The sequence below is a fragment of the Streptomyces sp. NPDC047869 genome, from assembly GCF_040704065.1.
GTDB lineage: Bacteria > Actinomycetota > Actinomycetes > Streptomycetales > Streptomycetaceae > Streptomyces.
In genome coordinates, this window is the sequence record NZ_JBEYRK010000042.1 from 1 (window position 1) to 55,132 (window position 55,132).

Sequence of the window (55,132 nt, forward strand, 5' to 3'; positions counted from 1 at the left end):
GGGCAGACGCCCTCCAGGGAGCTGCCTCCGTCGAGGACGTGCTGGATCCAGGTCCGGCTGGTGCGAGCGTGCCGGCCGGGAACGGCCGGGCCCCACGTCGTGCGTCAGCACATCCCGCTCGGGTGGCGGGGATGGATCGGGCGTATCGGGCGCCTCGAGGGGTATGTGTGCCATGCACCGGCCCCGTGGAAGCCGCAGTGGAACCCTGCGCCTCCTTCCTCTGCGGGGCCGGTGCCCCTACCGCTCCTCTTCGCTCGTGCGGAGTGGTCCGGTCGCACGAGCGCCACGGAAGGGGCGCATGGCCGGCGGACGCCGTCGCTCGCCCGCCTCGGACCCGGCATCAGCCGACGTGCTTGGTCCGGCTCACCCACTGCGGCAGCGTGAGCCGTCCGACGGTGGGAGCCGGCTTGCGACGAGCGAGCCGCAGGTGACCGTGTCCCGATCGGCCGTCGGCGTATCCGTGCTCGTCGCGGTGGTTTCCACTGGTCAGGGAATGCCGCAGGAGGGACAGCTGCGGTGCCACGGCAGCGAGGCAGTCGTTCTCCTGGCGGTCCGCCACCGCTGTCCGGTCGCCATCGCCGATCCGGCTGGGAGCTTCAATCATGGTGAGACCTCCGTTCGCCCTCTCACCTTCGCTCAGCGACAACCCCTCGCGCGTCGTCCCACCGCAGCGATTCCTGCCTACCACGGCTGCGGTACCCGGGACGCCCGTCTACAGCCGGGACAGGCATGCCCGTACACGCAGCGGTGCGAGCACGCGCTGGTCAGGGCACCGCGGTGGCCAGGCCGCACTGGTAGGCGATGACCACGAGCTGGGCCCGGTCGCGGGCGGCGAGCTTGGTCATGGCCCGGTTGACGTGGGTCTTCGCGGTCAGCGGGCTGACGAACAACCGCTCGGCGATCTCGTCGTTCGACAGTCCCAGGGCCACCAGAGCCAGGACATCGCGCTCTCGTGGCGTCAGGCACTCCAGCCGCTCGTGCACCTCTCCCGTGCAAGGGTCCGGCTGGGCGAGGAAACGCCTGATCAGCGCGCCTGTGGCCGCGGGTGACAGCAGCGCGTCGCCGGCGGCGACCGTGCGGACGGCCTCGACCAGTTCCTCAGGACGCGCGCCCTTGCCCAGGAAGCCGCTCGCACCCGCGCGCAGTGCTTCGGCCACGTGCTCGTCGTCCTCGAAGGTGGTCAGGATGAGCACCTTCACCGCTGCGAGATCCTCGGACTCGCTGATCAGCCGGGTGGCGTCGAGGCCGTCCATCTCCGGCATGCGGATGTCCATCAGGACCACGTCAGGGTGCCGGGTCCGCGCCAGCTCCACCGCCTCGTGACCGTTGGACGCCTCGCCCACCGTCTCCATGTCACCGGTGGACTCGAACAGCATCTTGAAGGTGCCCCGCAGCAGGGCCTGGTCATCGGCAAGCAGTACGCGAATCGTCATGCCCGTCTCTCCTCGGTGTCTCGCCGACCAGCCGGCCGGGGCGCAGCGGAAGGTCGGCCGTCACGCTGAAGCCGCCCTCCGGGCGCGGCCCGGCGCGCAGCAAGCCCCCGACCGTGGCCACCCGCTCCCGCATCCCTATCAGCCCGTGCCCGGTACCGGCGGGCGCGGGCTGGTGCCGCGCGGTTCCCCCGTCGTCCTCCACGGTGATCGTCAGCCGCTCGGGGTGGTGGTGCAGGATCAGCCGGGCGTGGTCCGCGCCGGCGTGCTTGCGCACGTTGGTCAGGGCTTCCTGGACGATCCGGTACGCGGTCAGGTCGACTGCTGGTGCCAGCGGGACGGCGGTGCCGTGGCGGGTGAGTCCTACGGTCAGCCCGGCACGGGCGAAGGACGCCAGGAGCACCGGTATGTCGGCCAGCCCCGGCGCAGGGGTGCGCGGTGCGACCGGGTCGCCCGACTGCCTCAGCAGTCCCACGGTCACCCTCAGCTCGTCGAGGGCCGACCGACTGGTGTCCCGGATGTCCTCCAAGGCGGTCAGTATCTGTTCCGGTCGGCGCTTCGCGAGATGGGCGGCCACGCCCGCCTGGGCGTTGATCAGCGCGATGTGATGCGCGACGATGTCGTGCAACTCGCGTGCGATGCGCACCCGTTCGGCCGCCACCCGCTGCTGCGCCTCCTGCTCACGGGTGCGTTCCGCGTGCACCGCCCGTTCCTCCACGGCCGCCACATAGGCGCGGCGGGAGCGCAGACCGTCGCCGACAGCGGCCGGCAGCGCTGTCCAGGCCAGCAGTGCCACGTTGTCGGGGTTCAGCCAGGAGCGAGGGGCACACAGAATGGCGGCGCCCACCAGAGTGGCGGCCGAGGCGGACGCGGCCATCCAGGTGGTACGCCGGTCGGTCAGCAGGGCCACGGTGTAGACGGACAGCAGAACCGGGCTGAGGACCAGCGGGCTCTCCCGGAATCCGAGGACCAGGAAGCCCACCCCGCAGCCGAGTGCGACGGCCAGTACGCCGATCGGGTGGCGGCGCCGCCGGACGAGTGCGGAGCAGCCGACTCCCGCCAGCACCACGCCGGTCCAGCGTAACGAGAACCGGTGCTCGTGCGGTTCGATCGAGGCGGCCACCACGGACAGCAGGAACAGGACGGCCAGGCCCAGCGCCTCCACCACGCCTCTCCGGGCCGGCGCTTGCCGACTTTCGTCGCTGATCACCACCATGCCCCCACCGTAGGGTCGGCAGCGGGATCGGGCATCGCGTGGCGGCCCCGGCGACGACGTGTCAGGCGCGGCGGCGTGCGTTCGACGAGAGTGTACGTTCGTACATTCCGAAGTTATGCTGCCGCGCATGCCGACGGACTACTTCGCGCAGGACCCGCGCACGAACCTGGAGCGCATGGAAGCGGGCGATCTCTACATCGCCGACGATCCCGAGATCGCTCAGCGCCAGCAGCGGGCCGTGCGCCTGGCCACCCGTTACCAAGCGGCCTACGCGGAGGACGCCGACGCCGCGCAGACGCTGCTGCGGGAACTGCTCGGAGCCCTGGGCGAGCAGGCCCATCTGCGTCCGCCGGTCCACGTCGACTACGGCAGCAACATCACCGTCGGGGCGCGCACCTTCGTCAACTACAACCTCACGGCGCTGGACGTCGCGGCCATCACGATCGGCGACGACTGCCAGATCGGGCCCAACGTCCAGTTGCTGACTCCGACCCATCCGCTGGAGCCGCAGCCGCGGCGCGACAAGCTCGAAGCCGCCCGTCCGATCACCATCGGCGACAACGTGTGGATCGGTGGCGGCGCCATCGTGCTGCCCGGAGTCACCATCGGAGAGAACTCCGTCATCGGTGCCGGTGCCGTCGTCACCAAGGACGTGCCCGCGAACGTCGTCGCCGTCGGCAATCCCGCCCGCGTCGTGCGGAGTCTGTGAGCCTGCCGTCATGGCCACCGGACACACCGACCCCCAGCGCCGCGCACGCATCCTCGACGCCACCCTCGACCTCATCGCCGAGGAAGGCATCGTCCGAGTCTCCCACCGGAAGATCGCGGCACGCGCCGGCGTCCCCCTGGGATCGATGACCTACTACTTCAGTGGCATGGACGAGGTGCTGCGTGAAGCCTTCAGGCGCTTCACCGAGCACATCGTCATGGTGTTCGACGACCACCTGGCCGCTCCGGCCGATCCGGTCCGGGCCCGGGAGGCGGTGGCCGACCTCGTGCACGTGCTGTCCGAAGGGGACAGGCGCGACCTGGTGCTCACCCAGGAGCTGTACACGCTCGCGGCTCGCCGGCCCGACTACCGGGATCTCACGCATGAGTGGATGCGCCGCAGCCGTGTCCATCTGGAGAAGCACTTCGACGCCGACACCGCTCGGCAGCTCGACGCGCTCATCGAGGGGCTGACGCTGCACCGAGCGCTCTCGCGTCAACCCCACGACCGTGCCCTGACGCTCGAGGCGATCAACCGCATCACCGCGGCCGGGGAGCGTTCCCGATGACCGCCCGTGCAGCACGCAGCTGACCGGTGCTGCACGAGCTCCCCGGCCGTCCGCCGGAAGGCGTGCGGATGTGTCGTCGCGGCGCCGATTCACCGTATCCGAGGACGGCCCGGTGCTCGCACTCCGCCTCGTGCAGCCTGCCCAGCACCCGCGGCACCGCCGCGTAGTTCCCTCGGCTCGTGAGCGTGTCGGGGTCGTCCTCCCCGAGCGAGGCGATCCGGGCGTTGCGCACCCCCTCGTACGCGCTCAGTGCGATGGCGTACCTGCCGTGCGCGCGGGCGATGGTGCCGATGCGCATGGAATCCGCGGCGTCCGCGAAACGCAGCGCCGCCACGAGCACCGTGTCGGTGAGGAGAGGCGGCCGTGCGGATCGTCTCGTCCACGAGATAGTCGTAGACGTCGAAGGAGTCGGTGCCCACCGGGGTGAGCAGGGCGATGGTCGTGCGGACCTCGTTCGCCCACTCCCAGGCCTGCGCCGGGGCCTCACCCGGGACGGGAGTGCCGCCTCGCGCAGCGTGCCACAGGTGCAGGAGCTCCGGGCCGGCCGACAGGTACTCCGCGATGCCGAACCGGTCGGTGTGGTCGAGCGCGGCGGTGATGCGGGGATCCCAGGTGCGGGTCGCCGCACAGGTGTTCCCGTAACTCGTCGTCGATGTCATGGGGCACGTAGGGAGGCTGGCCGGCGGACGTCCGGCCGGTTGTGCGGCGCGCCGCGTGCACACCGAGCCACGTCGGCTCGCCGACATCCCGGACGAGCGGCAGTTCGTCTTGGGTGGTCGGACACCCGTCGCGCACGAAGGCTGCGTTCTCCAGATCCTTCTGGAACCGTTGCAGCAGACTGTCCTTGAAGAATCCGGCGAACACGCCGATCGCGGCCGCCGGCCCGGCGGCACTCGCCGCGACGGCCGGGGGCTTGAGCTGGGCGGCGGCGAATACATCGGGAAGCGACACCGCGACGGCTGCGCCCGTGGCCAGCAAAACGGGCCTGATGTTCTTGGCCATATTCCCCGCACCGGAACCGGCGATCGATGTCCTGCGTACGACGCAATCCGTACGACTAAATCATCGTCAGGCCCTCCTGCCCAGGCACGCAAGAGAAACGATTCTTGTCGTTCCGGCACTTCTGTCGCGCTGTCCTCACGAGCAATCAGTTGTCCGCCGAGGCGCGGAGGAATGCTGAAAGGTGTCTCACGAGGATGAAAGTGCAGCACCGATGATGAGCCGTCACTGTGGTGGGTGCTCCGCCTCACGATGCGGATCCGCGCCCGCGCGCGACCTACCGCAGGGTGTCGTGCCGACTTGCCCGAGTCAGAAAGCCGGAACACTCCAGAAAGGCCCCTCGTGCACCGAGTTCCCACCTGCATCCTGAGCAACGCCGCTCCACCCGCAGTCAGTAACGGCCACGCCGTCGACCGCTTCGTCGAAATCGGCTCTTTCACCAAGGTCATCACCGGAACCGCTCTGACCCGCATGGCCGAGGGCGGGCTGCTCGCGCTCGAAGACCCCCTCGAGCGGTGGCTTCCGGCGATTCCCGGAACGGGGATCACACTGCTCCACCTTGCCCAGCACACGTCCGGCCTGCCGCGTCTGCCGCCTCGCCTCCCGCGCCGGGACCCGTACGCGACGTTCGACCGTCGTACCGCACACCAGTTGCTGAACCGGCTCGACACCGTCGTCACCCGCCCACCAGGTCGGCATGAGGAGTACTCCAACCTCGGTTACGCCTTCCTCGGTGAAGCCCTGACCACTGCGGCCGGCACCACCTATGAGGAGTTGGTGACCGAGTACGTCCTGCGCCCGCTGGCCATATCAGAGGTGACCGCGAGCCCGGACCCGGGCCGCCGCCTATTGGCCCGAGGCCGCTTGGGAAGAGTTCGCAAACCCTGGACCATGGACGGCGCGATCCTGCCCGCAGGCGGCCTGTGGGCCACCCCTCGCGCGGCCGCCGAACTGGTCGTACGACTTCTGGTGGAACGCAGGTTGGGGGAGCCCGCGCCATCCTGGCAAACGGCGGGCCCGCTGCGCTGGCACAACGGTGCGACGCGCGACGCCTCCCTGTTCGCGGGAGCGATGGACGACGGTCGCTGGGTCGTGATCCACCGCCTCGGTGGAACACCCGAGGAAACGGACCAGGCCGGCATCGAGGTATTGAGGCGAAGCTGAGGGCGGCCCCGATGGCGGGACCGCCCTCACGCGCGCCGTAACCGGTCCGGTGCGGCCATGCTGCGGTGGGCCCGTCGGTGGACGGGCCCACCGGGTCCGGGGTGACCGTGACCTGTGGAACCGCTGCCGGTCACCGCTCAGGTCGCGGCACCCGGACCTCGAGCCGAACAGCCCCAGTGGGATGAGGGGCGCTTGCGGGGAGGAAGGTGTCGTCGGAGCCGCGGGACGGGGTTACTGGCGGATCCGCAGGCGGTCTCGCCACGAGGTGCGGTCGGTTTGGGCGTCGACCAATTCCGGGGCCTGTTGAGTGGGGGCGGGCTCCGGGAAATATGCGCTGTCCTTGGGACGGTTCCGGTCCGTGGCGGGGCGGGGGCGGGGGGCGGGCTCGAGGTGGGGAATGTGCTTGGAGCAGTGGACGTAGGCTTCCTCGACGGTGAGGTGCACCCACAGGTGGGGTTGGCGGCCGGGCGCGGGGTCGGTCGGCAGATGGGGGTACCACGTGCGGAGCTCGTGGTCCGTGTACAGCCTGACCGTGCCGTTCACGTGCAGCCCTATGTGGTCATGGGTGAAGTCCATGAACAGCATGCCGAGGTGGGGGTTCTCGGTCATGTTGCCCGCACTGGCCAGGACACCGTTGCCCCGGTATTCGGGGTAGGTCAGAGAGCGCTCGTCGGGGGAGACGCAGAACCCCGGCGGTCCGGAGCGGAAACTGGCGTCGCAGGCTCCCCCGGAGTCCGCGGTCGACAGGAACACCATGTTCTGCCGCGCTATGAACTCCCGCATCGCGGGGGTCAGATAGGGGTGCACCTGGCGGTCGTAGAAGGCGGCCGCCCGGTCGGTGGTGCCGAGCTGCCGCTGCAGCAGTCGTTCTCCGGAAGAGCCGGGCGTTTCGGGGCCGTTCACAGCTGGTCCGTCTCCTCGTCGGGCGGGGGCGGCCCCAACGGGGCGGTCAGCACGGGGGTGTCCCAGGGGTCGTAGTGGATGTGACGAGGCGGGACACCGTGGCGCCGCAGGGCCTGCACGGCTTCGCCCAGCATTTGCGGGGGGCCGCACAGGTACGCCTCATGCCGGTACCACGGGCCGAATTCCGCCAGTACCTCGGGCAGCGTGCCCTCCAGTCCCACGATGCGCTCGTGGGAGACCGCTGCCCGGACGCGCAGCCAGTGGTAGCGCTGGGACATGCGCAGCATGTCATCGAGTCCGTACAGTTCGTCCGCCGTTCTGGCGCCTATGAACAGACTGACTTGCCGTGCGTCACCGATGCCGTCCCGGGCTGCTTCCTCGATCAGGGCGCGAATCGGAGCGAGGCCGGTGCCGCCGGCCACGAAGAGCAGGTCCCGTTGGGGGGTTGTACGCAGGACCATGTCGCCCTCCGGCGGACCGAGCCTGACAGGGTCTCCCGGACGAGCTTGGTGAACGAGCGCGTTGCTGACCTTTCCTCCCGGTACGGCACGTACGTGGAAGGTCAGCTCGGAATCGGGCCGTGGGGCGTGCGCGGGGGAGTACTGGCGCCACAGTCTCGGTGCCCACGGCGTTTCGATGCTCACGTACTGGCCCGCCACGAACGGGTACGGCAGCTGTGGCCGGACGGTGATCTCGGCGATTCCGTGTCCGCGGTGCACGTGCCCGACGATGTGCGCGTCCCACACGGCCGGGCGGTCGCGGGCGTCCTCCTCGGCGGCCCGGGCCATCACGTCCGCGGCAGCGGTGTAGGCACGCTGCCATGCCACCGCCAGCGCCGGGCTCCATGCCGGGCCTGCGAAGTGGGAGAGGGCCTGCAGCAGGCATTCGCCGACGGCCGGGTAGTGGGCGCTCTGTGTGCCGAACTTGCGGTGGCCGCGTCCCAGGCGGGAGCAGAACGCTACGAGGTTGTCGGTGTCGTCGACCAGTTCCACGATGCGCAGCAGGGCGCGCACCAGACGTTCCCGCTGGACGTCGAGATCCGCCGGAAACAGATTCCTGACCTGGGGGTAACGCGCGAACAAGATGCTGTAGAAGTGCGCGGCCAGCTCAGCGACATGAGGAGAGACGACAGCGAGGCTGGCCCGCACCAGCGCGACGTCCTCAGCACTGACAGGGGGCTGGGCGGCTGTGATGGGACCGGGTGCGGCGGGGAATGCCGGGCGGGTTGTGGCAGTGCTCCATCCGTCCGCCGGCCCGGGCGGTCTGACGGGGTGCGAGGTACGTTGCATGAATTCGAACCTGCCCGTCACCGTCCGTCCCAGACGTGTTCCGCTGCCGAAGCGGCGTGAACCCGGAGACAGGGCACTTGTTCCGAGGCCGGAACTCCTCCACTCCCGTCGCTCGCTCGTTTCCGCACGCTGAGCGGGACATCCGGCCTGGGCGGGTTGCGGCGCTCGCTTCGAGCACGTGCCGGCGCCTGGCGATGTCGACCCGACGCCGGCCTCGCCGGGGACGTCTGTCCGAGGGCAGGGGCAAGGGCAGGGACCGGGGCAGGGACGGGGGCGACGGCCGGGGACTGTGCCACGGGTGCCGCGGGATGGCTTTCGGTACGGAGTTCACCACCATGGGGCATGGGTGCGAGATGGGTGACGCCAGTGCGTCGGCGAGCGCTGTGTATGGAACTCACGTGCCTTCTCTCTCCACGTCGGCACCCGCAACAGGAGCGGGGCGACGTCGTCGGACGCTGGACCGTAACCGCCGAGAGCCCCACGTATGCGTGAGCAGGTGCCTACGCAGGCAGCCCGGCTGCCTGGGACGGGCAATCGCCAGGCGCCCGTCACCCTAGCGTTCGAAGGAGCCGACGCATGACCCAGGAGGGTGCGGCAGAAACCAGGCACGGGGCTACCGGACGGTAGGGCATCGCTCGCCACGCTCCGCACAGACACGGGGGCATGCGGGCGCGAGCCCGCATGCCCCGCCCGATCACGGGCCAACTGCACCGGAAGCAAGCAGCCCTCGCCACGAGGGTGCCGGCGTCAACTGAGCGTCGCCTCCGAGGTCAGCCCGCGATCTCAAAGAAGCGGACGTCTGTCAGGCACTGGGCGATGACGAGGACTCGGACTCGGGAGCCGGGCTGCCGCCGGGCGCGCCTCCGCCTTCGTTGGTCGCGGTGGGGTCCACGGCCATCGTGATGGAGCCGAGGACACCATGCTCGACCGCCCGGCGGTCGTAGACGAGCCGGAGCAGGCCGCCTTGTGTGCCGGTCCCCGGGTAGAGCATGTCCTCATCGAGGGTGACCCGTGCCACGGTGTTCGCCGCGTAGGGGGCGATGCCCGCGGTGGCCTTCACCGCGTTCTCCGTGAAGTAGAACTGTCCGGTGTGGCAGGTACGCCCGCCGGTGTAGCCGGTGGAGGTCCGGCTGCCGCCGGTGTGCACCTTGGTGTGGATGTGGACGGCACGGCCGGTGTACCAGCCGGGGAAGACGGTCCGGAAGGTGACGAAGCCCTGGTGATCCGTCATCTGGATGCCGCGCAGCCAGGTGAGGTCGTCCGTGGGGGTGGCATGGCCTCCGCCACCACCGCCCGGGGGCGGTCCCGTCGGCGTGCCGGAGGGCGGGGGGCTCGGCGGCCGGCGGGGAGGAGTCCCGCCGCCTCCGTTGCCGTTCCCGGTGTAGCCGGAGTAGACGCCGGATGCGTCGCAGTGCCAGATTTCGATGGCCGAGTTGCGGATGGGCCTGCAGGTGGCGGCGTCCACGGCGCGGAGGCGGAGGAGAAGCGGTATGCCGGTGCGGTCCTCGACGACGTTCTTCCGGAAGAGCTCGTAGTCGATGTAGTAGGGGCCTTCGATCTGCTCGGTGGTCAGTCGCATGCACGCACCGGCGGCCAGGGCGTTGGCCTCCGCCGCGTCGAGTGTGCTGAGGTCGGTGGCGGTGTCGCCGGTGGAGGCGTTGGCGGCGGTGGCGATCCCGGCAAGGGCGACGGCTCCGGCTCCGCCGAGGGCAAGCATGCGGCGGCGTGACAAGACCTGTGAGACGACGGCGTTGTCGGGCTCATCGAGAGGTGGATTGGTCATGGCCGCGACAGTAGGAAGGCCGGCTGTGAGAGCGATGTGAATCAGCGACCTGATCCGGTCAACCTCCGAACGGTCCTCGCCGCGGCCTGTCGGCGGGCGAAGATTCCCAGTTCGGCTGAGCGGCAGGCCGCGCGTGCAGGCCGACAACGGGGGAGGACCTCGATGACCGGAACATCTTCGACTGCGTGCGTCGGATGGCTGCCCCAGGGAACCTGTGCTCCAGACGGAAGAAGGAATGTCCGGAACGGTCGTCCCGGCGGTGCGGGCCGCTGACGCGATGGTGTGCCGGGGTGCCGTCCGATCCGTACCGATGAAAGGGGCGAAGTGGTGAGTACCTCCGAGGAGAAGGACACCGCGCAGGTCGACGAGGAGACGAAGGAGCGGTCCGCTGAGCAGCGGAACATCACAGCGCCCACCCCGCCGGACGTGCGCGCCAAGGGCGAGGACGACGACACCGCCCCGCCGGCCGCCGAGCGTGAAGCCCCCTGAGGCGCGGCCGCCGAGGAACCGCCGGCGGGTGTGCCGCCCACGATCTCGCAGGGTGCGGATCCCCGGGTGCTCGGAGCGCGACGGCCTAGTCCATCCGGCCGAGCAGGTCCCGCGCGCGCCGCACGTCCCGCAGCCGCTGTTCGTACGTCGCGCCGACGGCGAGCAGCAGCGCTCCGGCGAGGGCGGGAGGCACCCAGCGGGGGAGGAGGCCGGTGATCTGTATCAGGTAGGGGGCCAGCTCGTGCAGCGTGTCCAGCACGAGCACCCCGCCGCCGAGCAGCAGCGGTGCCCGCAGCCGGTGCCGGGCGCCCAGCAGGGTGACGAGCAGCGCCGCCGCGCCCAGCAGCAACGGGCGGGTGGCGTGGACGTCGGTCCAGGCGGCCGCGAGGCTCGGGATGAGCGCGGTGGCCAGACCGGGGCCGTACGCCGTCCACGACGACGCCCGCGGGTCACGCCGCCGTCGTAGCGCGCCCACCGCGAGCGCCGGGACGGACAACGGCACCATGTACGCCTCCGGTGCCGTGACGCCCCAGGCCGCCAGGCGCACCCAGGCGGCCAGTGCGAACAGCGCGGTGGCCGCGTAGGCGGCGGGGCGGCGGTCGACGCGCAGGGCCGTCCCGGCAACGATCATCCCGGACAGGGACAGCGCCAAGGAGAGCATCGCCGGATCGCCGACCGTCAGCGCGAGCGCCAGGAGACCGGCGGCCGCGCCCGTCACCTCGGCCGTGACGGTCGTCCGCGCGTCGGCGGTTCGTGCGGCGCACAGCGCCGCCACCGCCGGGACCACGAGTACGAGGAGCGCGGTGTGCTGCGGTGCCCAGTCCGCCGCGGCGCCCACGGCGCACGCCCAGGCGGCGCCGTACCCGAGCGCGGCCGGGACGGTGACCGTGGTGAGGCGCTGCTTGAGCGAGGCGGCCGCGAAGAGCGCCGTCAGAGCGGTGAGCACACCCACGGTCGCGGATCGCGTCGGCAGCGAGAGGAACGCCAGCGAGAGGGACGTGAGGAGGGCGAGCACCAACGCCGGGAGCGGGCCGGTGCCTTCAGTCGAGCGGGGCCGCGCCGCCACCGCGAGCAGGGCCGCCGTCGCCAGCACCTCCACCACGAGCGCCGCCGGGTAAAGCAGGTCCGTCACCGCCGGGAGGAGCATGAGCGCGGACCACCCGAGCACGAGCACGCCCGTCAGCGCCTTGGGCCGCCATGCCGCGGTGCGGACCGCGAGTGCGAGGACGGTGGCGACGGCTGTCAGGACCAGCGGCGCCGACTGCAACTGGGGCAGCCACGGCGCCCCCACCGTCACGGCCGCACGGGCACCGGCCGGTGTCCCCGACCACACCCGTGCCGCCCAGCCGGCCGGCCCCAGCAGCGTCAGCGCGAGCAGGGGGAGCGCCCACAGCACCGCCAGGCCCTGCACCGCGGCGGAGGCGAGGGCGAGACCGCGCCGCACCGGCTCGAGGAGCCGCTTGACCCGCTCCGCCGCCAGCAGCGCGATACCGAAGGCGAGATGGGCTGGAACGGCCCAGGTGGACGGCAGCGCCGGGTGGACGATGCCGCCGAGCGCGGTGACGGCGAGCAGACCGGCCGCGAGGGACAGCCCGACCGCGTGCCCCGCGGCACGATCCCGCCATGCCGCCGTCAGCGCGACACCGGCCGCGAACAGCAGCAGCGCGGCCGCCTGGGTCGCGGCGCCCGGACCGCCGGCCGTCCACGACAGCCAGGCCGCGCTCAGCGCGCCCCACACCCCCATGCCGTACGCGCCGGCCGTGGCGGTGATCCGCACCGGCCCGGCCGGAGCGCGCAGCGCCACCGCCGTGTCGCCCATGGCCGTCACGAGCAGCGCGCCGGTGATCCCGTACTGCCCCGCGCCGGCTGCCACCGCCCACAGGAGCAGCGGCAGTTGGGCGATGGTCACCGCGGCCGGAAGAGGCAGCCGCAGCGACCTCAGGCGCGGCAGGAACCCGTATCCCGTCCATACGGCGGCCAGCACCGCCGACGCTCCGGCCGTGTACGCCGTGCCGTCCATGTCGGTGAGGGCGACCGCGTACAGCGCGTAGGCGTCGAGCACCGTGAGCGCCAGCGCGAGCCCCGCCACCGCCTCGGCCGTCGAGCGCAGATCACGACCCAGCAGCGGCAGCGGAGCGGCCAGGGTGGCCACCGTGACCGCGCCCAGCACCAGCGCACGTCCGGCGATCCCCAGATGTCCCCAGCTGACCAGCGTGAACGCGATGGCGGCGATGGTCAGCAGCAGGCCGCCCAGGAGCAGCAGCACATTCTGCACACGCGGTGCGGTGGCCTCGGGGGTATGCGGCGAGGGTGCTTCCGCGGGCGGCACCGGACCGGGTTGCGGGAACGACGAAAGCCGGCCGACCAACCAGGCGCGGCGCGCCAGCAACTGGACGCGACGGGCGTCCAGTTGCCACAACTCGGTGTCGATGAGCCGCAATTCCTCGGCCGGTGGCGGAACATGTGTCATGGTTCGGAGTGTGGCCCCTGCCACCTCGTACAACATGAGCGCGCCTACTCAGAAGGTACTCAGGTCCGGCGGAGGAGCCCTGTGGAGCGGCGCACTCGGCTCACGGACTGGACGCATCGCGCTACCGCTTGCCCGGCCCCCGGCCTCAGCCCTGCCCGCCGGCCGTCGCCTTGGTGCGGGTGCGCCCCAGGCGGAGGGCGGAGACGAGGAAGAAGACGCCGCCGAGGAAGGCGTAGCCGGCCAGGTTGCTCAGGGAGGCGCCGTCCTTGCCCGCCTGTGCGATGAACGAGGCGCCGGCGAGGGTGGAGAGGGAGCCGCTGGCGATCATCGCCCACTGGCCGCCGAGTTGGCGTCGGGTGGCGCCGACGATGAGCTGGACGATGCCCGCCGTGACGGCCCAGGCACCCCAGACCCGCAGTACGGCGGGGATGCCGGAGGTCGCGGCGATGGCGAGACCGATGCCGGTGAGGGCGCTGAGCGCGATGTTCACGTGAAGACCGCGCACCGGCCGCCCGTTCACCTGGGCGGACCTGATGTCGATGACCGCACACGCCACGTCGAACAGGGGATAGATCACCAGCAGTGCGGCAGTGAACGGGCCCAGGTTGTCGGCGGTCGAGAACAGCAGGGCGGCCCACACAGCGGCGACCACGAAGCGCGTGAGGTAAAGCCTGCGCAGGGCCGCGGGCGCGCTGATGGCGGGGGTGCCGGGAAGGGTGTCCATGGAGGTTCCTCTCACTGAAAGCGTGCATACTCGACGAAGGGGGGAGAACGTTCGGTCTCTTTCGCTATCCAAGAGGGCGAAGGCGCCGCCTGTCAAGACCGAACGTTCTCCCTCGCGGGTGGGGTAGTCTGGCGGCATGAGCGAGGGATCAGGGGGCGGGAGCACGTCGGCGGCGCGGGCACGGCTCCTCGGCACGGCGACCAAAATCTTCTACGCGGAGGGAATCCACTCCGTCGGCGTCGACCGGATCATCGCGGAGGCGCAGGTCACCCGCGCCACGCTGTACCGGCATTTCGCCGGCAAGGAAGAGCTCGTCCTCGCCTACCTCGACCAGGCCGACCGGGGAATCCGGGCCGGGGTCGAGGCCGCTCAGGCAGGCGAGCGGTCGGCAGCGGACAAGGTCCGGGCGGTCGGCCGGTTCATCACCGAAGGCATCCAGGGCCCCGGGTTCCGCGGCTGCGCCTTCCTCAACGCGGTAGCCGAATACCCCGACCCCACGCACCCCGTCCACCGAGCCGTGCTGGCCCATCGCCGGTGGTTCCTGGACACCGTGACCGAGTTGCTGGCGCAGGTGGGCGAAGCTCCCGCCGACGAAGCCGGACGGCACCTCGTCATGCTCCGGGACGGCGCCATGGCCGCCGGCTGCCTCTTCGACCCGAAACTGATCTCCGAGACCTTCCGGTCGGGCGTCGAAGGCATTCTGAGGGCGCGCGGCGCCTGAGCGCGCTTATTCGATTGCGGTTCCTTCCGCGTGTCCGGTGATATTCGCCCATGAGTAGATTCGCCGAGGTCATCGTGTTGGCCGGCGATGCAGAAGAGATCATGGAACCGCTGACCCAGCCGGACGACAGCCGCGAGTGGGCTGGGCACTTCACCGATCTCGGGCACGGCATGTTCGCCGCAAGGTGCAGGTCGGCGAGTACGTGGTCCCGCCCTTCAACATCGCCTGCGGCTTCTGCAGGCAGTGCGAGCAGGGTCTGACCAACTACTGCCTGACCATGCAGCCGGAACCGGCCCTCGCGGGAGCCGCCTACGGATTCGCCGACATGGGCCCCTACCAGGGCGGCCAGGCGGAGCTGCTGCGCGTGCCACGGCAGCCAGACCGCGAGGTGGCGTCGGGATGCAGTCGGGAACAACGTGTCCTAGCCGGCGGACGAGCCTTGCGGCAGGCGGCAGGCGGCAGGCGGCAGGCGGCTTCGGCGACGTCGCGGTGGTGTCGGGGTGAGATCAACATTTCCGGTCTGGAAGGAAGTTCCAGGCGGTAGTGAGACCACGGCCGCCGAAGCTCCGAATAGTTTGCGCGCTCAGAAAGCGGGCTACTCGGCCAGGGTTCGATCGAAGATCGACCCTTTGTTCGGTGAGCACTCGAACGCTCGACTGACGGCACCCGCCAGTGCCTGAGGTCCGGTCCTGGAAGCTGGTCCCCGGTTCCGAGGTCTTGGCCTGAGACACGGCACGCCAATGCGACTACCTCCCCTCCTCAGCGAAGGAAAGTAAAGCTCATGACTGTCCCCGAAGAAGCCAGACCCAAGACAGCGAAAACCGACCAAATCATCGATCAGCAAGATGAACAGGACACCACCGAATCGACAGGCGGTAGCGCGACCGGGCGCGACCTGGCTGAGGCTCTCGATGAAGCCGATGTACGTCCCGAGGACATGCACGAGTAGCCCTGCGTCAAGCCCGCGGGCAGGGCGCAGGGGCCGAGGAACGATACGAGTTCGCCCACATCCGGCGTAGTACCCGGGCCGTTCGGCTCGCGTCCATGGCCAGCGGCGTCAAGGCCACAGAGGCCATGGCTCCCACCGACCTCACCCGGGCGTTGAGGCGCGAGCCGCGAATCTTGCTCTGGGGCCGGTAGCCGCCGTGATGGACCGTACTAAGAAGATGCCGTGTGCAAAGCCATGGGCACAGATTGACAGTCCCGGCAGCGGGGACCATCGCCCCGCTGCCGGCATCTGTCGGCGGCCCACCACACCGAGCCGACCGACTTCGCTTCCCAGAGCTGCCGATTCATCTGTGGCGGGGTCGGCCTGTCCGTCTTCGGTGATTGAGGGTGCCGAAGGCGCCGGGCTCTCGGCCGATCAGCTCGGCCAGCGTCGAGTCGGCGGCGGCGAACTCGCCACTGCGCGCCGCCTAGTGCTGTGACCGCATAAGTTCGCCGGGTTGGCGGTCGTGGCGGTTGGATGTGTGGTGACGTCCGATCCGACCGCTGGAGGCGCGGTACCAGTGATCGCGCAGCTGGTGCAGGCCGACGAGGACAATATGATCCACCGGTTCAACGAGATCGGCCTGGCCTGTCTGGACCCTCAGTGGGCGGGAGGCCGTCCCCGCCTGCTCAGTCTTGACGACGAGGACTTTCATCCAGACGGCCACCACCCGACTGGCCAAGCTCGGTCAGCCCTTCACCCGCTGGTCACTGGGCAAGCTGGCTGCCTACCTGCGGAAAGTCCACGGCCGGATCATCCGTATCGGCCGCGAGGCATTACGCTGCCTGCTCGCCCGCCGTGGCATCACTTTCCAGCGCACCAAGACCTGGAAGGAATCCCCGGACCCAGAACGCGACGCCAAGCTGGACCGGATCGAGGAGGTGCTGGACCGCTTCCCGGACCGGGTCTTCGCTTTCGACGAGTTCGGCCCGCTCGCGATCCCGCCCACCGCAGGCGCGGTCTGGGCCAGGCAGGGGCATCCCGACCGGGTGTCCGCCACCTTCCACCGCACCCACGGGGTGCGCTACTTCCACGGCTGTTACTCGGTCGGCGACGACACCCTGTGGGGTGTCAACCGGCGCAGGATGGGTGTCGGGAACACGCTGGCCGCGCTGAAGTCGATCCGCGCCACCCGGCCCGACGGCGCGCCCATCTACGTAATCCTGGACAACTTGTCTGCCCACAAGCGCACCGACATCCGCCGCTGGGCGAAGAAGAACAAGGTCGAGCTGTGCTTCACCCCGACCTACGCCTCCTGGGCGAACCCGATCGAGGCGCACTTCGGACCGCTGAGGCAGTTCACCATCGCCAACTCCCACCACCCCAACCAAACCGTGCAGATGCGCGCTCTGCACGCCTACCTGGGCTGGCGCAACGCCAACGCCCGCCACCGCGACGTCCTGGCCGCCCAACGCAAGGAACGCGCTCGCATCCGAAGCGAGAAAGGCATCCGCTGGGGCGGACGCCCATTCAGGGCCGCGGCCTGACGCCACGCCCTCCATGTCAACTGAGGATCTCGGCCGCCTTGGTCATCGGCCCTCCTGCGTCACCGGTGTTGATCGTTCCCGCCGGTTCGAACAACAGGATCGCGGTCTCCTCGTCCGCCACGGGGCAGTGTTCGAGCCCGAGGGGAACCACGAACAACTCGCCAGGTTCCAGCACCACATCGCCATCCCTGAGCTGGATGGTGAGCCGCCCGCTGATGACCAGGAACAGTTCATCGGTGTCCTCGTGGGTGTGCCATACGAATTCCCCCTTCAGTTTGGCCAGCTTGACCTCGTAGTCGTTGAGCACCGCCACTTTCTTCTGCGACCACAGCTCGCTGAACTGCGACAGCTTGTCGGCGAGGTTCACAGGAACAACAGACTTGGGCATCCAGCATCCTTCCTCAGGGCCGGTCAACCAGGAGCGACTCCTCAGCCCCTCCGGCGGCGTCACGATCCTGCCGCGCCCGGACTCCGCCGGTCTTGTACGTTCCTGACATGACCGGAGACCAACCCCGCACGTCCATCAGCGCCTGAAGGCCGTCAGTCCCAGGGATCGCCGAGGTCTTCCACGCACACTTCACCGACCACGCGTACCCGGCCCATACTCACGACACGTGGGACCTGATGATCCTTGACGACGGCTCGGTCGACTTCGCCCTCGACCGCCGCCGCCATGGGGCGACGGGTACGGCCAGCGTTCTCCTGCTGCCTCCCGGCGTCGCCCACGACGGTCGGACCGTCACGGCGTCAGGCTTCCGCAAGCGCAACCTCTACCTCGACGACTCCGTACTCCCGCAGCGTTTGGCCGGCCGTGCGGTAGACGCTCCGGTCATCAACGACGGGCTGCTGCGCCATCGGATCCACCAACTGCACGCCGCTCTCGTCCACGCCGGACACGGGTTCGAAGCCGAGTCCCGCCTCTCATTCATCCGTGAACGGCTCCACTTCCGCCTTGAGGCGCTCCAGCCTCGCACACCGGGGCGTGAGGCAAGCCGGCTCGCCGCCGAGCTGCGGGAACTACTGGACTCACGGATACACCCTGGCATATCCCTGCGCGAGGCCGCCGCCATCTTGCATGCCCACCCCACACACCTGATCCGCTGCTTCAAGCAGACACACGGCCTGCCGCCACACAGCTACCTCACCGGCAAGCGCATTGATCAGGCACGTCGACTTCTACTCGACGGCCACCGGCCCGCCGAGGTCGCTGCAACCGTGGGATTCCACGACCAAGCCCACCTGAACCGACACTTCACACGCCACGTGGGCACCACACCCGCACGTTACAAGCGGACTCGCACCGGTTCTGCCGCAACTTCTTCCTGACGCTGCCACGGATGCTCACATCCAATCGCCTCCGTGGGCCCCACCTCGACCATCAACCCGGCGAACCTATGCGGTCAGAGCACTAACAAGTTGGACGAGGGGACTGCGGGTCGGGAGTGCATGCTGCTTCCTGGGCGGCCACAACCTCATCGCCGTGCTCGAAGGCCCATGCACCGACGGCGTCGATGGGCGCCAGCAAGGTCCGGCCCAGAACGGTGAGTTGGTACTCGACCCGTGATGGGCGGTCGTCATCTGCCTGCCGGTCGACCAGTCCGTTGAACTGCAGCCGGCGCAGAGTCTCGGTGAGAACCTTGGAGCTGATGCCCCCGATCCGCTCTCGTAGTTCGACCGGGCGCCTGGGGCCGTCACGCAGTGCCCAGAGCACCACGGCGTTCCAGGTGTTGGAGAGCAGGTCGAAGGCGAGGCGGGCGCGGCAGTCGGCGAGGAAGGCGTCGGTCGTCACGTACCAAATGGTGCCCGAACGGCCATCTAGCGTCGGTGCGAACGGTCGAAGCAGGCACGGAGAGGGACCGCGTGATGAGGATCGGTGTACTGGGCACGGGCAACATGGCCGACGCGCTCGCCACCCACTGGGTGCGGGCCGGGCACGAGGTGACTATCGGGGGACGGGACCCACACAAGGCTGAGCGGCTGGCGACGCGCATGGGAGGCAGCGCGAAGCCTGCCAGTCTGCGCGCGGCGGCCGCCTCCGGTCAGGTCGTGTTGGCCGCGCTGCCCTTCGGGGCGGGAGTAGACGTGGTGCGGGACCTGCACGCGGCCCTGGAGGGCAAGGTGGTGCTGGACTGCTCCAACCCGGTCGGGCCGGGCTTCCGGCTGCTGACGGAAGGCGGTCCCTCCGCCGCGCAGCAACTGGCTGCGGCGGCCCCGGGAGCCCATGTGGTCAAGGCTTTCAACCTCTGCCACGAGGAGGTGTGGCGCATGCGGCCGCCCGTCTTCGATGGGCGACCATTGGCTGTTCCGGTCTGCGGGGACGACGAGACGGCACTCGTGCGTGTGCGTGAGTTGGCACGGGACGTGGGCTGTGAACCCGTGGCTGGCGGCGGTCTCGAACGTGCGGGACTCCTGGAAGCGACCGCCGCGCTGTTCATCGCGCTGTGGGTCGGCGAGGGAGCGGATGCCCAGGCAATCGCCCCTCCGCTGGCATACGCGGCCGGACCGAGCCACTAGGAAGCGGAGGGTGGCATGGCGGCCTTCCGTTAGAGGTTCTTACACCGCGTCCGGCGAGCAGGGGTCGCGTGCCTTGCTCGCCGCCACACCACGGTAGGGGCACCGGCCCGGGGAGCGGTGACTACACAACCCGCTCTCCCGGGCCGCCTGGCCACGCCCCGAACGCAGAACCCACCCCATGGAGCAGCCGCACGCCAGACGCGGCACCCAGACCCGCGCTGAGCAGCTGTGATGGGTCAGTCCCGCCGCGACAGCGGACCCCAGGGTCTGACACACCGTCCCACGGGCACACAGCCGGGGCCCTTGGGCCCCGCCGCTGCCTGCGTAACGCTTCCGGTCAGTCGTCCAGACGGCGCAGCCGCATCGCTTCGTCGGCCGGTACAGGCTCGATCCTGGGCAGCCGTGCAGTGGGAGGTCGAGGCGTTCGACCCGACCGAGCTTCAGCGCCTGGTCGTTCAGGAACGGTCACCGAGGCCGGCGGCGACGGCGGCAAGCCGGCCCAAGGCATGAGCCACGCCGAGCCCGTCCATGTAGTCGCGAACGTGCACGATCTGGCCGCTGCGGACGCGCATCACCAGAAGACCGGGAAACCTGAAGGACTGGCCGGTCGTGGCCACTGTGCCGGTCACGACCTGCTCGACAGTGATCACCTCCGGATCGGTGCTCTCATGCACGACGACTTCACCGATCTCCTGGGGCCGGGCTGGACTGGCACCCCAGGCCGCCCGATAGCCCGCGCGGACCTCCTCGCGCCCCTGGTAACGCGCGGGCATGCCGGGGAACAGGAACGGGAACTCATGGACGGCATCGGGCGCGTAAAGATTGGCCAGGTCGTCTGCGGACCTGTCGAGCATCGCCCGCTGATAACGGGCCAGGACTGCACGAGGGGTCGGTTCGGCCGTGTCCGGCATGATGATGGGACTCCGTTCGGTCAACGCTTGGACGAGCTCATTCAAGCGATGAGGCTGGGTGGGGGGGCGTGCGAGCGTGGGCGGGAGCCGGCATCTTGTGGGGGTTCCGAGTTGGAGAGCCTTGACCGCACTCTGAGTGCAGATCGACGACGAGATCCCGGGAACGCGGTGGATGGGACGACCACTCCAGGTGAGGGCGTCCCATCCACATCCACGTCCACATCCAGATGGTCCATGGCCGTCACCCCTTGGCGGCAGCCTCCCGGATCAGCGGCTCGAATTCCCGCCGCACGTAGGCGTCGAACGGCTCCGTCAGCGCGCCATCGATCACCCGCTGCACCCGGTGCTTCGCCGCGAACTCCTTGAGTGTGACGCGGGAGTCCGGCTCCACGCCTCCTCCAATGATCAGAACGCCGAACTCCTCGCTCTCCAACAGCTTCTGGGCCTCCTCATCGGTGCTCACTCCCTCCGCGTCAAAGCCGTCCGCACGCAGCGTGGCCAGTACCTCCGTCACCCTGGCGGGCGACCTTCCCAGCACCAGCGTCCTCATGGCCGTTCCTCTCCGGTACGTCGACATCGGCACCCCCGAACCTAGAAGCTCAACCAGACTTGAGGTCAACCCGTGACTGATCTGTACGTTGTGCTGCGGGGCGTGGTGAACCCTTCGTGTGGTTCACCCGCCCAGGGGCGCTGAGTGTGGCCCTGACTGATCTGCTGCTCGTAGCTGGAGACGATTGGCCGCTCGGCGCCCCACGACGACTCGACTGCCGCTCAGGAATTGCGAATGATCGCCGAGCAGGGGGCATCGACGCAGGAAAGACCCACCATCACTGCGTCGCGATCGACGAGAGCGGCCGCCGGCTGCTGTCGCGGCGGCGTGATCTCCAACCCTCCCGTACCGTCAACCGACTGCGGGCGCAACTATCCTGACTCTTTCGCAACGCCGACCAACTGACGGAGACGGCCTCCCAGGCCACCCAGCGTCAGCACACCAGCCTGCCCAGCGAGAGGCTGACCGCGCGGATAACCCGGATCGATCAGACCCACCAGTTAGCGCACTGTCGGTCCTACAGCGCTACCGCCTCGCCGGAAGGGCTGCTCGACCCCGGGCGTGCTCTCCCACGTGCGGGCGCCATACTGGGACCCGATCTTTCGGAGTGCAGCCACCTCGGTGTGCAGGCACCTCAGTGTGCAGCCCTTCCACTTGCCAGTCGTTGAGTTGGGGCAACGAACGACGACGTCCGTCCACGGTGTCGACGAATGCCTCAGCCCTCCCTGATTGCGGAGCTCTGCGGACGCCGAGATCGTCGATCCTGTTCCAGGGGATGCGGCGACAGCGGATGGTGCCGTGGATGACAACCCCGTTCACATCAACTCGGGTGAAACTCCTTCGAAGACGCAGCAGACCCCAGGGCAACGCGCGCTCTCCTGGCGCTGGCGAACACGTTTTACCACTGGGGCGGCATCATCGTGCCCCCCGGCTACACCGACCCTGTTCAGTTCCGCTCGGGCAACCCCTACGGCACCTCCCACGCAGCCGGCGACGGCCCGCCCGGAGAACTGGCCCTGCAGGCGGCCCGGTACCAGGCCCGCCGCGTCGTCGTCGACACCGCAACCCATCTCAAGGCCGGCCGCACCGCCTGATCCGGGCAGGAACGCAGACGGGGCAGAGCGCGACGCGGACGAGGAACAGGCCCCTGGGGCTTCGAAGCCTGTGCGAGGCTTGGGCCGAGGGATGGCCGCCGAGCCCTGACAGGCCCTCGGCGCGCGGCCGTCTGGGCGACAGCCGGCACCGGTTCGCGCTGGAGCCGAAGGTCCACGTCGCGGCGGCGCTCCGGCCCCGCGGCGGACGAAAAACGCCTTGGCTCGGCCGCCGCCGACTGCGGCGATGCTGCTTCCCAAGCGGAGGGCATTTGTTCGTCTTCGTGTGTGCGGGGTGCGGCGCCGAACTGACCGCCCCGCTGTCCCAGGTCACCCTGCCGGTTCACGCCCATCAGAAGTACGGGAACGGGATCCAGCTCCCCGTGCTCATGGAGTCGGGCACGTTCGCCGTCGATCCGGAGCCCTCGGGGCCGCCGTGGCGGAGGTGGGAGGAGATCGATCCGGACGGGGTGGCCACTCGCGGCATCTACGCCGCGGTCTACGCCCTGTCCTACAGCGCGCCCGGCGCGATCGTCATCGCGCCCGGAGACACCCGCGGTGCCGTGCCGATTCTGGAGAAGTGCGGCGGCTACTGCTGCGGCCTCGACGGAGCCGACGGGCCGAACTTGGCCTGCGAGGCGTGCGGCCTGCCCGTGGCGAGCAGGATCGACGACTGCTCGCTCTGGCAGGCGGTGTGGCTCGCCCTGGACGCCGTGTGCCGCCGCCCCGTCGACGATACCGATGCCACACCGCTTTCCTGGACGAAGCCGACGGCCGAGGGGAGGGGCATACCGCCGTTCGAGCCGATCACTGCACGAGGAGGACCACAACTCAGTCTGTGGAGGAGATCGTCTGTCAAGCCGAGCACGGAATCCGGCATCGTTCCATTCGGGGTATCACCAGCAGCCCGTCACTCGTTCGAGTGGCGGGCGCGGTTCGCTCGCCGGAAATGATCACACCGGCACGACCATGTTTATGACAGTCCGTCAGAGACACTGCCGCGGAAGGCGGAACATCCATGCCGGTCAACGGATCCCCGGAGAACCCGTTCGCTCTCAGCCCCGATAACGTCGCCATGCTGGACGCGATCCGCGCGGCGCTGCTCGACCCGTCGCCGCGCCGAATCGGCATGCTCGATCAGTGGGGACTTGCCGACACCTTCGAGGTGCAGGCTGAGATCGCCGAGTACCAGGAGTTTCCGATCTCCATGGCGGACGGGACCCGGATCGATGCCGGGCTGAGCATGCCGCGCAGCCTCGCTCCGGGACAGAACTGCCCTGCCATCGTCATGCCCGCCCCGCTGAACGACCTTGGCCGCCTGGCCTACTTCGGCACGATCCCGCGCTTGACGCTCGGCGGCTACGCCGTCCTGACCTACAGCCAGCGTGGCCTGGCTCGCTCTGAGGGCGAGATCCAGGTCGCCGGGCCCCAGGACGTGGCCGACGGTGTCGAGATCCTCAACTGGCTCAGCGGTCTGGAAGGCGTCGACGCGGACAGGATCGGGTGCTTCGGCGCCTCCTACGGCGCCGGGACCAGCTTGCTGCTGGCCGCGGAGGACCCCCGTGTCAAGGCCGTCGCCGGCGCCAGCGCCTGGGGCGACCTGTTCACCTCGCTCTTCGAGAACGGCACCCGGCACATCAAGGCATTCGAGGCGCTCGTGGCCCTGTTCCACGAGGAGCGCTGCTCGGCGGAGTTCCAGAAGATCATCAAGAAGATCCGCGACAACGTCATCGACGACGAGGTCAGGGAGTTCGCCCGGCTCCGCTCGCCGATGCAGCACCTGAAGACCTACAACGACCGCAAGCTGCCGGTCCTGATGACCACCTACTGGCACGAGACGATCTTCTCCGTTCCCGCCGTCGTCGACCTCTTCACCAGGCTGCAGGGCCCCAAATCGCTCCTGGTGCAGATCGGCGACCACGGCAACGGCGAACTGCCCGGCCTGTTCGGGGGGATCTCCAAGCCCACCGAGATGACCTACCGCTGGATGGACCACCACCTCGGCGGCCACGCCGGTGACGGCGCGACGCCGCAGTTCGGCATCCGCTCGGAGTACATGCACAACCTCCTGTCCGACCTCACCCACCCCGACTGGGCGAGCTATGCCCTGCCGAAGCAGCGCTTCCACCTCGGCGCTGTGCCTGGCGGGCAGCAGGATGCGCCGATGGCACAGGGCCGGCCGCAGCCGGGCTGGACCCGCTCCGTGCAGGCCGCCGGCCCGGACACAGGGGTCGTCGTCGCCCCCAAGCTCGTCCAGACCGGCCTGGCCGAGCGTGCCGGACTGCCTCACGTCTACAAAACCGCCGACATCAAGCGCGACGTCGCCGCGGTCTGGACGACCGCGCCGCTGGAGCAGCCCATGCGCGTCCAGGGCGACCTGGAGGCCAAGGTCACCGTGAAGCCGCAGACGAACAACGCCACCTTCGTCGCCTACCTGCTGGACTGCGACCCCGCCACCGGCCGGGCCGCCATCATCACCCACGCCCCCTACACCCTCACCGACCAGCAGACCGCCACGGTGACCTTCCGTCTCCAGCCCGCACACTACGTCCTCGCCAGGGGCCGCCAGCTGCAGCTCATCATCGACAGCTACGACCCGTTCTTCTCGGACGACAACACCATCCCAGCCGCCCTCGAGATCACCTCCCCCGAGGGCGACGAGTCCTACGTCGACATCCCCCTCGCCACCCTGCCGTAACACGCACCCGCCCTGCGGGGCACCCACACCCACCAGACAGGTCCGGTCCGGGACACAGCGGACCGGGCCTGTCTCACGCCCGGCCACCACCTCAGCCTTGTCCGACTCACCTCGCGGACCGTTTCCAGCGGAGCATCGGTGACAGCCAGTGGCCTCAAGTGGCACCCACCGTGACCCAGCACACCACCGACGGCTAGTGCTCGGCCAGCCAACGCAACTACGCAACTACTCACTCGCCACGGAAGCGCTCAGACGACGTCCATCACTGAGACACGCTCCCAGATACCGGACGGGCTGGACGTTGTCTGAGCGGTTGACCCCGAGATTTGTCAGCACGAGCAGGGCACGCAGGAGGCGCGTGGCGCGAGCGGGATCGGTACGGAGCTTGGTGAGCATCCGCCAGTTCTTGAGGTGGGCGAAGCCGTGTTCGACCGGTGCGCGTCCGACAGTGAGGACGCGGTTGGCGATCTTCTCACCGGGCGTGAGCTTGTGGGTGCGGCTGGCGTGGAAGCTGGTGACGATCACAGGGTCGAGTACATCGTTGTCCAGGCCCCGGAAGCCGAGGTCCGCCGGCGCCCCGAGGCTGGCGGCGCGTAGGTGGGCCAGGATGTGGTCGTGGCGGGCGGCGGTGTTGTCGTGGGTGCGGCCGGGCCGGGGGGCGGCGTTACAGGTGGAGGCCGGTCCCGCGGTGCGTACAGTCGCGCTGTTCCTGCATCTGGGGGCGCTGGTCGTCGGACTGGGCTCGGTGCTGACCATCGACTACTCCGGCATGCTGTGGCTGCTGGGGAGGCGGAGCCTGCGCCAGTCACTGGAGTTCGCCGGCCCGCTGCACGTGCCCGTGTGGACGGGGCTGGCCGGCTTGGTGCTGAGCGGAATCGCCCTCGATCCCGACCCACGGGCACCCCTCACACGGGTAAAGCTGGTGCTCGTCCTCCTGATCGCGCTCCACGGAGTGCACGCGCAAGCTCTGCACCGCACCCTGGGCGATCAGGTGAGCGCGTGGCCCCCGCGGCGGCTGCTGGTGCGTGGAGTGATCTCGGCCGTTCTCTCCCAACTCGGGTGGTGGGGGGGCCGTCACGATCGGATTTCTCAACAGCCAGTCATGACTGGCGGGGGAGTGCGCCTCGTTGGCGAGCAGGTCAGGCCGGAGCGGGGAGGGCGATTCCGAACGGCGCCGCCACCCGGGCCAGGCCGGCGGCGCCCATCACTACGCTGACGCAGCCGCCTGCCGACGCGGCCTGTGCGCCAGCGCGCGGCGGGGCATTCCTCCCCGCAGCCGTTTCAGTTCGTGGGGGTCACGCGGCGATGCCGCACACGAGGGACATCGAAGCGAGCAGGAGAACGCCCGAGGCAGAGGCGACCACGGCGCAGCAGGGTTCCGGTCGAGCCGGTCGTCGGGTGGCGGAGCACGGTGGACCTGCCGTCATACTGTGCGCATGGAGCGGATAGGGGGGTACCTCGTCGAGCGCAAGCTCGGTGAGGGCGGGATGGGAACCGTGTTCCTGGCCCGGACACGGGGTGGGCGCGCGGTCGCGCTGAAGGTGGCCAAGCCGGAGCTGGCGGCGGACCCGGTCTTCCGGGAGCGGTTCCGCAGCGAGGTCGAGGCGGCCCGCACGGTCGGTGGCTTCCACACCGCCTCCGTGGTCGACGCCGACGTCGACGGCGACCCGCCGTGGCTGGCGACCGCCTACATCCACGGGCCGACCCTCGCGGCCCGGCTCGCCGCCGAGGGCCCGATGGACGAGCCGCAGCTGCGGGCGCTGGCCGCCGCCCTCGCCGAGGCGCTGGAGTCCATCCACGCCCGCGGCCTGGTGCACCGCGACCTCAAGCCCGGCAACATCATCATGGCCGAGGACGGACCCCGGGTGCTGGACTTCGGGATCGCCCGGGCAGTGGAGTCCACCCGCTTCACCGCCACCGGCACCGCCTTCGGCACTCCCGGCTTCCTCGCCCCCGAGCAGGCCCTCGGCCACGACGTGACCGGCGCCGCCGACGTGTTCGCCCTCGGTGCCGTCCTGGTCGCCGCGGCCGGTGGCAGCGCCTGGGGCGAGGGCACACCCATGGGGCTGATGTACCGCTCCGTCCACGAGACGCCCGACCTGGCCGCCGTGCCCGCCGGGCTGACGGACCTGGTCTCGGCCTGCCTGGCCAAGGACCCCGCGGCCCGGCCGACGCCCTCCCGGCTGCTGGACATGGTCACGGGAGAGTCCTGGGAGCCGGGTCCGCCGGCGTACTCCCCGACCGTCGCCGTTCCCCCGGCGCCCTCCCCGTACGCCCCGCCCGCCCCGCAGCCCTTCGCGCCGGCCCCCCCGGTGTACCGGCAGCCGCCGCCGCTTCCCGCGACCCCGCCGGCGAGCCCGTACGGGTTCGGACCGCCCGTCCCGCTGGGCCCGCCCGAGGTGGTACTCACCGACCGGGACAGCCGTGTCGTCGTGAACGCGACCGGGATCATCCTCGAAGTCGGGGGCGCGGCGGCGGACTTCGAGTGGGCGGAGATCGCCGGGGTGGTGCGCACCCCGCGGGGCAACCGGCTGACGGTGACGGTCCGGCTGTGGGACGGCAGCGTGTTCGAGTGCGAGCTGAACGCCCGCCGGACGGCCCGGCTGACCGAGTGGCTCACCCGGCTTGACCCCGTGCTCGGCGCGTACCTGGCCGGGCGGTAGGGGACCGGACAGACCGGGCGAGTTCGGCAAGCCGATTCGCCAACAGCCGTGACGACGTCATGCCTTGTGCCCTCCTTGACTTCGCCGCCCTTGCGCGGGGCACGGACCTCCTACCGGGAAGCCGCCACAGGGCGGCGCCGGCAGGAGGAGGGCGCCATGGACCGCCGGATTCGGTTACGCGTCGGCCCGTCGGCCCGTCGGCCCGTCGGCCCGCGCGAGCAGGAGATCGACCGCCGGACCCCCTCGGGGCGCATCCTGCCGTACTGAGCTCCCGTCCTCACCGGTCGGCGTGCGCGTGCTGTGCCACTGCCGCGCGCAGCGCGGTCCGCAACTCCTCGGGCGGGGGCGGGCCATGGGGCGCCGCGCTCGCGGTGACCGCGGCCGCCACCTCGCGCAGCGGCAGCCGCGAGGCCCAGCACGCGCCGAGACGACGAACGGTCAGCGAGTACGAGGTGGCCGCACCGGCGGCGTGCCGGCCTCGGTGAACCACTCCAGCACGGCCAGTGAGCGCCTTCACACCTGGCTGAGCGCCTTCACACCTGGGAGAGTTCGGTTGGTACAGCGGAGCGCGCTCGGGCGGGACTTCCGGCGGTTGTGGGGCGCCTACGCGGTCAGCGCGGCGGGGAGTGCCGTCGGCATGGGGGCGTTGCCGCTGGTTGCTCTCCTGGTGCTGGATTCCTCGGCGTTCCAGGTCTCCCTGCTCGCCGCGATGTCCGCGGTGGCCAGCGCGGTGATCGCCCTGCCGCTCGGTGTGCGGATCGAGCACCAGTACAAGCGGCCGGTCATGATCGCCGCTGATCTGGCCCGCTGCGCGGTGCTGGCGAGCATTCCCATCACCATGGCTTTCGGCCGGCTGACCTTCGCCCAGCTGTGTGTCGTCGGCATTCTCCAGACGGCCGCGTCCGTCGCGTTCGACGCGGCCAGCGGCGCACATCTGAAGGCACTGGTCCTGCCCGAGCACCGCCTGCGTGCCAACAGCCTGTTCGAGACCACCAACTGGATCAGTGTCAGCGCCGGCCCGCCTGTCGGCGGGCTCCTGGTCGGGGCGCTGGGCGCGGCCGCCACGCTGGTGGTCGACGCCCTGTCCTTCCTCGGATCGGCCCGGGGCATCGGCCGCATCCGGCAGCCCGAACCCGCGCCACCTGAACGCGCCGCCACCTCCCACCTGGGCCGCGACATCGCCGCCGGCTGGCGCTACCTCCTACAACACCCGGTACTGCGCCCGCTGTTCTTCAACGCTCTGCTCTTCGGCGGGTCCGTCATGATGGCATCGCCGCTGATGGCCGTCCTCATGCTGGATGACCTCGGTCTGGCACCGTGGCAGTACGGACTTGCCCTGGGGCTGCCGTGCCTGGGCGGCGTGCTGGGCTCACGCCTGACCCCACTGCTCACCCGGCGATTCGGACAGCGCCGGATTCTGCTGCTGTCCGGTGTCGCACGCACGCTGTGGACGATCCTGCTGCCGCTGACGCCCTCCGGTGCCCTCGGCGTGTTCGTCATCGTGGCCGCCGACTTCGGCCTGCTCTTCTCAGCCGGGGTCTTCAACCCGTCGTTCACCACGTATCGCATGGAGGCCACACCGGACGCGTTCATGTCCCGCGTCGGCACCTCCTGGTCCGTCGGCGCGAAGACGTGCCAGGCCGCCTTCATGATCGCCGGCGGCCTCATCGCCGCCGCGACGGGAGTCCGCGGCGCCCTGCTCATCGCCGGTCTGCTGTGCATGGCCAGCGCGCTGCTCCTGCCATGGCGGAAGGCACGCGCCTCCGCCGAGGACGCTCCAGTACCTGTGGCGGACTCGGTGTCGTCCCAGGCCACAGATAGCCCCCTCACGTAGCGGCAGCGGTCCTGGCACGGCCTGCCTGGACTCGCCGGCGCCTGCGAGGGGGGCCAGGGAACACGGGGCTCCTGACCGCGATCACGCACGGCCACACAGACTCCGCAGGGGTTGCCCGATCTGGTGATGCCCGGGCCACTTGACCGGTGCGAACAGTGAAACCGTCACCGGGGAACAGTGATCTCCGGAAGAGGCCGCTGCCATTCACCCAGTTCAGCAACGAGAACCCGCCGGGCCAATCGCCGGGCGTGACTCCATCCGTCGTCGACGCACAACGCGTCTTTCGTCCACCGATCAGCGTTCTCAGGACCGCTCATCTTGCTGAGGATGGCGTCGATTTCCCGCAAGTCGGGCAGGACCCCGCGATCGAGATACCCCTCCTCCGCCAGGACCTCAGCCATGCCAAAGGCGTGATCGAAGTCCAGGGCGATCTCATCCGTCACCACCTTGTGCCGGGCCAGCCAGCCAATCTGGGTCTGGGGATCGGCTGCCAGCACGGTCAGCGACGCAATCAGCAAGCGCCGACGGAACGAGGGATCAGGACTCTTCATCGCACGATCGTTGCACGCGTCCACCTGTCGGATCCCCCAGACGAGCACCTTCATCTGTACTTCGCTGAGCACGTTCACGGGCACGCCGGGGCCTCCCAAGGGGCGGGCGCTGCTGGGTGACTCTGCCATCGAGGGAGCGGACGGGACGCGGCGGACGCCGTGCCCGTCTTCGAGCGCCAGATCACCTGGCGTCTGGTTCGCGTCGCCCCGGCTGATGGTCAGCCTGTTCGCACGGTGGCTCCGTAGCTGTCTGTCTGGCGCAGCACTCGCGCGTTCTGGCCGGGTGCCGGCCATGCCCCCGCACCCGGAGGTACTTCTGACCGGACCACTACACGGGCGAGGTGGATCCCGACTCCCCCGGAATCCTGGTCCGCACGGACCGGTCCGGTGGCTTGCCCCCGTAGGACCGACCGGGTGGCATTCACGTCCACGTCTGAAACTTGCCCCTCACGGTGACAGAAGTCAGCTCCGCGCCGAGGAGGGTGTGCTTTCGGACAGTACTGGCTGGTACGGGTGGTGCGGCGGGCGATCAGGGGCATGATCGCACCCATGTCCCGTGAGAGAGATCCCGGCTGTCTGGTGTGGGAGGTCCAGCTGTACGAGCCGTTCAGCCGTGTGTGGATCTGCAAGGGCTACGGCCGTGCGATCACCGACGCGGACCCGGCCGAGGTGGGCCGTGCGGTCCTGGCCTGCCAGCTCGCCCGGGGGCCGGTCCGCGGTGGGGAAACGTTCAGGGCCGTGGTCCGCACCGGCGGTGGCGGCCCTCTGACCGTCCTGGCGGATGAACTCACCGATCGGAACTGGACGGCGGATCCCTCGATCTGTCGGCTGCTGCCCGCCTACCTCCGCGACGCCCTCGCCTGACCCTCGGCAAGCGGGCCGGACGAGTGGGGGCCGGCCAAGACCGAAGGGCCAGGCCCTCCTCAGCGGTTCGCGACGACTTCCAAGGTGATCTCCAGGTGGCGGCCTGTCATGCCCTTGGCCTTTGTGACGCCGAAGGCGTATCTGTCTATCGTGGCCGTGCCGTTGACCGTGATCCGCTTGTCTTCGCCGGCGACGGTGTTGATCGTGACGAGAACTGGCCGCGTCACTCCGCAGGCACTCAACCGTCCGCGCAATGAGGCACCCTGGCCCGATCTCTCCAGGCTCTCGCTCCGGAAGGCGATCTCGGGGTGTCGCGCCACGTCCAGGTAGTCGGTGGACCTGACGTGATCGTCGCGCTGCCGATTGCCCGACTCGAAGCTGGCCGCGTCGATCGCGACTTCCACCGACGACTCCTCCGGCGTCCCGGCAACCCTGGAGCAACGCCGGGCATCTGCCGCCGCTGCTGGTCGGCGCGGACGGGAGCCGGTGCTATCTGGCTCCCGCCCGGCACGGGATCCCGGTGGGCATCGATGCGTCCGTCTCCCGGTTCAGCCACGAACACCCCCTCTCACCCGGCGGCACGCTGCTGCTGTTCACCGACGGGCTGGTCGAGCGCCGCGGCCAGGACATCGACACCGGGCTGGGCGACCTGGCCGAGCAGGCCGCCCGTCTGGCCACCGCACCGCTGGAGGAGCTGTGCGACCCCCTGATCAGCCGGAGCCGCCAGGTGTTCGACGACGATGTCGCCCTACTGGCTCTGCGTATACCGTTCCTGGTCGGTGAACAGGACTGAGGCGCGCGCCCATCCGAGGTTCCCTTCGCTCACGTCGCGTCGCCCCCGGCCGGTACGGGGACGGCGGAGGTCATCCGGTGCGGGGTACGCGCGTCCAGCCTCAGACGCAGCCGGCGCGGGTGGTAGACGGTGGCCAGCGGGACCGGGCGGATGTCCATGCCGGGCTCGCAGGTGACCCACCAGCGGCTGAGGATGGTGGCGAGCCCGAGGGTGGCCTCGGTGCGTGCGTAGAGGTCGCCGATGCACTTGCGGGCGCCGGTGCCGAAGGGCACGTAGGCGTGGCGGGAGGCCGGCGCGATGCGGTCCGGGAGCCAGCGGTCGGGGTCGAACTTCCCGGGGTTGTCGAAGGCGTCCTCGAACTGGGCGACCGCCGCGGGGCTGAAGACGACGGTGGAGCCGGTGGCCAGCCGGCGCCCCGCGAGTTCGGTCGGGGAGGTGGTGAGTCGGGTGAACAGCCAGGCCGGCGGGTGCAGTCGCAGCGTCTCGGTGATGATCCGGTCGGCCAGGGAGAGTTTCGGCAGGTCGTCCCACTGCGGGGCGCGGCCGTCGAGGACGGTGTCGATCTCGTCGTAGAGCGCGGCCTCGATATCCGGGTGCTGGGAGAGGAGGTAGAAGACCCAGGTGAGGGTCCCGGCGACGGTCTCGGTGCCCGCCGCCATGACGGTGATGACCTGGTCGTGGATCTCCTCGTCCCCGAGCCGGCCTCCGTCGTCGTCGCGGGAGGCGATCAGGGCGGCGAGCAGGTCGTCGCGCTCGGTGTCGGAGCTGCGGTAGTCGTCGATTAGCCGCTGGGTGGTCTCGTGCAGGAAGTCCAGGTTGCTCCTGTACCGGCGCTGGGAGGGCAAGGGCAGCCGGCGGACCGAGGCCGGCAGGAACATCTGCCGGAACAGGCCGTTGAGGACGACGTCGAAGGAACGTTCCACCTTGGCCGCCATCTCGGGGCTGACGGGTGTGGAGTACAGGGTGCGGCCGACCGTGCGCAGAGCCATGCCGTACATCTCCGGGAAGGCGTCGACGACCATGCCGTCCTCCCAGCGCGACGCCGTGTCCTCGATCTCGGCGTGCATGGCCTCGGCGTACCGCTTCAGCTGGCCGCGGGTGAACGCCGACTGCATCAGCCGGCGCTGACGGCGGTGGTCGGCGAACGGGCAGGTGACCAGGCCGTTGCCGGCGATGTCACGGGCGCGGTCGTAGAAGACGCCGCCCTTGTCGAAGATGCGGTCGTTGGTCAGGACGTGCCGCAGCAGTTCGGGGTGGGTCGGGACGTAGGCCGTGGTGGGGCCGATCCTGATCTCGACGAGGTCGCCGTGGGCCGACAGCGAGGTCATGAAGTTCACGGGGTGACGCATCATCTGCAGGGCGTGTCCCACGACGGGGAGCGCCCCGGGCGCCGATCCCGCCGAGAAGGTGGTCTGCTCGGTCATTCGATTCTCAACTTCCCGTCTCTGCTGATCCGTTGACAGCCGTTCCGGTCAGCCCACAGCCGTGCCGCCGCCCACGCCGGCCGGGCGCGGTGCGGGGTGCCGGTGGGCGGTGCCGCTAGCGGGCGGTGCTGCCGAGCTCCTCCAGATACCCCTGGGCACCGGCGGCGAGCGCGAACTCGGCGTCGTAGCGGCCCGAGGAGCGGTGCCAGTCGTAGGAACCGCGGATCACGGTGCGTACGGCGTCGTCGCGGTAGCGCTCCAGGGCCTCGCGCTCGGCACCGTCGAGCCGGTAGATGTCGCCGACCCGCGCCAGGCAGGACTCCAGCAGGAGGTACTGCTCCAGGCGGACGCGGACCTCGCCCTGGATGTGGGCGACGCTGCGGTCCTTGGACCAGCCGTGCTCCCTGCGCAGGATCATGACCATGTTGTTCTGCTCGCCGCGGGCCTCCTCCTTCTCCAGCGAGGCGATGTCGTTGAGCAGCAGATTGACGTCGACGGCGATCTGGAGCATCGCGGAGAGCACCGCGCTGTCGAAGACCCGGTGCGGCACCTCGAAGCGGCCCGCCCGCTCCGCGAGGTCGACCGTCGGCTGCACCCCGATGGTCTGCCGGCGCACGGCCAGGTACTGGGCCGCGCAGTTGTACGGCGTGTCCCAGAAGCGGCTCTCCGCCTCGTCGACGTAGCCGTCGAAGTAACTGCGCCAGTGCCGGGCGCTGCGCGCGCACCAGGCGGGTGTCATGCCCTCGCAGGTGCGCCGCCAGATGTCGGCGAAGCCGTGGGCGATGGGGGGCGCGGTGTCGGGAAGGGGGCCGTCCAGCGCCGCCGCGACCGCGTCGGTGAGCTGTTTGGTCTCCTCCGGGTTCTCGCCGCGCGGCCCGTCGAAGAGGTCGTCGAAGAGGAAGAACCACGACATCAGGTCGACGCCCAGGTCCAGGTCGGCGCCGGTGGCGTGGGGGTAGAAGCGGGACGCCAGGTCGGCGTAGCCGCCGCGCAGATGACGGTCGGCCGCCGCCTCGGACTTGATCAGCCCGAGCGAGCGCGGCCATATGAGCTGCTCGGCCTCGGCGCGGGCGTAATCCGGGCTCTGCCGGCCCGGCAGGGGTATGTGGAAGTCGACGTCCTGGGGCATGGGGGGAATCCTTAAGGAGTGGGTTACGGAGTAGCGGTGGGCACGGGGAGGCCCTGAGGGGAGTGCTGCGCTGGTCAGAAGGGGGGATACGGGTACGGCGGCCTGGCCCGGTCTCAGACCTCGCGGTCGACGACGAACCGCCCGAGCGCGAGGAGTTCGTCCCGCGCGCCGGTGTCCAGCTCGGCACCGCGCAGCGCGTCCTCGGCCAGCGCCATCCGCCGGGCGGCCTCGGCCAGCGCCCAGTCCCGGCCGCCGGCGTCCTGGATCAGGCCGGCCACCCGCCGCAGCTCCGCCTCGTCGGGTTCGCCGGGGGTGGTGAGCCAGGCGGCCAGCTCGTCGCTGAGCGGGCCGTCCTGGTTCAGTGCGCGGCTCACCGGCAGGGACTTCTTGCGGGAGCGCAGATCGGAGTGGACCGGCTTGCCGGTGACGGCCGGGTCGCCCCAGATGCCGAGAACGTCGTCGACGAGCTGGAAGGCGATGCCGATCTGGTCGCCGTAGAGCGCCAGCGTGTCCACCGTCGCCTCCGGTGCCCCGGCGAGGACGGCGCCGATCGCGGCGCTCGCCGACAGCAGCGCACCGGTCTTGCCGGCGGCCATGTCGACGCACTCCTCGACCGTGACGTGCGAGCGCTGTTCGAAGGCCAGGTCCTGGACCTGGCCGCGGATCAGATGCCGGGTGGTGCGCGCCAGCAGCCGGGCGGCGGGCGCCGCCGTCGGCAGCCCGCTGTCCAGCAGCACCTCCTGGGCGAGTGCGAGCATCGCGTCACCGGTCAGGATGGCGCTGGAGGGACCCCACAGCTTCCACACCGTGCGCCGGTGGCGGCGCTCCTCGTCGCCGTCCATCAGATCGTCGTGCACCAGGGAGAAGTTGTGCACGAGCTCCACGGCGACTGCGCCGGGCAGGGCGACCTCCGGCGGGGCGCCGACCGCCTCGGCCGACAGCAGCGCGAGCGCCGGCCGTACGGCCTTGCCGGCGTCGGCGCTGGTGGGCGCGCCGCCGGGGGTGGTCCAGCCGAAGTGGTAGGCCGCCTGGTGACGTGAACGGTGGTCGAGCCGGTCGACGGCGGCCCGCAGCGCCGGGGTGATCGTGACCCGGCTGTGGCTGAGGCAGGCGGGGGCGGTGCTCATGCGGCGACCTCCGCGCGCCAGGGGGCGGCCGGGTCGTCGAAGATGCTGACGACCTGCCGCATGATGCGCCGTTCGGCCGGGTCGAAAGCCTGCTTGGCGTGTACGGTGCCGAGCTGGTCCCACATGACGATGTCCCCGGGCTGCCAGGCGTGGGCGTAGGTGTACTGGGGCTTGCCGGCGTGTGCCAGCAGTTCGTCGAGCAGCTTGCGGCTGTCGTCGGGGGCGAGGTCCACGATCCGCTGGGTGTTCAGGGTGCTGATGTAGACCGACTGGCGGCCGGTGCGCGGATTGCGGGCGATGAGGGGGTGGATGGTGGAGGTGCCGTCCTCGGGCTGGATCGGTCCGGTGCTCTCACCGAGGGACACCTCGCCCTGGAGCTCCTCCTCGATGGTCTCCTCGTACCCGGTGCGCAGGGCGTGGCGGACCCGGTAGGAGTGCAGACGGCTGCGCTCCTCGGGCGACAGCGACTCGTACAGGGCGTACATGTCGGTGAAGAGGGTCTCCCCGCCGCCGGAGGACGGCACTTCCACGGCCTCCAGGAAGCCGATCTGGGAGACGCGGGGGCGGAAGGAGTAGTCGGTGTGCCAGCCCATCCATTCTGCGTCGCCGACGCCGATCTTGCGGCCGTCCTCCACCAGGTTGGAGACGATCAGGATCTCGTTGTGGCCGGGGTGGGCGCCGCTGGTCAGACCGGTCTTCGGGATGTACCCGAAGCGGCGGCCGAAGGCCAGGAACTCCTCGTAGGAGGGGGTCTCGTGGCCGCGGAAGACGAGGACGAGATGCGCGTCGAGCGCCGCCCAGATCGTCTCCGACTGGCTGTTGTCCATGTCGCCGGTGACATCGGCGCCGTGCACGACGGCGCCGAGAGCGGCGCCGGGTATCGGCGTTACGTCCATGGGCGTTGCCTCCTTTCGCTAAACGGTGGGGTGGTCAGCGCAGTTCGAGGCCGGCGAGGTCGCCCGCCTCGCGCCAGCGCCTGAGGATGTTCACGAACTCCACCGAGCCGCCGCCGTAGCTGGAGTTGAGCAGGGGCAGTCCGCTCGGGTCGCCCTCGTTGTTGTAGAGGCCGGGCGTGCAGTTCTCCAGGAAGTCCATGTCGTTGGCGGCGAGCCGCAGGATCTCCTCGACCCATTCCTTCTCGCCGGCCTCTGAGGCCTCCACGATCCGGTGGCCGCGCTCCTCGACGCAACGGACGATGTGCGCGAGGTGCCGGGTCTGCTCGCCCAGCATGTAGGCGATGTTGACGTGCCGGCCGGCCTGCACCTTGGACAGGATGAAGCAGTTGGGGAAACCATTCACCTGGAGTCCGTGCAGCGTGTGCGCCCCGTCCGCCCACTTCTCCGACAGCTTCACGCCGTCGCGGCCGACGATGTCGTAGCCGGCGCGATCGGTGTACGGGACGGCGAACTCGTGCTCGTAGCCGGTGGCGAAGACCAGGCAGTCGACCGGGTACTCCCGGCCGTTCGCGACCACCCCGGCCCGGGTGAGCCGCTGAACGCCCTGCCCCTGGGTGTCGACCAGGGTCACGTTGGGCCGGTTGAAGGTCTGGAGGTAGCCGTCGTGGAAGCAGGGCCGCTTGCAGTACACGCGGTAGTACGGCTTGAGGGCGGCGGCGGTCGCGGGGTCGGTGACGACGTTGTCGATGCGGGCGCGCAGCTCCTCCATCTTGAGGAAGTCCGCCCGTTCGGCCGCGAGGGCCCGCTTTTTCGGGTCGCCCCCGGTGTCGCCGGTGGGCAGGATCGCTGCGGCCAGTTCGGCCGTTGTCTGGGTCCAGCGGTCCTGGACCAGGTCCTCGTCCTGCGGGACGCCGGAGGTCAGCGCGTGGAAGTTCTCCATCCGGCGCTGCTGCCAGCCCGCTTCGAGGCCGTCCGCCCATCCGGACGGGGTGGGCCGGTTGCCGCGGACGTCGACCGCGGCCGGGGTGCGCTGGAAGATGACGAGCCGCTCGGCCCACTCGGCGAGGTGCGGGGCGAGCTGGATGGTCGTCGAACCGGTGCCGATGACGCCGACCGTCTTGTCCTTCAGCTTGGTCAGGCCGCCGGTGCTGTCGCCGCCGGTGTAGTCGAAGTCCCAGCGGCTGGTGTGGAAGGAGTGCCCGGCGAACGTCTCCAGGCCCGGCAGGGCGGGGAGTTTGGGGCGGTGCATCAGACCGATCGACATGGCCACGTACCGGGCCCGGATCAGATCTCCGCGGTCGGTGCTCACCAGCCACTTCCCGGCGGCCTCGTCCCAGCGCAGTTCGGTGACGGTGGTCTGGAAGAGGGCGTCGCGGTAGAGGTCGTACTTGTGGGCGATCCGTTGGAGGTGGGCGAAGATCTCGGGCCCGGTGGAGTACTTCTCGGAGGGTATCGTGCCGATCTCTTCGAGCAGCGGCATGTAGATGTAGCTCTCCACGTCGCACCGGACGCCGGGGAAGCGGTTCCAGTACCAGGTGCCGCCGACGTCGCCGGCCTCGTCGATCAGCCGGATGCGCTCGAGGCCCGTCTCCTTGCGCAGATGGGCGCCGGTCAGCAGGCCGCCGATGCCGGCGCCGACGACGGCTATGTCCACCTCGTCGCTGAGCGGCTCGCGCTCCTGCCGCTCGGTGTAGGGGTCGCGCGCGTAGCGGCTGAAGTCACCGCGCGCGAACTGGTAGGTGCGGCCGACGGTGCGCTTGTCGCGTTCCTGCCGGTACTTCTCCCGCACCGCTTCCAGGTCGATGCTCAGTGTTCCATCGCTACGGTCGTCGCTTTCGGCGCGGGCCACAGCTCCTCCTCGGGGGAAGGGGGCGGAAGGGAAACATGACGCCATACGTCGTCGAACTGATCGCGCAGCCGCAGCGGGGCGTCGGAGTTGCTGAAGAGGTAGAAGCGGTCGGAGCCGAGCGCCTCCCACACGAGGGAGGCGACGTCCTCGGCGCTCACCGAGGTGTCACCGCCCGCGCCGCGCGGGGCCGTCAGGCCTTGGACCATGGGAGTGTCGACCCGGCCGGGACACAGCACCGACACCCCGACCCCGGTGCCCCGCAGATCGGCGCGCAGACTGCGGGCGACGGCGAGGTCCGCGTGCTTGGAGGCGGCGTAGGCGGCGCTGCCCGCGCCGACGACGAAGGCGGACATCGACGCGGTGTGGATCAGATGGGCGGGCCGGCCGCGCTCCAGCAGCCGGGGCACGAAGGCGCGGGCCACCAGGACGTGCGCCCAGTGGTTCACCTCGAAGACCTGCCGCATCCGCTCCAGCGGCACCTCCCACAGGGGCTGTCCCACGGGCCCGAGGACCCCGGCGTTGTTGCACACCACGTCGACGTCGCCGAGCACGTCGAACGCCGTTTCCGCGAGCCGTTCGACGGCGTCCGGGTCGGTCAGGTCCGCGGTCACGGCGGTGACCCGACCGCCCTGTGCGGTGAGTTCGGCGGCCCGGCGGTGCAGTGCGTCGCCCTCGACGTCGGCCATGACCACGCCGGCTCCGGCCCGGGCGAAGCGGGCGCTGAGGGCGAGGCCGATGCCGCTGGCCGCGCCGGTCACCACGGCTGTCCTTGTCTGTGGCTGCACTTGGCTGTCTCCGCTTCTGCGCGCGGGCACGCCGAACGACGGCGCGCCCCTGCCGACGAGCAGGTCTGGATCGGATCGCGCCGTTCGAGGGGCGCGGGCTGTCACCGGAGGTCGGGGAGCTTCAGGCTGATCACCAGTACGGTCACCGCGAAGCACACCAGCAGGGCGACGACGAGCACGGCCGCCGACACCGTCGACAGCCAACCGGACAGGGACACATAGAGGGTTCCGCCGACGGTCGCGCCCAGCGCGGTCGCCATCTGCTGGCTGGTCACCAGCACTCCGCTGCCCATGCCGGCCTGCGCGGGAGGCACGTCGGCGAGGATCATCCGGAACAGCGTCGGGCCGGTCAGCGCCGAGCCCGCCCCGAAGAACCCGATCCCGACGAGCACGAGCGCCAGGGAGGGATGCGGCCAGCCCAGCCGGATCACCAGCGCCAGCAGCAGCAGGCCCGCGCACTGGACGAGGGCGCCCAGGGTGACGATCCGGCCGCCCAGGGCCGCCGCGATCCTCGGGGTGAACAGCGTCACCACGAAGAACGCCGCGGCGAACGGCACCAGCACCCCGCCGGAGGCGAGGCCGTCCAGGCCGAAGTGGCCCTGCGCGACAAGCGCGTAGACGAACAGGAAGGCGCCGAAGCCGGCCGAGAACGGCACCATCGCCGCCAGCCCCCTGCGCATCCCCGGATGGGAGAGCACCGACGGGGACAGCAGCGGTGAGCCGCCCCGCGCCTCCAGCCCGCGTTCGGTACGCACCAGCGCCAGCGCCGCCACCGCGGCGACCGCGAGCAGCGACCACAGCCACAGCGGCCAGCCCAGGTCGGGACCCGCCACGACCACGGCCAGGACACAGACCATGGTGACACCGAACAGCCCGGTGCCCACCGGATCGAAGGCCGGCCTGGCGTCGGCCCTGGTCGCGGGGACGCGCCGGACGGCCAGCAGCGCGGCCACTCCGATCGGCACATTGATCGCGAAGACCGACCGCCAGCCCATGCCGGCGACGTCCAGCGAGACCAGCAGCCCGCCCAGGATCTGCCCGACGACCATGCCGAGAGCCGCGGTGGCGCCGTACATGCCGATCGCACGGGCGCGCGCCTGCCCCTGGGTGACCGCCTGGATCGTCGCCAGCACCTGCGGTACGAGCATGGCGGCGGCGGCGCCCTGCAGCAGCCGGGCGGTGACGAGGAACTCGATGGTCGGGGCGAGTCCGCACAGCGCGGAGGTGACGGTGAACGCGGCGAGCCCGCCGGCGTACAGGCGCCGTCTGCCGAAGGCGTCGCCCAGCCGTCCGCCCAGCACCAGGCCGAGGGCGTACGTGAGGCCGTAGCCGGACACCACCAGCTCCAGCGCTGCGGGGCCGCCGTGGAGGTCGCCACTGATCGAGGACAGCGCCACATTGACGATGGAGGCGTCCACGATGGACAGGGCGTAGCCGGTGAGCACCACCACGAGGGCGATGCCACTGAGCCCCGCGGCGGCCGGTTCGATGCCGGCCCGTGGCTCCTGTGCCGCGTTGGGCCCCGTCAGAGGGGGGAGACCCTCGCGTTTCGTCATGTGCTGCCTACCCGGGCGTTTGTGGGGGACGGTTGAGGCGGGTGAGGGGGTGACGGCTTCACTCGGTGGTGGTGGGCGTGCCAGTGATCTTCGACATGATTCCCTTGGAGGCGTCCTTCGCGGACTCCGGCCAGGGGGTCAAAGCGTTGAACCCGCGGTGCGAGGAGGCGGGCTGGATGCGGGTGTCCATCGACATCCGCATGCCGGCCGGGTCCACCGAGACGTTCGGCATGGACTTGTGACACATGAAGGCGTGGAAGAGGAGCACGTCGCCCGGCTCCATGGGCGAGAACAGCAGCCGCTCGTCGGCGCCGAACTCCTGCGCCGGGATGCCGCGCACGGCGTGGCCGAAGCGGCGGAAGTTCTCGGTGACGACGTGCTCGCGCGGGCCCTTCTTGTGGCTGCCGTCGGCGACGGCGACGCCGCCTGTGCCGCGGGTCGTCGGGAGCAGCGGTATCCAGGCGGTGCGGAAGTCCTTGTTCGGGCCTATGTAGAAGCCGTCCTGGTGCAGCGGCGTCAGGAAGTGCGGCTCCAAGGTGTCCGGGGCGGAGGGGTAGTAGCGGATCGTCGTCGACTTGAAGACGAAGACGGGCTCGCCGAAGACCTTCTCCCAGACCTTGAGGGACGAGGGGTGGTTCCACAGGTCGTCGTACTTGACGTAGTCGTGCATCGCCACCTCGTCGACCGCCTCGTAGGAGTCGATGGCGAGGGTGTCGAGCGTGGTGCCCGGAGCGGCGTGGCCGAGTGCGATCAGACCCTGGAGCATCTGCTCGGCGGCGGTCGCCACGAGTTCACGGTCGAAGGCGCCGCGCAGATAGAGGTAGCCGTGCTCGTCGTAGAACCGGTCGAGGGCCTCACGGTCGTCGAGAAGAGGCGTGCAGTCGACGTAGTCGCTGAAAGTGTCCGGCATGGTTCCTTGTCCTCGTGACGTCTGTGCATGGGGGAAGGAGCGTCAAACCTCCGGGCGGACCGACAACTTGGAACTCGCGGCAGGCTTGCCTGTGACCAAGAACGGTGGACGGCTGTGCTTTCGCTCGTGCGACGCCACTCAGAAGGTGACGGGAATTTCGTCGAACCCGCCGGTGATCCGGTGTTCCTGCCAGCGCACCGACTCCTCGGGTACCGCGAGCCGCAGGTTCGGCAGTCTGCGGAACAGCCGCTCGAACACCGCGGTCAGCTCGATCCGGGCCAGCGTGCGCCCGATGCAGTGCCGGGCGCCGTACCCGAACGCCAGGTGCGACTTGGGCTTGACCCGGGCCAGGTCGAACAGGTCGCCGTCGGGGAACGCCCGGCCGTCGTAGTTGGCCGCCCCGATGGCCAGCATCACCGCGTCTCCGGTCCGGATCACCGTGTCGCCGACGGTGATGTCGCCGTGCGCGTAGCGGGGTATGAGCGCGTTGGATCCCTTGCCGCCGACACCCAGGCGCAGGATCTCCTCGACCGCGGCCGGCGCGAGTCCGGGATTCTCGGCCAGCAGGGCACGCTGGGCCGGATTGCGCAGCAGCAGCAGGGTGCCCAGGTCGATGCGCACAATGGTGGTCTCGTAGCCGAACAGCAGGACGGCGTTGCCCAGTTGAGCGATGTCCGCGTCGGACAGTGTGTCGCCCGCCGCGGCTATCAGCTCGGACAGGATGTCGTCGCCCGGCTCGATCCGCTTGCGCGCCACGAGTTCCATCATGTAGTCGACAACCTGCTGAAAGGTGTTGGCCGAGTGCTGGTTGTCGCTCTGGTCGAATGTGCCTCTCGCCCACTGCCCGAACCGTTCCCGGTCGGCCAACGGCACGCCGAGCAGATCGCAGACCACCATGGTCGGCAACGGGAACGACAGCGCGCGGTGCAGGTCGACCGGCGGAGCACTGGCGGCCAACTGGTCGAGCAGCTCGTCCACATGGTGTTCGATCCGGGTCTTCATCAGGCGCATACGGCGCGTGGTGAAGCGGGGCACGAGCAGTGCGCGCATCTGCGCATGCCTTGCGGGCTCGGTTTCGTGGTCGTCCCCGGCCATCAGCGCGACCATGAAGGCCCTGGCCGCGCTCTTGGCCGACTGCTCCGGTTTGGGATCGCTGAGACGGAGCCGGCGGTCGGCGAGCAGCGTCCGTACCTCGTCGTAGCGGGTGACCAGCCAGGCGTCTTCACCGGCGGTCCCCACCCTGGTGATCGGCCCCTCCCGCTGCAGTGCGAGCATCTGGGGTGCGATGCCGATGATGTCCGGGTTGTCGAACGGTAACCTCGGAAGTGCCTTCATGTGGCCTGTCCTCGTGGCGTCGTGCGTGGGATTCGTCGGGCATCCGGGCACTCCGACGGCATCGGTGGCGTCGGGTGCGCTGCGCGCCTGTTCATGGGCGCGCCGAAGCGGCGGCCGCCGCTTCGGCGGACGACGGTTGCTGACGTGCGGGTGGTGCAGACGCCGGGCCGGCGAGGGACTACAGAGTCGACCCGATGAGAAGTGAGAGGTCGATGAGGCGGTTCGAGTAGCCCCACTCGTTGTCGTACCAGCCGACGACCTTGACCTGCGGGCCGGACACCCGGGTGAGGCCGGCGTCGAAGACACAGGAGGCCGGGTCGCCCACGATGTCGGTGCTGACCAGCGGGGCGTCCACGTAGGACAGCAGGCCCTTGTACGGGCCCGAGGCCGCAGCGGTGTACGCCTCCTTCACCTCGTCCACCGTGGTGCGGCGGCCGGTGGTGACCGTGAGGTCGGTGACCGAGCCGGTGGGGACGGGCACCCGCAGGGCGAAGGCGTCCAGCAGGCCGGCGAGTTCCGGCAGCACGAGGCCGATGGCCTTGGCGGCGCCGCTGGAGGTGGGCACGATGTTCAAGCCCGCGGCCCGGGCCCGGCGCAGGTCCTTGTGCGGGGCGTCCTGGAGGTTCTGGTCCTGCGTGTAGGCGTGGACCGTGGTCATCATGCCGGAGTCGATGCCGATGGCGTCGTGCAGCACCTTGGCCAGTACGCCGAGACAGTTGGTGGTGCAGGAGGCATTGGAGATGATGGTGTGGCGCTCGGGATCGTAGTCACCGTCGTTGACACCCATCACCACGGTGAAGTCCTCGCCGCTGGCCGGAGCGGCGATGATGACTTTCTTCGCTCCGCCGTCGACGTGGGAGCGCGCCCTCGCGGCGTCGGTGAAGATGCCGGTGGACTCGATCACGATGTCCACCCCCAGGTCGCCCCAGGGCAGGGCGCCGGGGTCGCGCTCGGCGAGGACCTTGATGGTCCGGTCGCCCACCCGGATCGCGCCCGGTTCGGCGGTGATCTCCTCGGGGAAGCGCCCCAGAATCGAGTCGTAAGCGAGCAGGTGGGCCATCGTGGGCACGTCGCCCAGGTCGTTGACGGCGACGATCTCCAGCTCCGAACTCCGCGAGGCCGCCGCACGGAAGACGTTGCGACCGATGCGCCCGAAGCCGTTGATGCCGATTCGCACAGTCATTGGTGTGTTCCTCACCTAGCGCTCTACAAGTCCGTTGACGCGCCATTGCGCCGAGGTGCAATGCATACCGTGCGCCTGGACGAGGCCCCGGCACGCAATCGATCAGGAGCTTATATAAGTCTGCGATACATTTCCAGGGTGACTCCTACTCAGCGTGCCGACAGCAACACCGACTTGGATGTCGGCGACCTCACCAGAGCGATCGAGAACTTCAATCGCTACTACATCCGGCTCCCCGCCGTGCAGAAGCTGTCGTTCACGACACTGTCCGTGCTGGACACACTGGCCGTCAGCGGGCCGAAGCGGCTGACCGAACTCGCCAAGACCGAGCAGATCAGCCAGCCAGGTCTCACTCAGCTGGTCACCCGGCTCGAGCGCGACGGTCTCGTGGAGCGTCGCCCCGACCCCACGGATGGCCGCGCCGTCCTCGTCCACATGACCGACAACGGCCGGAAGATCGGCCAGTCCCGGCAGGAGGACCGGGGCCGGCACCTGACCCCGCTGATCGCCCAGCTGACGCCCGCGGAACGACGGGCGATCGCCGCGGCCCTGCCCGCCCTGACCCGACTCGCGGAACTCGGGGCCCAAGCCGGCCGGTAGGGACGCGGCGGCCGCGCCGACCGAGCCCGCTGTACGAGAGGAGGCGCCGGCCCTGCGCCGGAAGCCCTCACGTAACCCACGCGTTTGGGATCATGCGAGCTGAACGCCGAAAATGGCGACTGAAGTTGACGCGGTGGGGAGGCAGAAGGGCGATGGGACAGGAGACGAACGAAAAGCCGGCAGGGGCCGTGGTCGTGGAGGCGGTGCGGCGTGTCTTCCATGACGGCCTGACCCGTGGGAAGTCCGCCTTCGTACCGCATCTGGACGCCTGGGCGGAGCCCACCGTCAGCGACCTGCGCGCTCGGTTCGTGGACCGCCCGGACGAGTCGTCGGACACGTTCCTCGTCAAGCTGCGCCGACAGCTCGACGGTGCGCCGGACGAGACGATCGTGCTGGCCGCCGAGCTGCTCTATGTGAACATGGCCCCGCTGCGGCCCGAGCAGATCGGAGTGGCGAAGAAGCGGGAGATCCTCGCGGAGATCCTTTCCTGGGCGAGCCGTGACGTGACCGTACCGGCGGACCTGGTGCCGGCCCTGGAGGGCTTCATCAACGGGGGCCAGGGCTTCTTGAACTACCGATGGGCCCAGTTCCAGATTCTCGTGCTGCTCGCACAGCGCCTGGCCGGCCTGCCGCGCCCGGAGCGGGAAGCACTGCTCGGCGACCCGTGGGCGTTCCGGGACGAGTGCCTGGCGGTGCAGCGGTCGGTGGGCCACAAGATGGGCCGCGCCCAGATCCACGTACTGCAGTACCTGCTCTTCCCCGAGACGTTTCTGCCCATCGCCAGCGCCACCCACAAACAGGACATCCTCCAGGCGTTCGCGGAGGACGTGGCAGAACCTTCCGGAGACGTCGACCGAGACCTGCTGACCCTGCGCAGGGTGCTCGAGACACAGGCGGGGGAGCGGGTCAATTTCTACTCCGAGCCCTGGGTGGGCCGGTGGCGGCGCGGAAGGATCGAGCACGCCCAACGCGGCTGGCTGGTACGCGGTTACAACGTGGACGGGCACAACTTCATCCCCGCCTGGCTGCGAGAGGGCTACTGCTCCCTGTCGTGGCGGGAGATGCCACGGATTCCCGCCGACGCCGGTAAGCCGGAGATCCAGCACACCGTCGCCGCCGCGATGCCGGAAGCCAGCGTGCAGCTGCGCGGGCAGGCGGTGTACCAACTCCATGTCTTCCTGACCCTGATGCAGCCCGGCGACCTCGTGGTCACCGTCTCCCCGGAGGAAGTGCACGTCGGCAGGGTCGAAGGGCCGGCGTTCCACGACGACAGCGACGGTTCGGACAACGCCCGCCGCCGCCCGGTCCGCTGGGCCACCGCGGACCGGCCGCTGCCACGCGCCGAGCTGCCCGAGGCGGTGCAGGCGCAGTTGACCCGACCGCCCACCGTGTACGACATCAGCAGCGTGGCCGCGGAACTGGCCGAACGCGCCGGGCTGGAGGACGTGGTCGACGAGCCGCTGCTGGAGGCGGACGTCACCAAGTCCCTGGAGCTGCCGCCGATCACCGAGGAACTCGCCCGGCAACTGCTCATGCCCCTGGCGTGGCTGAGGGAGACCGCCCAGCAACTACAGGAGCAGCGCCAGCTCATTTTTCACGGCCCGCCGGGCACGGGGAAGACCTATCTCGCACGCGCCCTGGCCAAACACCTCGCCGGCCCGGATCGAGTGGAGCTCGTCCAGTTCCACCCCTCCTACACCTACGAGGACTTCTTCGAAGGCTTCCGCCCCGTGAAGGCGGACAACGGCATGGTGGCGTTCGAGGTGCTGCCCGGGCCGTTGAAACTGCTCGCCGAACGTGCCCGGAAGGACCCGGCCAACCCGCACATCCTCATCATCGACGAGATCAACAGGGCCAACATGGCCAAGGTGTTCGGCGAGCTGTACTTCCTGCTGGAATACCGCGACGAGCCGGTCACCACCCAGTACAGCCCCCTGGAACCCTTCTATCTGCCGGGCAACGTCTTCGTCATCGGCACGATGAACAGCGCCGACCGCTCGATCGCGCTCATCGACGCCGCCATGCGCCGCCGCTTCGCCTTCCGCCGCCTGTCTCCCGACAAGCCGCCGATCGACAGGCTCCTGGACCACTGGCTGCGAGCCCGCGACCTGCCGGACACGCCCGCCCGGCTGCTGGACGCGCTCAACGCCCGCTTGGGCGACGCCGATCGCGCCATCGGCCCGTCCTACCTGATGAAGACGAGCGCCACCCGCCCGGAGGGGCTCGACCTCATCTGGCGCACCCAGATCCTGCCCCTGCGGGAGGACCAGCTGTACGGCACCGGCGTCGACGTGGCGGAGGAATACGGCCTAGCCGCCCTCCGGGACTCCCTCGGCACCGAAGGCACCACCACCGTCGACCTCGGCCGGCCGAGCACGGAGGAAGCGTGACCCACAGGGCCGGTCCCGTCCCCATCACGGTGAACGAGACCGGCCCCGGCACCCTGCTGCCGCTCACCGGCGACCAGGTCGCCGGACTGCTGCGCGTCCCCGGACTGGTCCGGCTGCACCCCGCCCCGGGCGGCCGGTGGCGCATGTCCGGGAACCAGAAGGCCGGCCTCGTCCGCCTTCCCACCCCGAGCGGCGGCGCGATCCAGCTCCATTTGCGGCCCAAACTTCCGGTGCGGAACCTGCTGTTCCTGCTCACCTACAGCCCCGACGATCCCTGGCGGACACAAACGGTCACCGCGGCCGAGGCGCAGAACCTGCTCCCCGCCCTGGCGGATCTGCTCGCCCGCACCACCCGCCGCACCCTGGAGTCCGGTGTCCTGCACGGCTACCGCACCATCGAGGAAGATCTGCCCCTGGTTCGCGGCCGGATCCGCACCGCCGACCAGATACGCCGCACCGGCCTGCCTCTCCCCGTCGCCGTCCGCTACGACGACCACACCCCCGACATCGCCGAGAACCGCATCCTGCTCGCGGCCCTCCACCGCGCCGCCCGCCTCACCGGCATCCCCCCACGCACCGCCACCGCCCTGCGTCACCTCGCCGACCACCTCAGCGGCGTCCACCTCCTGCCGGCCGGCGCGCCGCTGCCCTCCTGGACCCCCACCCGCCTCAACGCCCGCTACGCACCGCTCCTGCGTCTGGCGGAGCTACTGCTCACAGACCGCTCCGTGCAGCCGGAGGGCGCCCGCACCACCGACGTCGACGGCTTCGTGCTCGCCATGCCGGCCGTCTTCGAACGCTTCCTCACCCTCGCGCTCGGCGACGCCCTCGCCCGGCACGGCATCCGCATCGCCGCCCAGGAACAACACCACCGCCTGGATACGCAGGGCCGCGTCCGTATGCGGCCGGACCTGGTGCTGTACCGGGCGGGCCGCATCGTCACCGTCGTGGATGCCAAGTACGCCACCCTGGACACCACGACTGCGCCCACCGAGCACCTGTACCAGCTCCTGAGCTATTGCACGGCGCTCGGCCTCGGCCAGGGACATCTGGTCTACGCCGCCACCGCGGGGCGCCACGCCACCGATCACGTCATCCGCCGTGCCGGGATCACCGTCACCGCCCACGGCCTCGACCTCGGCCAGCCACCCGCCGAACTCCTTGCGACCATCGCGGACCTCGCCACCCGTATCCAGGGCCCATCGGCACTCGGGGCACCACTGACTCCGTGACATGGGGCGTCCACGTCGGCACCGGGCTGCCACGTCGCGGGCGGCTGCCGGATCACCCGTGCGCCGCCCACCGCCGTCCCTTGCCACACCTCTGTGCCGGCATCGGCGCCAACGCCAACCCCGACGTCGTACGCGCCCGCGACACCCTCCCCCACGCAGCCCTCAGCTGGTAGGACCGTCGGAATGGGTCGGCATCAACCGGTACGACCCGTCTGGCCCGAGTAATGGATCACGTCCGGAAGGATCGCGGAACTCACCGGAGCCGTCAGCCGGAACTCGACCAGCCGGGCTGGGCAGCCCTTGGCGACCAGCTGCGCGAGAGCGGTCAATCGGTGGTTGCCGTCGAGCACGACTTGGTCGGTTCAGGCCTGGAACTCGGTGAGATCGATGGCGTGAACGCGCAGTGGGTAGCCGTACACCGGGTGTGTCGTCTCCCGCTCGGGCACCATGCCGAGCTTGCGGATGACGTTCTCGGAGGCGTTGTCCCCCACCCGGTTGATGCTGACGACGCGGTCCAGGCCGCGGTCCTGGAGCGCGAACTCCAGCGTGGCGTGCGCGGCTTCGGACGCGTATCCCTGGCCCCAGAACTGTGAGCCGAGTCGCCAGCTGATGGCCACGGCGGGCATCACCTCGGGCAGGAACTCGGGCACGTACAGTCCCGTGAAGCCGATCAGCTCGCCCGAGGCCAGCAACTCGACGGCGAAGAGGCCGAAGCCCTCCTCGTCCCACTCCTCCTCCCACCGCTCGATGTCCTCGGCCGTGTGGTCCAGGTCGCGCACCGAGCCGTCGTCGATCCAGCGCATGACCCGTGGGTCCGCGTTGATGTCCGCCATCGGCGCGAGGTCGTCGTCGTGCCAGCTACGGAGGAGGAGACGGGGTGTGATGATCTCGGTCATTGGCCCATCCTGCCGAAGGTGCCCGCCTTATCGGTAATCCGAATACCGAAGTCGGCGAGTTGGTCGGCCTGGGTCAAGAGGCCACTGGGACAGAGAAAACGCAACTTCGACATGGCCCGCAGAGGCAGGTACGTTCCCATGGTCTTCGGCGATCGCCCACGGTCGCAAAGGAGTTGCTTCAAGCTGAGCCACTCGCGACGGGATGAGTTGGTCATCCCCGAGTCCTCGCCGCAATGGGTAAGCCACCGAATCGGGTCCACACCAGGTACCCCAGCCAGGGAGAGACGTATGCCCCATCTTGCGCTGTACACGTTCGGCGTCCTGAAGTCACCTCTCGCCGATCCCGCACCTGCGACGCGCGAGTTCTACGACGTTGGTGAGGCCGTCTACCGAAAGATCGGTCAGCAACCCGGGTACCTTGCTCGCGCTGAAGCGGCAGGCGGTGACCGGGGCATGCTCTTCGAGGCGGACTGGGGCGCATGGGGAGAGTTCGCCGTACCGACCTGGTACGGCAAGGGTCGAACGGCGGAAACCACCGCCCTGGCCGCGACCCTCTCACTCTGGACAGACCTGCGCCCCGCCTTCGACGCCATCTACACCGGTCTGCACCGTGAGGCGCTGAACAGGCGCTACGACTGGTTCGAGAGGACAGGACACCCGAATTACGTGCTCTGGTGGGTCTCCGACGGCGTGATACCCACCTGGCAGGACGGGGTTTCCAAGCTGGAACACCTCCGAGACCACGGCTCCGCGCCGCACGCCTTCACCTTCCACCACTCGTTCACCCCGGAGGGAACTCCGACCAGGAGCAAAGGCATCGGGCCGAAGAGCGACCAGGTTCGCTGACAAGGAAGCCTGAACGACTGGGTGTGCTGTTACCGTGCGCGGTGCACAGCGGACGCCGCATCTGGTCGAGGCCGGAGCGGCCGCAGCACGGCCATCCCTTCCTCGAGTCCGACCTTCATGGCGAAGTCGAACCGGTTCACCTCCAGGCACAACTCCACATCGGCGGGGTGAGCACCGCGGCGCCGCCCGCCGCGCAGGTCGTCCGCGGCTGGGGAGGTGCGGGCACGGAGCAGATACGGGTCGGGGTCGGGGCGATCACCGGCCAGGAGCCGGTCCAGGTACTCGGCGCAGGCCAGATCCTCCGCGGCACGACCGTCCTCGCCGGTGGCAACAAACGTCACCGAGTCGGCGGCCGCATCCGCCAGGGCACGAGCCGTTGCGCCGGCCACGGCGAAGCTGGCGCACAGCGCCAGCTTCGCCTCGACGACCGCCAGGGCACCAACGGTTCCCGCAGTGGTCTTCTGGATCACGGTTCGGCCGGACAAGTCGGTATCCCGGATCACGCCAGGGGAGTTGACCAGGTCGAACCCGCGAACCGGTGCCCCGTCCTTGAGCGCGAGCCAGCCGGGCTGACACGCCTTGATCGCCAATGCCTCGCCCACGTCCGCAGCGAGAACGATCTTGTCGGCCCCGCGATGGAAAGCCCAAGCGGCGGTGGTGAACGCCCGCATCACATCGATCACAACGGCCACGTCTTCGGTGCCGTCCACCTCGGGTATCCCGACTGTGCGCGAGTCCATGCCGGGATGGTCGCAGGCCAATAGGACGCCCTACAAGGCAAATTGACGGCCTTTCGGTGACTCGGGACCTGCTGGGCTCCGGCATCGCGGGCACGCGTAGAACCTACGCGTCCTGGGCCAACCCGATCGAGGCGCACTTCGGGCCGCTGCGGCAGTTCACGATCGCCAACTCCAACCACCTCAACCACACGGTCCAGACCCGGGCCCTGCACGTCTACCTGCGCTGGCGCAACGCCAACGCCCGTCACCCCGACGTGCTGGCCGCCCAGCGCAGGGAGCGGGCCCGTGTCCGCAGCGAGAAGGGCCTCCGCTGGGGCGGACGCTCACTTGCCGCGGCGGCCTGACTACCGACCTGTGAGCTCAACTACGAGCCGACAGGTTGGCGCAGACACGGTGGAATGCAGACAGCGGGTGCGGCGCGCGCGTGACCGTGCGGCCCACGACCACATGTGAGGCTCCCTCCGCGACGGCGGCCCGCGGTGTGCCGGGGCGGGCATGTTCGGCAGCAGACTCGCCGGCCAAGGCAACTCCGGGGGTGACGATCAGGGCCTCGCTTCCCAACGCCCTGCGCAGAGCTGAGACTTCCCGCGGTGAGGCGATCACGCCGTGGCATCCGGCCCGCTTGGCCAGGCTGGCCAACCGCAGCACTTGGCCCTCGGTGGGGCCGGAAACGCCGATGTCGACGAGGTCGGCGTCGGTCATGCTGGTGACGACGGTGAGGGCAAGGACACGAAGGTCGGGATAATCGCGGGCCGCATCCACCGCGGCGGCCATGATCCCGGTCCCGCCCATACTATGCACCGTCACCATGGAGACGCCGAGTGCGCCTGCCGCGCGGACTGCACCGGCGACGGAGTTCGGGATCTCGAAGAGCTTGAGGTCCAGGAACACCTCGTTGCCCTGGGCGACGAGGTGTTCCACGAACTGGGGTCCGACCGCGGTGAGGAGTTCCAGGCCGATCTTGTAGAAGCGGCACTCGTCACCGAGTTGATCGACGACAGCTTGAGCGGCTGGACGGTTGTCACAGTCCAGCGCGACGATGATCTGACGGGTCGGGTCCATGACGCCATTGTGATCTCGCAGCGTCGACCGCTTCACACCGCCCCATTCTCCATGGCCTGCACCACCCTGGAACAGGACCTCGGCGACACCGTGAACGTTTCCGGTCACAGCACTAGCCCACGGCGCCGCACAACACAGAGCGCAGCCGCCGCCAACAGATCAGCACGCATCCGAGGGTGAGGAACGCTTCGTGGACGTCGTCGCGGACCTAACAGGCCGCCGCCAGCACGGAGAACGTGCACGTCACACGACTGGCCCTCTGCTGTGGCGCGAACCGTCCCGCGCATCGAGCTTGGTGTGGGCGGGGAAACGACGCCCCGGCCGAGCTCATGGAACGGAGCCTCATGCCCGTCACCGTGAAAGACCACCGGGTACCCCCACAAGTCCACCGTCCCCGCGAACAAGGGCAAGGACGTCGAACTCTTCGTGCGGGAGCGCGACGGCACGCCCCCCGGCCACCTCGACGAGCGCACGGCCGTCCTGATGCTCCACGGCCGGAGCGTTCCGGTGCTCGCGGGCTTTGATCTCGATTTCAAGTCGTACAGCTGGGCCGATGCGCTGGCGAAGGCCGGTTACGACGTCTTCATGATGGACCTCCAGGGCTCGGGGCTGTCGCCGCGGCCGAAGATGGACGACCCTCGCAACGTCAACCCCGCCCAGCAGAACCTTCTGAAGCCGAGACCTCCAGGTTTCACGCCGGGCCCGCCGAACTATCCGTTCCAGCTGACCAACTCGAACAGCGATCGGGACGAGCTGAACACCGTAGTGGAGTGGATCATCCGTGAGCGCGGGGTGAAGAAGGTCGCCTTCATCGGTTGGTCCGCGGCCGTGTTCACGATGGGGCCGTATCGGTGCACGTCGGAGGCTTCTCCCAGGTGATGTAACAAATCTGGTTACATTTGAGGGTGAAAAAAGGCCGATCCATGTGGGTCGGCCGGGGTGGACTGCGGCTCGCTCGAGGGGTCAGGCGATTGTCTGTTTGAGCACGTCGGCGACGGTGACGGTGGCCAGTTCGGCTGTCATCGAGTCGTGCGCGCGGCCGTACGCCTCCTGCAGTACGGGTGGAATGCCCCGCCCGACGGGGCACTCCTGCCCAGCGGGATCTGCGTGAGCAGGTGCGGGCCAGCCACGCGGCAGCGGCCCGGAAGGTCGTCGAGGGCGCCGCAGACTAGCTCGGGCAGCGAGGTCGGCGCCTCGTTCGACGCAGGCTGTACGCGGCGGGGGAGCGCGACCAGCTTCCCGCCCGGGCCCTGGCCGCCTCCCGGGGATGCGGCAACCCCACCGCAGGGCCTGGACTTCGTCGCGAGTACCGCGGCTTGAGTCCGGCGAGTGGGTGGTGAGGGTGCGGACGACCATGCGGGGCGAGTCGTCGGGCGGCTGCACGGCCGGACGGGGTGGGTGGCTTCACTGCTGGCCCCTGAGGCGTGGTCGCTGGTGCCGGCCCCGGACTTTCTACATGTCGCGGAAGTCGCTGGGCGGCGATCGAACCCGCGCGAGAGTGCTGCTTTGGCGACACTGAGCAGGCATCAGTCCGGCCTGCCGGACCTGTCAGGTCATGGGTCGGGCTGAGGCCCCGGGACGCGTGTAGGCCTGCCGCGGGCCGAGAGGCCCGTGTCCGGCAGCGCAGACGACCACAGCCTCCGCGGACTCGCCGCACTCGCGGTGCAGGACCTCCAGGGGAGGGCCCTCCGGGTCTGCCGCGTACTGGTCCCCCCACTGCTTCAGAGCCATCATCGCCGGCCACAGGTCCCAGCCCTTTCGGGTGAGGCGGTACTCGTGCCGGGTGCGGCTGCCGGGCTCACGGTAAGGGGCGGTGTCCAGGACTCCGGCCCTAACCAACTTGCGCAACCGGTCGGCCAGTACCGCCTCGGACAGCCCCATGTGTCGACGGAAGTCGTCGAAGCGCCGGACGCCGTTCATAGCGTCGCGCAGGATCAGCAGCGACCACTTCTCGCCAAAAAGGTCGAGAGTTCGCTGGATCGTGCAGTTCTCGGTGCTCGTCTCCAGCCATGTCATGAAGCCATCCTAGGCTGGCTTCATCGTTGACAGCTAGACTCCAAACTGGCTAGCTTCGAGGGTCAAAGTCAGCCATTAGAGGGAGCCGTCATGGACAGGTCACGCACGTTCAGCTGGGATGACCCGAGCGTTTCAGCTGCCGCCGTCGGGCAGCAGAGCGGTCTCGATTTCCTCAACGAACTCCTGGCCGGGCGCCTCCCCGCTGCGCCGCTCGCTGCGACCTTGGGCTTCACGCTCGAGGAGGTCGAGTACGGCCGGGCAGTGTTCGCCCTGGCCTCGGGCGAGGAGCATTACAACCCCATCGGCAGCATGCACGGCGGCGTCTATGCCACCCTGCTCGACTCGGCAGCGGGATGCGCGGTGCAGTCGACGCTCCCGGCGGGGATGGGCTACACCTCGATCGACCTGAACGTGAAGTTTCTGCGCCCGAGCACCGTCGACACCGGCAAGGTCCGTGCCGTCGGTACCGTCCTCAACAGCGGCCGCCGCTTGGCTCTTGCCCAGGCCGAGCTCTTCGACTCCGCTGACCGGCTGCTGGCGCATGCCACCAGCAGCTGCCTGCTCTTCCCCGTGCCCCCGCAGTAAGCCCTGGAGGTAGCGCGCAGGGCGAGAACACGCGGCTGAATCTGCCCACTTGTGGGCAGGCCACCTGCAGGCTGGCTCATCGTGTGTTGGACGCTGACGGGGGCACGCTGTTGGGTGACGAATAAACAAGGCGCCCTTGGGCTCGACGATGCGAGCCCCGACGTGGGAGCGGCGGCGGAGCGTGCGCGTGTCCCGAAAGTTGTAGTGCGTACGAAAACCATGTCGGTGATCCTGTCACCAGTCACTGACAACCCCTGGCCGCCTCAACCAGCTTCGGTGGCAGCGGTGTTCAGCTGGTCAAGTCCAACGCATGCAGCCTCGGCCACATCGACAGCAAGCCCGCCTATGTGGCAACCAGCGTGCTTCGGCCCAGCCGTCACCCGATCAGTGGTCACTCTGAAAAAGCTCATCTTCTCGAAGAGAATCCGGAAACATGACGAACCGTGCCGCCCGCATGGAGACCACCGAGATCTCGGACGCCGAGCTGGACAACGTCTCCGGCGGTCTCGCCGCCGGAGGTGCCGGCTGCCTCTACCTGGACACCCCGCTCGGGACCGTCGGCGGCGACCTCCTGGCCGTCGCCTTCCCGCAGGGCGTCACGGCGGGCGCGAGCCTGCACGCCACCACTGTGTGACGACCACGCGCAACCCCCGCAGGGGCCCGGGCCGACCGGCCCGGGCCCCCGCGGCGTCGCCGTGCCCGGGCGGCCCGCCGCGGCTCTTTCACCCGGGCGGTCCGACTCGGAAGGGTTCACCGAGGGCAGGCACTGCACATGCCTGTGATCTTCTTCGACATCGGGGCGACCCTGGCGGACGTCCGTACGGGACCCGACGGCTCCCTGGCGCTCCGGCCCCTGCCGCGCGTCATGGCCGTGCTCGACGCCCTCCACGAGGTGCGCCAGGGCATCATCTCCAACCCCGGCCCGAGCGAGGACGACGTCCGGCGCGTCGCGGCCGCGCTGCACGCGGCGTTCCCCGGCCGGTTCAGCGACGGGGCGCTGGTGCACTGGGGCGTGAAGGACGGCCGCGGCATCTTCGACCGGGCGGTCGCGAGCACCGGCGAAACGGCGCCCGACGCGTGCGTCTTCGTCGGCGAGGACGCCCAGGAGCGCGCCTTCGCGCGCGAGGCGGGGATGCGGACGGCGGCCCACCCGGTGTTCGCC

At 69.8% G+C, this 55,132-nt stretch carries 54 protein-coding genes and 6 pseudogenes (1 of these 60 cut by a window edge); 27 read left to right on the top strand and 33 right to left on the bottom strand.

The window, feature by feature from the left end; all coding sequences use genetic code 11:
- Positions 1-340: 340 nt before the first annotated feature.
- The 3 genes from AB0924_RS34830 to AB0924_RS34840 form a co-directional block, all read right to left on the bottom strand.
- Entirely contained in the window at positions 341-604 is a 264-nt protein-coding gene (locus AB0924_RS34830) for a hypothetical protein (protein WP_358940475.1), read from the bottom strand.
- Between the two features lie 160 nt (positions 605-764).
- The gene (locus AB0924_RS34835; RefSeq protein WP_358940474.1) at positions 765-1,433 is read right to left on the bottom strand and encodes a response regulator transcription factor; all 669 of its coding nucleotides are present in this window, start codon (positions 1,431-1,433) and stop codon (positions 765-767) included.
- Positions 1,405-2,646 (bottom strand): sensor histidine kinase, encoded by a 1,242-nt coding sequence (locus AB0924_RS34840; protein WP_366913596.1) that lies wholly within the window; start codon positions 2,644-2,646, stop codon positions 1,405-1,407. Before AB0924_RS34840 ends, AB0924_RS34835 begins: the two co-directional genes overlap by 29 nt.
- 127 nt (positions 2,647-2,773) lie before the next feature.
- Here AB0924_RS34840 and AB0924_RS34845 point away from each other — a divergent pair, with 127 nt between their 5' ends.
- Positions 2,774-3,355 (top strand): sugar O-acetyltransferase, encoded by a 582-nt coding sequence (locus AB0924_RS34845; RefSeq protein ID WP_358940472.1) that lies wholly within the window; start codon positions 2,774-2,776, stop codon positions 3,353-3,355.
- A gap of 10 nt (positions 3,356-3,365) precedes the next feature.
- Positions 3,366-3,923, top strand: coding sequence for a TetR family transcriptional regulator (locus tag AB0924_RS34850; RefSeq protein WP_358940471.1), 558 nt, complete (start codon positions 3,366-3,368; stop codon positions 3,921-3,923).
- Here AB0924_RS34850 and AB0924_RS34855 read toward each other — a convergent pair.
- Positions 3,895-4,257, bottom strand: a complete 363-nt coding sequence (locus AB0924_RS34855) for a tetratricopeptide repeat protein (protein ID WP_358940470.1) — start codon at positions 4,255-4,257, stop codon at positions 3,895-3,897. The two genes, AB0924_RS34850 and AB0924_RS34855, sit on opposite strands and share 29 nt — an antisense overlap.
- A gap of 149 nt (positions 4,258-4,406) precedes the next feature.
- The gene (locus AB0924_RS34860) at positions 4,407-4,925 is read right to left on the bottom strand and encodes a hypothetical protein (RefSeq protein ID WP_366913597.1); all 519 of its coding nucleotides are present in this window, start codon (positions 4,923-4,925) and stop codon (positions 4,407-4,409) included.
- 339 nt (positions 4,926-5,264) lie between these two features.
- On the opposite strand from AB0924_RS34860, the gene AB0924_RS34865 reads away from it, so the two are divergent.
- Positions 5,265-6,086, top strand: coding sequence for a serine hydrolase domain-containing protein (locus AB0924_RS34865; protein WP_366913598.1), 822 nt, complete (start codon positions 5,265-5,267; stop codon positions 6,084-6,086).
- A gap of 231 nt (positions 6,087-6,317) precedes the next feature.
- Here AB0924_RS34865 and AB0924_RS34870 read toward each other — a convergent pair whose 3' ends face one another.
- The 3 genes from AB0924_RS34870 to AB0924_RS34880 form a co-directional block, all read right to left on the bottom strand.
- Positions 6,318-6,989, bottom strand: a complete 672-nt coding sequence (locus tag AB0924_RS34870) for a pyridoxamine 5'-phosphate oxidase family protein (RefSeq protein WP_358940467.1) — start codon at positions 6,987-6,989, stop codon at positions 6,318-6,320.
- Positions 6,986-8,137, bottom strand: coding sequence for a globin domain-containing protein (locus AB0924_RS34875; protein ID WP_366913599.1), 1,152 nt, complete (start codon positions 8,135-8,137; stop codon positions 6,986-6,988). The genes AB0924_RS34870 and AB0924_RS34875 overlap by 4 nt, the downstream gene beginning before the upstream one ends.
- A 943-nt stretch (positions 8,138-9,080) precedes the next feature.
- Positions 9,081-9,995 (bottom strand): intradiol ring-cleavage dioxygenase, encoded by a 915-nt coding sequence (locus tag AB0924_RS34880; protein WP_358940476.1) that lies wholly within the window; start codon positions 9,993-9,995, stop codon positions 9,081-9,083.
- A gap of 393 nt (positions 9,996-10,388) precedes the next feature.
- Between AB0924_RS34880 and AB0924_RS34885 the strand changes: the two genes are divergently transcribed.
- Positions 10,389-10,550: a hypothetical protein gene (locus tag AB0924_RS34885; RefSeq protein ID WP_358940465.1), complete on the top strand. Its 162-nt coding sequence runs from the start codon at positions 10,389-10,391 to the stop codon at positions 10,548-10,550.
- Between the two features lie 85 nt (positions 10,551-10,635).
- Here AB0924_RS34885 and AB0924_RS34890 read toward each other — a convergent pair whose 3' ends face one another.
- Together AB0924_RS34890 and AB0924_RS34895 are read right to left on the bottom strand one after the other, a co-directional pair.
- Positions 10,636-13,020, bottom strand: a complete 2,385-nt coding sequence (locus tag AB0924_RS34890; RefSeq protein WP_366913600.1) for a hypothetical protein — start codon at positions 13,018-13,020, stop codon at positions 10,636-10,638.
- 145 nt (positions 13,021-13,165) lie between these two features.
- The gene (locus tag AB0924_RS34895) at positions 13,166-13,744 is read right to left on the bottom strand and encodes a hypothetical protein (RefSeq protein ID WP_366913601.1); all 579 of its coding nucleotides are present in this window, start codon (positions 13,742-13,744) and stop codon (positions 13,166-13,168) included.
- A 136-nt stretch (positions 13,745-13,880) separates the two neighbouring features.
- Here AB0924_RS34895 and AB0924_RS34900 point away from each other — a divergent pair, with 136 nt between their 5' ends.
- The 4 genes and pseudogenes from AB0924_RS34900 (at position 13,881) to AB0924_RS34915 (ending at position 16,940) form a co-directional block, all read left to right on the top strand.
- The gene (locus AB0924_RS34900; protein WP_358940462.1) at positions 13,881-14,465 is read left to right on the top strand and encodes a TetR family transcriptional regulator; all 585 of its coding nucleotides are present in this window, start codon (positions 13,881-13,883) and stop codon (positions 14,463-14,465) included.
- Between the two features lie 178 nt (positions 14,466-14,643).
- A pseudogene (locus AB0924_RS34905) lies at positions 14,644-14,835 on the top strand (alcohol dehydrogenase catalytic domain-containing protein); the annotation flags it as partial.
- Between the two features lie 411 nt (positions 14,836-15,246).
- The gene (locus AB0924_RS34910; protein WP_366913602.1) at positions 15,247-15,414 is read left to right on the top strand and encodes a hypothetical protein; all 168 of its coding nucleotides are present in this window, start codon (positions 15,247-15,249) and stop codon (positions 15,412-15,414) included.
- A 496-nt stretch (positions 15,415-15,910) separates the two neighbouring features.
- Positions 15,911-16,940, top strand: a pseudogene (locus AB0924_RS34915) (IS630 family transposase).
- A gap of 16 nt (positions 16,941-16,956) precedes the next feature.
- Here the strand turns inward: AB0924_RS34915 and AB0924_RS34920 are convergent.
- On the bottom strand, positions 16,957-17,328 hold the full coding sequence (locus AB0924_RS34920) for a cupin domain-containing protein (protein WP_366913603.1): 372 nt from the start codon (positions 17,326-17,328) through the stop codon (positions 16,957-16,959).
- Between the two features lie 164 nt (positions 17,329-17,492).
- On the opposite strand from AB0924_RS34920, the gene AB0924_RS34925 reads away from it, so the two are divergent.
- On the top strand, positions 17,493-18,266 hold the full coding sequence (locus tag AB0924_RS34925) for an AraC family transcriptional regulator (RefSeq protein WP_366913634.1): 774 nt from the start codon (positions 17,493-17,495) through the stop codon (positions 18,264-18,266).
- Positions 18,267-18,348: 82 nt separating this feature from the next.
- Here the strand turns inward: AB0924_RS34925 and AB0924_RS34930 are convergent, their stop codons facing one another.
- A complete protein-coding gene (locus AB0924_RS34930; RefSeq protein WP_358939835.1) occupies positions 18,349-18,729 on the bottom strand; it encodes a helix-turn-helix domain-containing protein in 381 nt (126 codons plus the stop codon).
- A 74-nt stretch (positions 18,730-18,803) separates the two neighbouring features.
- On the opposite strand from AB0924_RS34930, the gene AB0924_RS34935 reads away from it, so the two are divergent.
- Positions 18,804-19,454, top strand: coding sequence for an NAD(P)-binding domain-containing protein (locus AB0924_RS34935; protein ID WP_366913604.1), 651 nt, complete (start codon positions 18,804-18,806; stop codon positions 19,452-19,454).
- A 455-nt stretch (positions 19,455-19,909) separates the two neighbouring features.
- Here the strand turns inward: AB0924_RS34935 and AB0924_RS34940 are convergent, their stop codons facing one another.
- Positions 19,910-20,410, bottom strand: coding sequence for a nuclear transport factor 2 family protein (locus tag AB0924_RS34940; protein ID WP_358939830.1), 501 nt, complete (start codon positions 20,408-20,410; stop codon positions 19,910-19,912).
- Positions 20,411-20,606: 196 nt separating this feature from the next.
- A complete protein-coding gene (locus tag AB0924_RS34945) occupies positions 20,607-20,915 on the bottom strand; it encodes a hypothetical protein (protein WP_358939828.1) in 309 nt (102 codons plus the stop codon).
- An 861-nt stretch (positions 20,916-21,776) separates the two neighbouring features.
- On the opposite strand from AB0924_RS34945, the pseudogene AB0924_RS34950 reads away from it, so the two are divergent.
- The 3 genes and pseudogenes from AB0924_RS34950 to AB0924_RS34960 form a co-directional block, all read left to right on the top strand.
- Positions 21,777-22,009: pseudogene (locus tag AB0924_RS34950) on the top strand (NAD(P)H dehydrogenase); the annotation flags it as partial.
- Between the two features lie 269 nt (positions 22,010-22,278).
- A pseudogene (locus tag AB0924_RS34955) lies at positions 22,279-22,821 on the top strand (hypothetical protein); the annotation flags it as partial.
- A 203-nt stretch (positions 22,822-23,024) separates the two neighbouring features.
- Positions 23,025-24,704: a CocE/NonD family hydrolase gene (locus AB0924_RS34960; protein ID WP_366913606.1), complete on the top strand. Its 1,680-nt coding sequence runs from the start codon at positions 23,025-23,027 to the stop codon at positions 24,702-24,704.
- Positions 24,705-24,929: 225 nt separating this feature from the next.
- On the opposite strand, the gene AB0924_RS34965 is transcribed toward AB0924_RS34960, so the two are convergent.
- Positions 24,930-25,460, bottom strand: coding sequence for a transposase family protein (locus AB0924_RS34965; RefSeq protein WP_358939821.1), 531 nt, complete (start codon positions 25,458-25,460; stop codon positions 24,930-24,932).
- Between AB0924_RS34965 and AB0924_RS34970 the strand changes: the two genes are divergently transcribed.
- Positions 25,393-25,920 carry a hypothetical protein gene (locus AB0924_RS34970; RefSeq protein WP_366913636.1) on the top strand — a complete coding sequence of 176 codons (528 nt, stop codon included), beginning with the start codon at positions 25,393-25,395 and terminating at the stop codon, positions 25,918-25,920. The genes AB0924_RS34965 and AB0924_RS34970 overlap by 68 nt on opposite strands.
- 220 nt (positions 25,921-26,140) lie before the next feature.
- Positions 26,141-27,367 carry a serine/threonine-protein kinase gene (locus AB0924_RS34975; RefSeq protein ID WP_366913607.1) on the top strand — a complete coding sequence of 409 codons (1,227 nt, stop codon included), beginning with the start codon at positions 26,141-26,143 and terminating at the stop codon, positions 27,365-27,367.
- Positions 27,368-27,644: 277 nt separating this feature from the next.
- Here the strand turns inward: AB0924_RS34975 and AB0924_RS34980 are convergent, their stop codons facing one another.
- Complete coding sequence (locus AB0924_RS34980; RefSeq protein WP_366913608.1) at positions 27,645-27,857, bottom strand: hypothetical protein; 213 nt, start codon at positions 27,855-27,857, stop codon at positions 27,645-27,647.
- A gap of 63 nt (positions 27,858-27,920) precedes the next feature.
- Here AB0924_RS34980 and AB0924_RS34985 point away from each other — a divergent pair, with 63 nt between their 5' ends.
- On the top strand, positions 27,921-29,201 hold the full coding sequence (locus AB0924_RS34985; RefSeq protein ID WP_366913609.1) for an MFS transporter: 1,281 nt from the start codon (positions 27,921-27,923) through the stop codon (positions 29,199-29,201).
- Positions 29,202-29,365: 164 nt separating this feature from the next.
- Here AB0924_RS34985 and AB0924_RS34990 read toward each other — a convergent pair whose 3' ends face one another.
- Complete coding sequence (locus tag AB0924_RS34990) at positions 29,366-29,836, bottom strand: hypothetical protein (RefSeq protein ID WP_358939813.1); 471 nt, start codon at positions 29,834-29,836, stop codon at positions 29,366-29,368.
- 465 nt (positions 29,837-30,301) lie between these two features.
- Between AB0924_RS34990 and AB0924_RS34995 the strand changes: the two genes are divergently transcribed.
- Positions 30,302-30,616, top strand: a complete 315-nt coding sequence (locus tag AB0924_RS34995) for a hypothetical protein (RefSeq protein WP_358939811.1) — start codon at positions 30,302-30,304, stop codon at positions 30,614-30,616.
- A 59-nt stretch (positions 30,617-30,675) separates the two neighbouring features.
- Here the strand turns inward: AB0924_RS34995 and AB0924_RS35000 are convergent.
- Positions 30,676-31,026 (bottom strand): annotated as a pseudogene (locus AB0924_RS35000) (YceI family protein); the annotation flags it as partial.
- Positions 31,027-31,109: 83 nt separating this feature from the next.
- Between AB0924_RS35000 and AB0924_RS35005 the strand changes: the two are divergent.
- Positions 31,110-31,409 carry a SpoIIE family protein phosphatase gene (locus AB0924_RS35005; RefSeq protein WP_366913635.1) on the top strand — a complete coding sequence of 100 codons (300 nt, stop codon included), beginning with the start codon at positions 31,110-31,112 and terminating at the stop codon, positions 31,407-31,409.
- A 29-nt stretch (positions 31,410-31,438) separates the two neighbouring features.
- On the opposite strand, the gene ptlI is transcribed toward AB0924_RS35005, so the two are convergent.
- From ptlI to gap, 10 genes are all read right to left on the bottom strand, one after another.
- Positions 31,439-32,833 (bottom strand): pentalenene oxygenase, encoded by a 1,395-nt coding sequence (gene ptlI / locus AB0924_RS35010; RefSeq protein ID WP_366913610.1) that lies wholly within the window; start codon positions 32,831-32,833, stop codon positions 31,439-31,441.
- Positions 32,834-32,948: 115 nt separating this feature from the next.
- Positions 32,949-33,962: a pentalenene synthase gene (ptlA, locus tag AB0924_RS35015; protein ID WP_358939806.1), complete on the bottom strand. Its 1,014-nt coding sequence runs from the start codon at positions 33,960-33,962 to the stop codon at positions 32,949-32,951.
- 113 nt (positions 33,963-34,075) lie between these two features.
- Positions 34,076-35,089: a polyprenyl synthetase family protein gene (locus tag AB0924_RS35020; RefSeq protein ID WP_358939804.1), complete on the bottom strand. Its 1,014-nt coding sequence runs from the start codon at positions 35,087-35,089 to the stop codon at positions 34,076-34,078.
- Positions 35,086-35,985, bottom strand: a complete 900-nt coding sequence (ptlD, locus tag AB0924_RS35025; RefSeq protein WP_366913611.1) for a neopentalenolactone/pentalenolactone F synthase — start codon at positions 35,983-35,985, stop codon at positions 35,086-35,088. Before ptlD ends, AB0924_RS35020 begins: the two co-directional genes overlap by 4 nt.
- A gap of 34 nt (positions 35,986-36,019) precedes the next feature.
- A complete protein-coding gene (gene ptlE, locus AB0924_RS35030) occupies positions 36,020-37,834 on the bottom strand; it encodes a neopentalenolactone/pentalenolactone D synthase (protein WP_366913612.1) in 1,815 nt (604 codons plus the stop codon).
- Complete coding sequence (gene ptlF / locus AB0924_RS35035; RefSeq protein ID WP_366913613.1) at positions 37,792-38,592, bottom strand: 1-deoxy-11-beta-hydroxypentalenate dehydrogenase; 801 nt, start codon at positions 38,590-38,592, stop codon at positions 37,792-37,794. The genes ptlE and ptlF overlap by 43 nt, the downstream gene beginning before the upstream one ends.
- A gap of 128 nt (positions 38,593-38,720) precedes the next feature.
- Positions 38,721-40,175, bottom strand: a complete 1,455-nt coding sequence (locus AB0924_RS35040) for an MFS transporter (RefSeq protein ID WP_366913614.1) — start codon at positions 40,173-40,175, stop codon at positions 38,721-38,723.
- Positions 40,176-40,233: 58 nt separating this feature from the next.
- Entirely contained in the window at positions 40,234-41,085 is an 852-nt protein-coding gene (gene ptlH, locus AB0924_RS35045) for a 1-deoxypentalenic acid 11-beta-hydroxylase (RefSeq protein WP_366913615.1), read from the bottom strand.
- A 138-nt stretch (positions 41,086-41,223) separates the two neighbouring features.
- Entirely contained in the window at positions 41,224-42,420 is a 1,197-nt protein-coding gene (gene penM / locus AB0924_RS35050) for a pentalenolactone synthase (RefSeq protein WP_366913617.1), read from the bottom strand.
- A gap of 178 nt (positions 42,421-42,598) precedes the next feature.
- Positions 42,599-43,603 (bottom strand): type I glyceraldehyde-3-phosphate dehydrogenase, encoded by a 1,005-nt coding sequence (gene gap / locus AB0924_RS35055; RefSeq protein WP_366913618.1) that lies wholly within the window; start codon positions 43,601-43,603, stop codon positions 42,599-42,601.
- Positions 43,604-43,741: 138 nt separating this feature from the next.
- Between gap and AB0924_RS35060 the strand changes: the two genes are divergently transcribed.
- The 3 genes from AB0924_RS35060 (at position 43,742) to AB0924_RS35070 (ending at position 47,825) form a co-directional block, all read left to right on the top strand.
- On the top strand, positions 43,742-44,203 hold the full coding sequence (locus AB0924_RS35060; protein WP_358939789.1) for a MarR family transcriptional regulator: 462 nt from the start codon (positions 43,742-43,744) through the stop codon (positions 44,201-44,203).
- Between the two features lie 152 nt (positions 44,204-44,355).
- Positions 44,356-46,593 (top strand): AAA family ATPase, encoded by a 2,238-nt coding sequence (locus AB0924_RS35065; RefSeq protein WP_366913619.1) that lies wholly within the window; start codon positions 44,356-44,358, stop codon positions 46,591-46,593.
- The gene (locus AB0924_RS35070) at positions 46,590-47,825 is read left to right on the top strand and encodes a restriction endonuclease (RefSeq protein WP_366913620.1); all 1,236 of its coding nucleotides are present in this window, start codon (positions 46,590-46,592) and stop codon (positions 47,823-47,825) included. The genes AB0924_RS35065 and AB0924_RS35070 overlap by 4 nt, the downstream gene beginning before the upstream one ends.
- Positions 47,826-48,019: 194 nt before the next feature.
- Here the strand turns inward: AB0924_RS35070 and AB0924_RS35075 are convergent, their stop codons facing one another.
- The gene (locus tag AB0924_RS35075) at positions 48,020-48,175 is read right to left on the bottom strand and encodes a hypothetical protein (protein WP_358939783.1); all 156 of its coding nucleotides are present in this window, start codon (positions 48,173-48,175) and stop codon (positions 48,020-48,022) included.
- 12 nt (positions 48,176-48,187) lie between these two features.
- Complete coding sequence (locus AB0924_RS35080) at positions 48,188-48,721, bottom strand: GNAT family N-acetyltransferase (RefSeq protein WP_358939781.1); 534 nt, start codon at positions 48,719-48,721, stop codon at positions 48,188-48,190.
- Positions 48,722-49,009: 288 nt separating this feature from the next.
- On the opposite strand from AB0924_RS35080, the gene AB0924_RS35085 reads away from it, so the two are divergent.
- Entirely contained in the window at positions 49,010-49,567 is a 558-nt protein-coding gene (locus AB0924_RS35085) for a DUF3291 domain-containing protein (RefSeq protein ID WP_366913621.1), read from the top strand.
- Between the two features lie 29 nt (positions 49,568-49,596).
- Here AB0924_RS35085 and AB0924_RS35090 read toward each other — a convergent pair whose 3' ends face one another.
- Positions 49,597-50,307, bottom strand: coding sequence for a 2-phosphosulfolactate phosphatase (locus tag AB0924_RS35090; protein ID WP_366913622.1), 711 nt, complete (start codon positions 50,305-50,307; stop codon positions 49,597-49,599).
- Positions 50,308-50,408: 101 nt separating this feature from the next.
- Here AB0924_RS35090 and AB0924_RS35095 point away from each other — a divergent pair.
- A pseudogene (locus AB0924_RS35095) lies at positions 50,409-50,651 on the top strand (IS630 family transposase); the annotation flags it as partial.
- Positions 50,652-50,667: 16 nt separating this feature from the next.
- Here AB0924_RS35095 and pyrF read toward each other — a convergent pair.
- Positions 50,668-51,477, bottom strand: coding sequence for an orotidine-5'-phosphate decarboxylase (gene pyrF, locus AB0924_RS35100; protein WP_366913623.1), 810 nt, complete (start codon positions 51,475-51,477; stop codon positions 50,668-50,670).
- A gap of 318 nt (positions 51,478-51,795) precedes the next feature.
- Here pyrF and AB0924_RS35105 point away from each other — a divergent pair, with 318 nt between their 5' ends.
- Positions 51,796-52,248 (top strand): alpha/beta fold hydrolase, encoded by a 453-nt coding sequence (locus AB0924_RS35105; protein ID WP_366913624.1) that lies wholly within the window; start codon positions 51,796-51,798, stop codon positions 52,246-52,248.
- Positions 52,249-52,917: 669 nt separating this feature from the next.
- Here AB0924_RS35105 and AB0924_RS35110 read toward each other — a convergent pair.
- Positions 52,918-53,385: a helix-turn-helix domain-containing protein gene (locus AB0924_RS35110; RefSeq protein WP_358938526.1), complete on the bottom strand. Its 468-nt coding sequence runs from the start codon at positions 53,383-53,385 to the stop codon at positions 52,918-52,920.
- 90 nt (positions 53,386-53,475) lie between these two features.
- On the opposite strand from AB0924_RS35110, the gene AB0924_RS35115 reads away from it, so the two are divergent.
- From AB0924_RS35115 to AB0924_RS35125, 3 genes are all read left to right on the top strand, one after another.
- Positions 53,476-53,970: a PaaI family thioesterase gene (locus AB0924_RS35115; protein WP_358938524.1), complete on the top strand. Its 495-nt coding sequence runs from the start codon at positions 53,476-53,478 to the stop codon at positions 53,968-53,970.
- 433 nt (positions 53,971-54,403) lie between these two features.
- Positions 54,404-54,604: a hypothetical protein gene (locus AB0924_RS35120; protein WP_366913625.1), complete on the top strand. Its 201-nt coding sequence runs from the start codon at positions 54,404-54,406 to the stop codon at positions 54,602-54,604.
- Positions 54,605-54,742: 138 nt separating this feature from the next.
- On the top strand, positions 54,743-55,132 hold the 5' portion of the coding sequence (locus AB0924_RS35125; protein WP_358938520.1) for an HAD family hydrolase. Its footprint extends 294 nt past the window's final position; the window shows 390 of its 684 coding nt (coding positions 1-390); its start codon is at positions 54,743-54,745; its stop codon lies beyond the right edge, outside the window.

What these genes read in the sequence shown, in the direction of transcription:
- AB0924_RS34830 (WP_358940475.1), bottom strand. Translation starts at nt 604, where the DNA reads ATGATTGAAGCTCCCAGCCGGATCGGCGATGGCGACCGGACAGCGGTG.
- AB0924_RS34835 (WP_358940474.1), bottom strand. Translation starts at nt 1,433, where the DNA reads ATGACGATTCGCGTACTGCTTGCCGATGACCAGGCCCTGCTGCGGGGC.
- AB0924_RS34840 (WP_366913596.1), bottom strand. Translation starts at nt 2,646, where the DNA reads ATGGTGGTGATCAGCGACGAAAGTCGGCAAGCGCCGGCCCGGAGAGGC.
- AB0924_RS34845 (WP_358940472.1), top strand. Translation starts at nt 2,774, where the DNA reads ATGCCGACGGACTACTTCGCGCAGGACCCGCGCACGAACCTGGAGCGC.
- AB0924_RS34850 (WP_358940471.1), top strand. Translation starts at nt 3,366, where the DNA reads ATGGCCACCGGACACACCGACCCCCAGCGCCGCGCACGCATCCTCGAC.
- AB0924_RS34860 (WP_366913597.1), bottom strand. Translation starts at nt 4,925, where the DNA reads ATGGCCAAGAACATCAGGCCCGTTTTGCTGGCCACGGGCGCAGCCGTC.
- AB0924_RS34880 (WP_358940476.1), bottom strand. Translation starts at nt 9,995, where the DNA reads ATGCTTGCCCTCGGCGGAGCCGGAGCCGTCGCCCTTGCCGGGATCGCC.
- AB0924_RS34890 (WP_366913600.1), bottom strand. Translation starts at nt 13,020, where the DNA reads ATGACACATGTTCCGCCACCGGCCGAGGAATTGCGGCTCATCGACACC.
- AB0924_RS34895 (WP_366913601.1), bottom strand. Translation starts at nt 13,744, where the DNA reads ATGGACACCCTTCCCGGCACCCCCGCCATCAGCGCGCCCGCGGCCCTG.
- AB0924_RS34900 (WP_358940462.1), top strand. Translation starts at nt 13,881, where the DNA reads ATGAGCGAGGGATCAGGGGGCGGGAGCACGTCGGCGGCGCGGGCACGG.
- AB0924_RS34910 (WP_366913602.1), top strand. Translation starts at nt 15,247, where the DNA reads ATGACTGTCCCCGAAGAAGCCAGACCCAAGACAGCGAAAACCGACCAA.
- AB0924_RS34920 (WP_366913603.1), bottom strand. Translation starts at nt 17,328, where the DNA reads ATGCCCAAGTCTGTTGTTCCTGTGAACCTCGCCGACAAGCTGTCGCAG.
- AB0924_RS34935 (WP_366913604.1), top strand. Translation starts at nt 18,804, where the DNA reads ATGAGGATCGGTGTACTGGGCACGGGCAACATGGCCGACGCGCTCGCC.
- AB0924_RS34945 (WP_358939828.1), bottom strand. Translation starts at nt 20,915, where the DNA reads ATGAGGACGCTGGTGCTGGGAAGGTCGCCCGCCAGGGTGACGGAGGTA.
- AB0924_RS34960 (WP_366913606.1), top strand. Translation starts at nt 23,025, where the DNA reads ATGCCGGTCAACGGATCCCCGGAGAACCCGTTCGCTCTCAGCCCCGAT.
- AB0924_RS34965 (WP_358939821.1), bottom strand. Translation starts at nt 25,460, where the DNA reads ATGGTCAGCACCGAGCCCAGTCCGACGACCAGCGCCCCCAGATGCAGG.
- AB0924_RS34975 (WP_366913607.1), top strand. Translation starts at nt 26,141, where the DNA reads ATGGAGCGGATAGGGGGGTACCTCGTCGAGCGCAAGCTCGGTGAGGGC.
- AB0924_RS34995 (WP_358939811.1), top strand. Translation starts at nt 30,302, where the DNA reads ATGTCCCGTGAGAGAGATCCCGGCTGTCTGGTGTGGGAGGTCCAGCTG.
- ptlI (WP_366913610.1), bottom strand. Translation starts at nt 32,833, where the DNA reads ATGACCGAGCAGACCACCTTCTCGGCGGGATCGGCGCCCGGGGCGCTC.
- ptlA (WP_358939806.1), bottom strand. Translation starts at nt 33,962, where the DNA reads ATGCCCCAGGACGTCGACTTCCACATACCCCTGCCGGGCCGGCAGAGC.
- AB0924_RS35020 (WP_358939804.1), bottom strand. Translation starts at nt 35,089, where the DNA reads ATGAGCACCGCCCCCGCCTGCCTCAGCCACAGCCGGGTCACGATCACC.
- ptlD (WP_366913611.1), bottom strand. Translation starts at nt 35,985, where the DNA reads ATGGACGTAACGCCGATACCCGGCGCCGCTCTCGGCGCCGTCGTGCAC.
- AB0924_RS35040 (WP_366913614.1), bottom strand. Translation starts at nt 40,175, where the DNA reads ATGACGAAACGCGAGGGTCTCCCCCCTCTGACGGGGCCCAACGCGGCA.
- ptlH (WP_366913615.1), bottom strand. Translation starts at nt 41,085, where the DNA reads ATGCCGGACACTTTCAGCGACTACGTCGACTGCACGCCTCTTCTCGAC.
- penM (WP_366913617.1), bottom strand. Translation starts at nt 42,420, where the DNA reads ATGAAGGCACTTCCGAGGTTACCGTTCGACAACCCGGACATCATCGGC.
- gap (WP_366913618.1), bottom strand. Translation starts at nt 43,603, where the DNA reads ATGACTGTGCGAATCGGCATCAACGGCTTCGGGCGCATCGGTCGCAAC.
- AB0924_RS35065 (WP_366913619.1), top strand. Translation starts at nt 44,356, where the DNA reads ATGGGACAGGAGACGAACGAAAAGCCGGCAGGGGCCGTGGTCGTGGAG.
- AB0924_RS35080 (WP_358939781.1), bottom strand. Translation starts at nt 48,721, where the DNA reads ATGACCGAGATCATCACACCCCGTCTCCTCCTCCGTAGCTGGCACGAC.
- AB0924_RS35085 (WP_366913621.1), top strand. Translation starts at nt 49,010, where the DNA reads ATGCCCCATCTTGCGCTGTACACGTTCGGCGTCCTGAAGTCACCTCTC.
- AB0924_RS35090 (WP_366913622.1), bottom strand. Translation starts at nt 50,307, where the DNA reads ATGGACTCGCGCACAGTCGGGATACCCGAGGTGGACGGCACCGAAGAC.
- AB0924_RS35110 (WP_358938526.1), bottom strand. Translation starts at nt 53,385, where the DNA reads ATGACATGGCTGGAGACGAGCACCGAGAACTGCACGATCCAGCGAACT.
- AB0924_RS35115 (WP_358938524.1), top strand. Translation starts at nt 53,476, where the DNA reads ATGGACAGGTCACGCACGTTCAGCTGGGATGACCCGAGCGTTTCAGCT.
- AB0924_RS35120 (WP_366913625.1), top strand. Translation starts at nt 54,404, where the DNA reads ATGACGAACCGTGCCGCCCGCATGGAGACCACCGAGATCTCGGACGCC.